The sequence below is a fragment of the Alienimonas chondri genome, from assembly GCF_013036045.1.
GTDB lineage: Bacteria > Planctomycetota > Planctomycetia > Planctomycetales > Planctomycetaceae > Alienimonas > Alienimonas chondri.
Genome location: NZ_WTPX01000012.1, coordinates 1 through 55609, shown reverse-complemented (window position 1 = coordinate 55609; position 55609 = coordinate 1). Strand labels below are relative to the sequence as shown.

44 protein-coding genes and 1 tRNA gene are annotated in these 55609 nt (G+C 66.7%); 30 read left to right on the top strand and 15 right to left on the bottom strand.

The window, feature by feature from the left end:
- Positions 1–56: 56 nt before the first annotated feature.
- Together LzC2_RS03455 and LzC2_RS03450 are read right to left on the bottom strand one after the other, a co-directional pair.
- The gene (locus LzC2_RS03455) at positions 57–2564 is read right to left on the bottom strand and encodes a DEAD/DEAH box helicase (protein ID WP_171183776.1); all 2508 of its coding nucleotides are present in this window, start codon (positions 2562–2564) and stop codon (positions 57–59) included.
- 27 nt (positions 2565–2591) lie between these two features.
- Complete coding sequence (locus tag LzC2_RS03450; RefSeq protein WP_171183774.1) at positions 2592–3422, bottom strand: ankyrin repeat domain-containing protein; 831 nt, start codon at positions 3420–3422, stop codon at positions 2592–2594.
- A 98-nt stretch (positions 3423–3520) separates the two neighbouring features.
- Between LzC2_RS03450 and LzC2_RS03445 the strand changes: the two genes are divergently transcribed.
- Positions 3521–4648, top strand: coding sequence for an aminotransferase class V-fold PLP-dependent enzyme (locus LzC2_RS03445; RefSeq protein WP_171183772.1), 1128 nt, complete (start codon positions 3521–3523; stop codon positions 4646–4648).
- Positions 4649–4754: 106 nt separating this feature from the next.
- On the opposite strand, the gene LzC2_RS03440 is transcribed toward LzC2_RS03445, so the two are convergent.
- The 3 genes from LzC2_RS03440 to LzC2_RS03430 form a co-directional block, all read right to left on the bottom strand.
- Entirely contained in the window at positions 4755–6161 is a 1407-nt protein-coding gene (locus tag LzC2_RS03440) for an RtcB family protein (protein ID WP_171183769.1), read from the bottom strand.
- 83 nt (positions 6162–6244) lie between these two features.
- Positions 6245–6604 carry a hypothetical protein gene (locus LzC2_RS03435; protein WP_171183767.1) on the bottom strand — a complete coding sequence of 120 codons (360 nt, stop codon included), beginning with the start codon at positions 6602–6604 and terminating at the stop codon, positions 6245–6247.
- A gap of 4 nt (positions 6605–6608) precedes the next feature.
- The gene (locus LzC2_RS03430) at positions 6609–7094 is read right to left on the bottom strand and encodes a hypothetical protein (RefSeq protein WP_171183765.1); all 486 of its coding nucleotides are present in this window, start codon (positions 7092–7094) and stop codon (positions 6609–6611) included.
- 187 nt (positions 7095–7281) lie between these two features.
- Between LzC2_RS03430 and LzC2_RS03425 the strand changes: the two genes are divergently transcribed.
- Complete coding sequence (locus tag LzC2_RS03425; RefSeq protein WP_171183763.1) at positions 7282–8073, top strand: sensor histidine kinase; 792 nt, start codon at positions 7282–7284, stop codon at positions 8071–8073.
- Between the two features lie 126 nt (positions 8074–8199).
- Here the strand turns inward: LzC2_RS03425 and LzC2_RS03420 are convergent, their stop codons facing one another.
- A complete protein-coding gene (locus tag LzC2_RS03420) occupies positions 8200–9036 on the bottom strand; it encodes an enoyl-ACP reductase FabI (RefSeq protein WP_171183760.1) in 837 nt (278 codons plus the stop codon).
- Between the two features lie 38 nt (positions 9037–9074).
- Between LzC2_RS03420 and LzC2_RS03415 the strand changes: the two genes are divergently transcribed.
- From LzC2_RS03415 to LzC2_RS03395, 5 genes are all read left to right on the top strand, one after another.
- Positions 9075–10118: a type II secretion system F family protein gene (locus LzC2_RS03415; protein WP_171183757.1), complete on the top strand. Its 1044-nt coding sequence runs from the start codon at positions 9075–9077 to the stop codon at positions 10116–10118.
- Entirely contained in the window at positions 10118–11329 is a 1212-nt protein-coding gene (tgt, locus tag LzC2_RS03410) for a tRNA guanosine(34) transglycosylase Tgt (protein WP_171183756.1), read from the top strand. The genes LzC2_RS03415 and tgt overlap by 1 nt, the downstream gene beginning before the upstream one ends.
- 217 nt (positions 11330–11546) lie before the next feature.
- The gene (gene secD / locus LzC2_RS03405) at positions 11547–14900 is read left to right on the top strand and encodes a protein translocase subunit SecD (RefSeq protein WP_194362313.1); all 3354 of its coding nucleotides are present in this window, start codon (positions 11547–11549) and stop codon (positions 14898–14900) included.
- A gap of 109 nt (positions 14901–15009) precedes the next feature.
- Positions 15010–15378 carry a preQ(1) synthase gene (queF, locus tag LzC2_RS03400; RefSeq protein ID WP_171183754.1) on the top strand — a complete coding sequence of 123 codons (369 nt, stop codon included), beginning with the start codon at positions 15010–15012 and terminating at the stop codon, positions 15376–15378.
- A 119-nt stretch (positions 15379–15497) separates the two neighbouring features.
- A tRNA-Glu gene (locus LzC2_RS03395) sits at positions 15498–15572 on the top strand.
- 55 nt (positions 15573–15627) lie between these two features.
- Here the strand turns inward: LzC2_RS03395 and LzC2_RS03390 are convergent.
- Positions 15628–17310: a SpoIIE family protein phosphatase gene (locus tag LzC2_RS03390; RefSeq protein ID WP_171183751.1), complete on the bottom strand. Its 1683-nt coding sequence runs from the start codon at positions 17308–17310 to the stop codon at positions 15628–15630.
- Positions 17311–17397: 87 nt separating this feature from the next.
- Entirely contained in the window at positions 17398–18693 is a 1296-nt protein-coding gene (locus LzC2_RS03385; protein ID WP_171183749.1) for a glucuronate isomerase, read from the bottom strand.
- A gap of 101 nt (positions 18694–18794) precedes the next feature.
- Between LzC2_RS03385 and LzC2_RS03380 the strand changes: the two genes are divergently transcribed.
- Together LzC2_RS03380 and ribA are read left to right on the top strand one after the other, a co-directional pair.
- On the top strand, positions 18795–19418 hold the full coding sequence (locus LzC2_RS03380) for a Uma2 family endonuclease (protein WP_171183747.1): 624 nt from the start codon (positions 18795–18797) through the stop codon (positions 19416–19418).
- Positions 19419–19461: 43 nt separating this feature from the next.
- Complete coding sequence (ribA, locus tag LzC2_RS03375) at positions 19462–20700, top strand: GTP cyclohydrolase II (protein WP_171183746.1); 1239 nt, start codon at positions 19462–19464, stop codon at positions 20698–20700.
- An 81-nt stretch (positions 20701–20781) separates the two neighbouring features.
- Here the strand turns inward: ribA and LzC2_RS03370 are convergent, their stop codons facing one another.
- The 3 genes from LzC2_RS03370 to LzC2_RS03360 all read right to left on the bottom strand — a co-directional run bounded on the left by LzC2_RS03370 (position 20782) and on the right by LzC2_RS03360 (position 23498).
- The gene (locus LzC2_RS03370) at positions 20782–21126 is read right to left on the bottom strand and encodes a hypothetical protein (protein ID WP_171183744.1); all 345 of its coding nucleotides are present in this window, start codon (positions 21124–21126) and stop codon (positions 20782–20784) included.
- A gap of 283 nt (positions 21127–21409) precedes the next feature.
- Positions 21410–23152 (bottom strand): S41 family peptidase, encoded by a 1743-nt coding sequence (locus tag LzC2_RS03365; protein WP_171183742.1) that lies wholly within the window; start codon positions 23150–23152, stop codon positions 21410–21412.
- 67 nt (positions 23153–23219) lie between these two features.
- Complete coding sequence (locus tag LzC2_RS03360; RefSeq protein WP_171183740.1) at positions 23220–23498, bottom strand: carbon storage regulator; 279 nt, start codon at positions 23496–23498, stop codon at positions 23220–23222.
- Between the two features lie 365 nt (positions 23499–23863).
- Between LzC2_RS03360 and gatC the strand changes: the two genes are divergently transcribed.
- Genes gatC through gatB form a run of 3 tightly spaced genes read left to right on the top strand, consistent with a single transcriptional unit; the run spans position 23864 to position 27224 of the window.
- Positions 23864–24196, top strand: coding sequence for an Asp-tRNA(Asn)/Glu-tRNA(Gln) amidotransferase subunit GatC (gene gatC, locus LzC2_RS03355; protein WP_171183739.1), 333 nt, complete (start codon positions 23864–23866; stop codon positions 24194–24196).
- A gap of 8 nt (positions 24197–24204) precedes the next feature.
- Complete coding sequence (gene gatA, locus LzC2_RS03350) at positions 24205–25695, top strand: Asp-tRNA(Asn)/Glu-tRNA(Gln) amidotransferase subunit GatA (protein WP_171183809.1); 1491 nt, start codon at positions 24205–24207, stop codon at positions 25693–25695.
- Positions 25696–25754: 59 nt separating this feature from the next.
- The gene (gene gatB / locus LzC2_RS03345) at positions 25755–27224 is read left to right on the top strand and encodes an Asp-tRNA(Asn)/Glu-tRNA(Gln) amidotransferase subunit GatB (RefSeq protein ID WP_171183807.1); all 1470 of its coding nucleotides are present in this window, start codon (positions 25755–25757) and stop codon (positions 27222–27224) included.
- A gap of 97 nt (positions 27225–27321) precedes the next feature.
- Here the strand turns inward: gatB and LzC2_RS03340 are convergent, their stop codons facing one another.
- Positions 27322–29127, bottom strand: coding sequence for an alanine/glycine:cation symporter family protein (locus tag LzC2_RS03340; RefSeq protein WP_246254712.1), 1806 nt, complete (start codon positions 29125–29127; stop codon positions 27322–27324).
- Between the two features lie 271 nt (positions 29128–29398).
- On the opposite strand from LzC2_RS03340, the gene LzC2_RS03335 reads away from it, so the two are divergent.
- The 12 genes from LzC2_RS03335 to LzC2_RS22745 all read left to right on the top strand — a co-directional run bounded on the left by LzC2_RS03335 (position 29399) and on the right by LzC2_RS22745 (position 44147).
- Positions 29399–30067 (top strand): helix-turn-helix transcriptional regulator, encoded by a 669-nt coding sequence (locus tag LzC2_RS03335; protein ID WP_171183737.1) that lies wholly within the window; start codon positions 29399–29401, stop codon positions 30065–30067.
- A complete protein-coding gene (locus LzC2_RS22035) occupies positions 30064–30786 on the top strand; it encodes an NADH-quinone oxidoreductase subunit B (RefSeq protein ID WP_171183734.1) in 723 nt (240 codons plus the stop codon). The genes LzC2_RS03335 and LzC2_RS22035 overlap by 4 nt, the downstream gene beginning before the upstream one ends.
- Positions 30787–30867: 81 nt before the next feature.
- The gene (sufC, locus tag LzC2_RS03325; protein WP_171183732.1) at positions 30868–31695 is read left to right on the top strand and encodes a Fe-S cluster assembly ATPase SufC; all 828 of its coding nucleotides are present in this window, start codon (positions 30868–30870) and stop codon (positions 31693–31695) included.
- Between the two features lie 64 nt (positions 31696–31759).
- Complete coding sequence (gene sufB / locus LzC2_RS03320; RefSeq protein ID WP_171183729.1) at positions 31760–33223, top strand: Fe-S cluster assembly protein SufB; 1464 nt, start codon at positions 31760–31762, stop codon at positions 33221–33223.
- 130 nt (positions 33224–33353) lie between these two features.
- Positions 33354–34679 carry a Fe-S cluster assembly protein SufD gene (gene sufD, locus LzC2_RS03315; protein WP_171183726.1) on the top strand — a complete coding sequence of 442 codons (1326 nt, stop codon included), beginning with the start codon at positions 33354–33356 and terminating at the stop codon, positions 34677–34679.
- A 47-nt stretch (positions 34680–34726) separates the two neighbouring features.
- On the top strand, positions 34727–35035 hold the full coding sequence (locus LzC2_RS03310) for a metal-sulfur cluster assembly factor (protein ID WP_171183724.1): 309 nt from the start codon (positions 34727–34729) through the stop codon (positions 35033–35035).
- A gap of 340 nt (positions 35036–35375) precedes the next feature.
- Complete coding sequence (locus LzC2_RS03305; protein WP_171183722.1) at positions 35376–36326, top strand: sugar phosphate isomerase/epimerase family protein; 951 nt, start codon at positions 35376–35378, stop codon at positions 36324–36326.
- Between the two features lie 86 nt (positions 36327–36412).
- Entirely contained in the window at positions 36413–37180 is a 768-nt protein-coding gene (locus tag LzC2_RS03300) for a PIG-L family deacetylase (RefSeq protein WP_171183803.1), read from the top strand.
- A gap of 128 nt (positions 37181–37308) precedes the next feature.
- Positions 37309–38073 (top strand): PP2C family protein-serine/threonine phosphatase, encoded by a 765-nt coding sequence (locus LzC2_RS03295; RefSeq protein ID WP_171183720.1) that lies wholly within the window; start codon positions 37309–37311, stop codon positions 38071–38073.
- Positions 38074–38407: 334 nt separating this feature from the next.
- Positions 38408–41422, top strand: coding sequence for a zinc-dependent metalloprotease (locus LzC2_RS03290; protein ID WP_206678542.1), 3015 nt, complete (start codon positions 38408–38410; stop codon positions 41420–41422).
- Positions 41423–41537: 115 nt separating this feature from the next.
- Entirely contained in the window at positions 41538–42338 is an 801-nt protein-coding gene (locus LzC2_RS03285; protein ID WP_171183718.1) for a hypothetical protein, read from the top strand.
- A gap of 78 nt (positions 42339–42416) precedes the next feature.
- The gene (locus LzC2_RS22745; protein ID WP_171183716.1) at positions 42417–44147 is read left to right on the top strand and encodes a PQQ-binding-like beta-propeller repeat protein; all 1731 of its coding nucleotides are present in this window, start codon (positions 42417–42419) and stop codon (positions 44145–44147) included.
- Positions 44148–44149: 2 nt separating this feature from the next.
- Here LzC2_RS22745 and LzC2_RS03275 read toward each other — a convergent pair whose 3' ends face one another.
- Positions 44150–44494 (bottom strand): FHA domain-containing protein, encoded by a 345-nt coding sequence (locus LzC2_RS03275; protein ID WP_171183714.1) that lies wholly within the window; start codon positions 44492–44494, stop codon positions 44150–44152.
- A gap of 87 nt (positions 44495–44581) precedes the next feature.
- Complete coding sequence (locus LzC2_RS03270; protein WP_171183712.1) at positions 44582–45208, bottom strand: hypothetical protein; 627 nt, start codon at positions 45206–45208, stop codon at positions 44582–44584.
- 234 nt (positions 45209–45442) lie between these two features.
- Between LzC2_RS03270 and ppdK the strand changes: the two genes are divergently transcribed.
- The 6 genes from ppdK (at position 45443) to trxA (ending at position 54543) form a co-directional block, all read left to right on the top strand.
- A complete protein-coding gene (gene ppdK / locus LzC2_RS03265; RefSeq protein ID WP_171183711.1) occupies positions 45443–48163 on the top strand; it encodes a pyruvate, phosphate dikinase in 2721 nt (906 codons plus the stop codon).
- A gap of 401 nt (positions 48164–48564) precedes the next feature.
- Positions 48565–50697, top strand: a complete 2133-nt coding sequence (gene fusA, locus LzC2_RS03260; protein WP_171183709.1) for an elongation factor G — start codon at positions 48565–48567, stop codon at positions 50695–50697.
- A 78-nt stretch (positions 50698–50775) separates the two neighbouring features.
- Positions 50776–51336, top strand: coding sequence for a hypothetical protein (locus LzC2_RS03255; RefSeq protein WP_171183707.1), 561 nt, complete (start codon positions 50776–50778; stop codon positions 51334–51336).
- On the top strand, positions 51333–52232 hold the full coding sequence (locus LzC2_RS03250) for a triphosphoribosyl-dephospho-CoA synthase (RefSeq protein ID WP_171183705.1): 900 nt from the start codon (positions 51333–51335) through the stop codon (positions 52230–52232). The genes LzC2_RS03255 and LzC2_RS03250 overlap by 4 nt, the downstream gene beginning before the upstream one ends.
- Positions 52233–52269: 37 nt before the next feature.
- The gene (locus LzC2_RS03245) at positions 52270–53640 is read left to right on the top strand and encodes a DUF1598 domain-containing protein (RefSeq protein ID WP_171183703.1); all 1371 of its coding nucleotides are present in this window, start codon (positions 52270–52272) and stop codon (positions 53638–53640) included.
- Between the two features lie 39 nt (positions 53641–53679).
- Positions 53680–54543, top strand: coding sequence for a thioredoxin (trxA, locus tag LzC2_RS03240; protein ID WP_171183701.1), 864 nt, complete (start codon positions 53680–53682; stop codon positions 54541–54543).
- A 137-nt stretch (positions 54544–54680) separates the two neighbouring features.
- Here the strand turns inward: trxA and LzC2_RS03235 are convergent.
- Positions 54681–55609 (bottom strand): LpxI family protein (locus LzC2_RS03235; RefSeq protein WP_315854511.1); only part of this gene is annotated, 929 nt, incomplete at its 5' end.

Sequence of the window (55609 nt, the reverse complement as noted above, 5' to 3'; positions counted from 1 at the left end):
CTCACCCCCAACCCCTCTCCCCCAAAACGGGGAGTAGGGAGCCCCGGAAACACCCCTTACTCGAACAGCCCCAGCCCGAAGTCGTCGGCGCCGTCTTCGCCGCCGGACTTGAGGGTTTCGAGTTCGGCCTCGGTCGTCTGCGGATCGACAGCCCGGCAGGCGAGGGTCAGCTGCTTCGCGACGTCTTTCAGCTCGTCCCGCCATTCGGCGGCATCGAGTCCGTCGGGGGTCAGCCGGGCGAACTCGCCGCAGAGCAGCACGAGCCGCAGGCAGTGGCGGAAGACGCAGCCCTCCTGCTTTTGCAAGCCGCGGGCGGTGACGTAGTCGTCGAAGTTCGCTCCGTGGTTCAGCAGATCCCCCGCGCACCAGACGGAGCGGATCCGCTGGTCGTCGACGTGCGGATATTCATGCCGAAACAGCAGATCGACCTTCTCCGCGAGGGTTGGGGCGTACTTGCGCTCCCAATCGTTGGCGAGCCGATTGTCGTCGTCTTCGATGGACGAGGGGTACAGCTCCTCGGGGGAGAGCACGCCGCGTTCGATCAGTTCCGGGTCGACGTACCCCGTGGCGAGCGAGCCGGGCGGCATGAAGTCCGGCTGCGGGACGCGGACGCTGCGAGCCGTGCTGCCGGGGAACTCCAGCGTCGCTTCGAGGATCTGCAGCCACTCCTCACGGTCCGCTTTGCCGAGGATCGTCAGCAGCCATGACCCGAACACCGGATTGACGGTGCGGAACGCCGTGAGTTGATCGGCCCGCTCGGTGGGCATGGCACGCTTGGGGGAGTAACGCACCGGCTCGTCGGAGGGTTCCTCCTCGCCCGCTTCCTTCCGCCGCGCTTTGGCGAGCGGTGAGTCGTCTTTTGCGGGTTTGTCCGTCTCGTGCTGAGCCTCCGCGATCGCTTCGCTGAGCAGGCCGCCGAGCATCCCGCCGGCCGGTTCGGGTTTGGGTTCGGGTTCCAGCTCCGGTTCGCCGGGTTCTGCCGCTGCCGGCTTCGGTTCCTTGCGGGCGGGCGGCTCCGGTTCGAGATCGACGAAGCCGCCGTGGTGCAGCGTCATCAGCATCCGGTCCAGTTCCTTCAACTGCCCCTCGACGCGGCCCTCGTCCATCAGGCGGGTGCGCACGAACGCCCGCACCTTGTCCACCTCGGGGCTTTTCTTCAGCAGATAGGCCAGCAAGCGCCAGGGCAATCGGCCCTTGCTGGCGAGCTTGCCGGGCGGGGCGGCGATGAGCTTTTGGAACTGGTCGTCGTTCCAGTACTGCGTTCTCGGATTCCGGCTCGGCCGCTTTTTCTTGAGCCGCTTGAACATTTTTTGCAGGTTCGGATCGGAGGACTTCTCCAACGATTCGAGGTCATGCTTAGCGTCCCAGCGGCTGATCTTCACGTCGTCCTCGTGCGCTAGCGCATAGACGTGTCCCTGATCGTCGTACTGCGGTCGGCCGGCGCGGCCGAACATCTGGTGGGCGCCGCTGGCGTCCGCGACCTTCTTCTTCCCCGGCGGGCCTTTGAGCAGGGTGGTGAGCACCACGCTACGGGCCGGCAGGTTCATCCCCGCGGCGAGCGTCTCCGTGCAGACGACGACGCTTAACAGGCGCCGTTGGAACAGTTCCTCGACCGCCCGCTTGTACTTCGGCAGCACCCCGGCGTGATGCACGCCCACGCCGCGGAGCAGGATCGGTTTGAGCTTCGGGCCGGCGCCCGTGGTGAAGTCGTATTCTTCGAGCGCCGCGGCCAACTCCTTGCGGAGTTCGGCGCTGATGAGGTGCCGCCCCTTGAGCGTCTCGGCGATCTGCCAGCACTCGTCCCGACTGAAGACGAAGATCAGCGCCGGCGTGCGGCGGTTGGGATTGTCGGTGCCGGGGTCGTCGCCGTCGGCCATCGACTCGGCGAGATCCGGCAGCAGCTCGTCGTCCGTCCAGTGGTATTGCAGGGGCACCTTCCGCTCCGTGCCTTGCACGAGCCGAATCGCCCGCCCGTGCGACTTCGCCAGCCAGACGACGAAGTCCGCCGCGTTCCCCACCGTCGCCGACAGCAGCATCAACCGCACGTGCGACGGCAGCAGGGCCAGGGCCAGCTCCCAGACAATTCCGCGCTCGGGGTCGGCGAAGGAATGGAACTCGTCCATCACCACCGCGGAGACGTTGTCCCAATCGAACTTCTCCCCGTCGAGGAGGCGATTGACGAGGATCTCGGCGACGACCACCAGCACCGTGGCCTCCGGATTCACGCTGCGGTTCCCCGTCACGAGCCCGACGCTGTCCCGCGGGAAGCCCCACCGCTCCGCAGCGTCCTGCACCTCTTGGAATTTCTGCTCCGTCAGAGCGATCAGCGGCGTGGTGTAATAGGCCGTCTTGCCGGTGTGGAGCGCCTCGTAGAGAGCCGCCTCGGCGACGAGCGTTTTCCCGGTGCCGGTCGGGGCGCAGACCAGCACGCCGGGATCGTGCTCGAAGTACGCCAGCAGGGCTTCCTCCTGCACGGGATACGGCTCGAACGGCAGGCCGTCGAGATATTGGAGGCAGAGATCTTCGCCGGAGGGCGGGGTGGGCGTCGTCGCGGCTCGAGTCATGGCAGTACCCTACCGCCTACGGAGAGTTCACTCTCGCCGAAGCTGCCGCTTGGCGATTGCCGCGTCCACAGGCGGAAATTTTGCCCCGGCCGCACGAAGCAGCCGGACGATCTCCGCGCGGCCCGGGGCGGGCGGGTTCCACACGGGTCTAGCAGCAATCAATCCGCCCGGCGTCTCGCCCTCCGGAACGGCTTCCGGGTCGAATTTCCCCCAGCTGGCGAGCGCGTCGGGGTCGTGCACATTCGGATCAGCCCCCGCTTCCAACAATGCACCCACGACGCCGGGACGGTTATACGCGACAGCTGTCATGAGCGGCCGGGCGCCGGGCCGGCCATCCGGCGACGCTCCCGCTTCGACCAGCAGCCACACGACCTCCGCCGCCGCCGGAGCTTCTTCCTTTTGAAAACCAGCTCGGGCCGCATCGTTCAGTCTCGCATCTAAGTGACCTGTGTCCGCTCCTGCGTCCAGCAACGCCCGTAGCGCTCCCGCTTCGAGATACTGGCAGGCGACCCGCAGCGGGGTGTTTCGTTCGTCCCGAGCAGGAGTGATCAACCCTGCATGTTCCTGCCAAGTTGCGACGGGAAGATCGGGATCGGCGCCGCGGCGGAGCAGCGTGCGGACGACGTCGACGTGGCCTCCGCGGATCGCCTCGTGCAATGCGCTCCAAGGATGCGGCGAGACGGCCATGCGATTCTCGGTGAACTCCGGCCGGGCGTTCGCGTCGACGCCGTCCGCCAACAGGCTGCGTACGGCACTCAGATCGCCGTCCGCCGCGGCCTCCACTAATTGCCGCTCCGGCGAGTTGCATCCGGTCGCGAGAACCACCGGGGCCGCGAACGTCATTGAAGAGCAAAGCATGCGGCGATCGGTCGTCACGGCGTCCTGGCGGTCGGGCGGTAATCTGTTCTTCAAGTCTATCTTCGCACAGAGTCCGTCCCCCGTCCCGCCGACCGCCAATGCCGTCCGACGCCTTCGCCGCCCTCCGTGCCCAGATGCCGGTGACGGAGCGGTACGCCTACTTCGATCACGCCGCCGTCGCCCCGCTGCCGGCGCCCGCGGCGGCGGCGATGGCGGAGTACGCCGCCGATTTCCGCGACCACGGCGACGTGCACTGGCCGAAGTGGCGGGGGCGGGTGGAGGTCGTCCGCAGGCGGTTCGCCGAGTTATTGAACGCCCGGCAGGAAGAGATCGCCGTCATCCGCAGCACGACGGAGGCGATCGGGCTGGTCGCCGAGGGCATCGACTGGCGGGAAGGGGACAACGTGGTCGTGCCGGCGTGCGAATTCCCCTCCAACCTGCTGCCGTGGCGGAACCTCGCCAGCCGCGGCGTTGAAGTGCGGGAGGTGGCCGCGGAGAACGAACAGCTGGACCCCGCGAAGGTCCGTGACGCCTGCGACGCTCGCACCCGGGTCGTTGCAGCCAGCTGGGTCGCGTACGCCACCGGCTGGCGAAACGATCCTGCGGACCTCTGCCAGATCGCGCACGACGCCGGGGCACTGTTTCTGCTCGATGCGATTCAGGGACTCGGCGTGCTGCCGCTGGACGTGGGCGCCGTCCCGATCGACTTCGTCTGTGCAGACGGCCATAAGTGGTTGCTTGGCCCCGAGGGCGCCGGCGTGCTTTACGTTCGACAAGAACGGTTGAGCGAACTGCGGCCGCTGCTGGTCGGCTGGAACAGTGTGCAGAACGCGGGGAACTACGGCTCGAGCGAATTAGAACTCAAAGAGACCGCCGCCCGTTACGAGGGCGGCACCTACGCGACCGCCTGTGCGGCGGGCCTCGCCTCGAGTTTGGACCTGCTCGCCCCCATCCCGCCCGCGGAGCGTGGCGAGCGACTGTTGGCGATCACCGACCGGCTCGTCGACGGACTGACCTCCGCGGCCTGTGCGATCGCGAGCAACCATCGCTACGACCGCCGCAGCGGCATCGTCTCCTTCACCCCGCCCGACGGCGAAAGCGACGGCTGTGCGAAGCGTTTGCTGAACGAAGGAATCGTCGTCCGCGTCCGCCACGGCCGCGTGCGTGCGGCGCCGCACCTCTATACGAGCAACGAGGAAGTCGATCGGTTGGTCGCCGCCCTCTGACGCCCGCCCCGCTTCGCCGTCGCCGTTAGGCGGCGCGCCTGTGACGGTTCGCGCCGCCTAACGGCGACGGCGAAGCGGGGGACGCGGGTGAGGACGATGGCTCTCGTCAGTCCTCCGCCCGGCTCCCGTCGCCGCACATCTTGACGACCCGCGGGTCGAACCGGGCGACGACGTCTACGAGGTCCGTCTGGGCGGCCATCACTTGGCGGATGTTCTTGTAGACGCCGGGCACCTCGTCGGAGCCGGCGGAGATCACCCGGATCCCGCGCTTCTCCAGCGTCTTCCGCACCGTGCCGAAGGCGTACTTCGCTTTCGCCTTGGTGCGGCTCATCCGCCGGCCGGCGCCATGGGAGGCGCTGTCCAACGACTCGGCGTTGCCCTTACCGCGAACGATGAACGCGGGGTCCGCCATGCTGCCGGGGATCACGCCGAGCACGCCCGCCCCCGCGGGGGTCGCGCCCTTGCGGTGGACGTAGACCTCCTTGCCGCCGTGGGTCTCCTTCCAGGCGAAGTTGTGGTGGTTCTCCACGCCTGCGATCGCGTGGGCGCCGATGCGCTCCATCACGTTCTTGTGCAGCACCGCGTGATTCGCGGCGGCGTAATCGCCCATCAGGTTCATCGCGACCCAGTATTCTTGGCCTTCCTCGCTGTCCATATCGAGCCACGCCAGCCGGCCGAACCGCTCCTGCTGCCGCTTGCCGAGCCGGTTGCAGGCGATCTTGGAATAGGTATCGCACACCGCCGCCCCGGTCCCGCGGGAGCCGGAGTGCGACAGCAGGGCGAGGTATTCGCCCTTCTCCAAGCCAAGTTCCTCGTCGCGCTGGGAAAGCGTCAACAGGCCGAACTCAGCGAAATGGTTGCCCGAGCCGCTGCTGCCCAGCTGCGTCCAAGCCTTGTCCTTCTTCTCCCGGGTGATGCGGGTGACGTTCCAGTCCTGATCCATCACCGGGTGATTTTGGCGGCCGCTGCGGCCGTAGCTGGCCCCCACCCCGAACCGCGTGCCTTTATTAAGCGCGTCTTCGAGCCGATCCGGGACCGCTTCGAGATACCCCACCGGCACGTCCAGCACGGAGAGCTTCATCCGGCAGGCGATATCCACGCCGACCGCGTACGGGACGATGGCGTTTTCCAACGCCAGCACGCCGCCGATCGGCAGGCCGTAGCCGACGTGCGCGTCCGGCATCAGCGCGGCGCCCCGGGCGCTGGGCAGGCTGCACGCCTCGCGCATCTGCTTGTGGGCCTGATCGTCGATGTCGTCGCCCCACGTGCGATAGGCGATCGGCTCCGGCGGGGGGGCCAGATCCTCGGCTTCCGCCGTCATCACCGCCGTCGCCAGCGGGCCAAAGTGCGGATCGCTCTCGTAGTCGGCAGGGGTCTCCAGCAGGGCGGGGAGGAACTGCTTCAGCTTGTAGCCGCGCAGCACTTTCGCCGCCGCCGCGGAGCGAATGCCGGACAGCGCGTCCGCGATCAGAAAGTCCGGCACGCCGAGCTTACGCAGCTGGGAGTTGTTCATGGCGGATCGGACCCGGCGGAGCGATGAGGGTTCGGAGGTCTTCTCATCACGCGGAGGCCCCGCGGGGCCTCCGCGTTACAGGCTCAGGCGTCTTCTTTCGCCGCATGCTGCCACGCCCACACGACGCCGGTGCAGGCGAGGTACAGCAGGAATTGCGTGGCGAACACCGGCCAGCCCAACGGTCCCAGCCGGAAGCCGACGTTCGGGGCGTACAGCGCCGTGACCAGCGGGAAGCCGAGGTTGTAGACCGGCTCGCCCGTCGGCACGCCCGCCGCATCGAACGCCGGCGAACCGAGCCGAGGGAAGAAGTCGAAAAAAAGCGCGATCCCCATCAGCAACGGCGTCGCCATCATCCACAGCGTCCAGGTGTGGGGATGAAACTTGAACAGCGCCTTGGCCGTCGGCGGACGGACGGGAGTCGGCGGCGGGGTTGCGGTCGTCATCGGCTCAGCCCTCGCGGGGGGGGATCAGGTCGGCCCGCTTCATCAAGTCGAGCTGCCGGGCCGCGATCGGTTTGCCGTTCGCCTCGCCCGCTTCGAGGTGGCCGGCGGTCAGCCAGCGGACCTCGCTGTTCCCGTCCAGCTTCGCCCGCCCCTTGCGGAACAGCTCGCAGACATAGAACTCCAAGATCGTGATGTCCCCCTCCGTCGGCCCCTCGCACTGCTCGGCGAATTGAATGTGTGCCCGCGGGGCGTGGCTCAGCAGGAAATCCTTGCCGGCGTCCAGGCCCGCGGCCCAGCCGACCTCGCGGACGAGGGCGTCGCGGTAGCTTTCGCCCTCCAGCTTCTCCGCCTCCGGCAGGAACAACGCCTTGCGGGCGGGGTTCCACACGGACAGCCATTCGCTGCGGCCGGCGGGGTCGGCGACCTCGGGGTCGCCGGGGGAAGCGGCGTTGCGGCGAACGAGGGCGATCGCGCCGACGTAATGCGGCATGGGGACGGGGCGGGTCGGGGAGAGGCGGGAGAAGATCATAGCCGGCGCCCGCACAGCTTCCCCCGGACCCGCGTCCCGCGTGAGTTGAGAGATAACGCGGAGGCTCCGCGGAGCCTCCGCGTTACGACGCCTTCATCGACCGAAGAGAAAGCGTAACGCCCTCGCCCCGCCGACGGACCGGCCCCCCATGACGACCCTCGCTCACGCCGCCGACCCAGCCAGCGACCTCCGGACCGCAGACGCAACGACCGCCCTGCGAGCGGAGAATGACGCCCTCAAAGCCCGCCTGCGCGACGCGGAGCGGCTCGCCGCGGTGGGGCAGCTCAGCGCCTCCGTCACGCACGAGTTCAACAACGTACTGATGACGACGTTGAACTACGCCAAGATCGGATTGAAGCGGTCCGACGATCCGCACGTCGTCAAAGCCTTCACCCGCATTCTCGAAGCGGGCGAGCGGGCCGCGAAAATCAGCGAATCAATGCTCTCCTTCGCCCGCGGCGGCGAGGACCGGCGGGACACGGTCAAGCTGAGCGCTCTGCTCGACGACGTGCTGATGCTGACCGGCAAGGATCTTCAAGCCCACCGCGTCCGCATGCAGACCGACGCAAACGGCGAACCGCGGGCCAGCGTTTGCGTGCCGCAGGTGCAGCAGGTGTTGGTGAACCTGATCCTGAACGGCCGGCAGGCGATGCCGGACGGCGGGCTGATGACCTTCACGCTGACCGACAACGAAGCCGACGGCATGGCGGAACTGAGCGTCCGCGACACCGGCGCCGGCATCCCCCGTGACGCGCTGCCCAAGATCTTCGAGCCGTTCTACAGCACGAAAACGCTCGGCAGCGGCTCCGGGGGGGGGACGGGCCTCGGCCTGCCGCTCTGTCGCGACGTGATCGAAGCGCACGGCGGCCGCATCCGGGTCGAAAGCGCGATCGGCCGCGGCACCTGCTTCACCCTGAAGTTCCCCCGCGTCGCCGCCTGAGCGCCGGGGCGAGGTTCGCACACTCTTGAGATTCAGGCGTCGCTTGCGGTTTCGCAGCGTCGATCAGTCTCCGGGGCGCTGCGAAACCGCAAGCGTCTGCGGGAGCGGAACCAGCTATTCGATCCTCTACCGCACGGCGTCCCGCACGAGGTCCGCGTCGAAGTAGTTCACGCCCATTCCGCCGTCGATCGTCAGGTGTTGGGCGTTGACGCCGCTGGACCGCGGACTGAGTAGAAACGCCACGGCGTTCGCCACCTCGGGCGTCGTCACCGCTTCGTGCCGCAGCGTGGCCCGCTCCGCGAAGAGGTAGCTGTCGAGATACCCCGGGATGCCGGCGGAGCTTTGCGTCTTCAGCAGTCCCGGCCCGACCGCGTTGAACCGCACCTTGCTGAACTGGGAGAAACTCTTGGCGAGGAAGCAGACGGAGGAATCCAGCGCCGCCTTCACCGGAGCCATGTAGCCGTAGTTCTCCGCGGCCATTCGGGTGGTGGAGATCGAGATCGTCACCACGCTGCCGGTCTCGGGATCGAGGCGATCGGACAGGGCGTTCGACAGGGCCGTCAGCGAGAAGCAGGAGATATCGACCGCCTGCAGGAATGCCGCGCGGGGCGTTTCGTGGAAGGGGAGCCAGCCGGCGGAGTAGTCCGCGTACGCCACGCTGTGCACCAGCCCGGCGAGCGGCGTCTCGCCCAGATCATCCGCGAGGTCCGCCGCCAGCGCGTCGATCGAGTTCTGATCCGCCACGTCGCAGACGAACACCGGCAGATCGCCGCAGAACTTGCGGACCTTCTCCCGGCGCTCGGCGGTGTGCACGGCGAGCTTCACCTCGGCCCCGGCCTCCGCCAGCAGTTTAGCGGTGTGCCAGCCGACGCTCTTTTTGTTCGCCACGCCGGTAACGAGGACCGGTTTGCCGGCCAGTTGCAGAAAATCGAAGGTCGGCGGCGGCGGGGAAGAATCGGTCATGGGCGGATTGTGCGTCCGGCGGCGTTACCATGCGAATGATGTTCTCCCGCCGATTGCCGCTCTCCACGCTCGCCCGGCTCTGCCGCTCGCTGGCGACGCTGCTGGACAGCGGCGTCACGCTGCTGAAGGCGCTCTCCGTCGCGGGATCCAAGTCGGGCGACTTCCGGCTCTCCAAGCGACTCGAGGAGGTTTCCACGGCCGTGAAGCGAGGCGAGGAACTGCACGTCGCCTTCCGCAACGCCGACGGTGCCTTCCCGCGACTGTTTATCGAACTGGTGCAGATCGCGGAGGGAACCGGGCATCTCCCCGAGGTGCTCCGCAGTCTCGCCGAGCACTACGACAACCTGCTGCGGTTGAAGAAGGCGTTTCTCGCGCAGATCGCCTGGCCGGTGTTTCAGCTGGTGGTCGCGGTGTTCGTGATCGGCTTCGTGATCTGGTTGCTTGGGCAGATCGGCGACGGGAAGACGGACACGCTCGGCCTCGGACTGATCGGCGCCAGCGGGGCGACGATCTGGTTCGGCACGGCGGCGGCGATCGCCGGGGGGGGCGTTCTGATCTATCAGGTCGGCAAGCAGTCGCTGCGCTGGCGGCGGTCCGTCGACGCCTTGCTGCTGGGCGTCCCCGTGGTGGGGAAGTGCCTGCAAAACTTCGCCCTGGCCCGGTTCAGTTGGGCGTTCGCCCTCACGCAGAACGCCGGGATGGATATGCGAAACTCGCTGATGGCGAGCCTCAACGCCACGGAGAACGGCGCTTACGCCGCGGCCGCTCCGCAGGTGTGGGCGGAGGTCAGCGCAGGCGCCGAACTGACGGAATCGCTGGCCGCGACGAAGCTGTTCCCCGCCGAATACCTGTCGATGGTCGACGTGGCGGAGGCGTCCGGCAGCGTGCCGGAGATGCTGGACCGCATCAGCCCGGACCTCGAAGCCGATGCCCGCCGCAGCCTCACGACCCTCTCCGCCGCGGTGGGGTGGCTGGTGTGGTCGATCGTGGCCGCGTTCATCGTCTGGCTGATTTTCAGTATGGTCTTCCGTTATCTGGGCATGCTGGATGCGGCCGCCCGCGGTGATTTGAACGCGTTTTGATGCCCGACCCTTTCGCGTTTGATCTCGCCGCCACCGACGGCGACGCCCGGGCCGGCGTCTGGAGCACGCCGCACGGCGACGTGCGAACCCCCGCCTTTATGCCGGTCGGCACCGCCGGGTCGGTGAAGGGGGTGATGCCGGAGCAGCTCGCCGCGATCGGCTCCTCGCAGATCCTGGCGAACACCTACCACCTCGCGCTGCGGCCGGGGGCGGACGTCATCACGGACCTGGGCGGTCTACATGCGGTGATGTCTTGGGAGGGGCCGATCCTCACGGACAGCGGCGGGTTTCAGGTCTTCAGCCTCGCCGATCTGGCGACGATGACGGAGGAGGGGGTGCGGTTCGTCTCCCACGTCGACGGGTCGAAGCTGTTCATGCGGCCGGAGGACAGCGTCGACATCCAGGCGAAGCTGGGCGCGGACGTGATGATGTGCCTCGACGAGTGCCCCCCGCTGCCCTGCGAGCCGGCGAAGATGGCCGACGCGGTCGATCGCACGACGCGGTGGGCGACCCGCTGCCGCGATCGCTGGAACGAGCTGGACCGGCTGACCGCGGGCGGCGATCCGCAGGCGTTGTTCGGCATTCTGCAGGGCGGCGTCGATCCGGCGATGCGGGCCCGGAGCGCGGAGGGCCTGCTGCCGCTGGACTTCCCCGGCTATGCGATCGGCGGTTTGAGCGTCGGCGAGGCCCCCGCGGAGATGTACCGCACCCTCGAAGCGACCACGCCGCTGCTGCCGCGCGAGAAGCCCCGCTATCTGATGGGTGTCGGCACGCCGGCCGATCTGGTGAACGCGGTGATGCGGGGCGTCGATCTGTTCGACTGCGTCATGCCGACTCGAAACGGTCGGAACGGCAGCGTGTTCACCTCCGGCGGGGTGCTGAAAATCAAGAACGCCGTCCACGCCCGGGACACCGCGCCGATCGACGCGGCCTGCGATTGCCCGGCCTGCCGGCGGGGCGGGGCCGGCGCGTTCAGCCGAGGAACGCTGCGGCATCTGTTCCTCGCCGGCGAGATGCTCGCCCCGATCCTGCTGTCGCTGCACAACCTTCGGTTCTATCACCGGCTGCTCGCCGATCTGCGGGCGGCGATCGAACGAGGCGAGGCGGAGGCGTTCGCGGCGGCGGAGTTGGCGAAGTGGGGGGCTGGGGCGAACGTTGCGGCCACCAACCCGCCGCCCGGCGACCCTGTCCGCACGCAGAACGGGGCGTGAAACCGTCCAGCCGGTCGGCAGGCCGCGTGCGGGTTGTTCGGTTCGGCCCGGAAAACTAGAGTGCGCGGCCCGCCCGCCGGCTGCGCGTCTGAGTTCGTGCCGTTCGACGCCGCGGCACGGCCCAACCCGATCAACTTCGCTGTCAATAACGGGATCGCCCGGCATTCGCCGATCGATCCCCCGCCCGCGGGCGGCTCAGGACGAGACCGAAAACGACATGACGCTTCCGCTGCCGCTCCCCGCGCGACTTTCCCGCTCGATCCACCCGCCCGCCGGGGTCCTGCTCGCTCTGCTGCTCTGCCTGATCGCGGCGGCGTCCGCCCCGACGGCGTCGGCTCAGGTGAACGACCTCGCCGATCCGGCCGGTCCCACCGCCGCGGAGCTCGCCGACGATCCCGTGGAGGATGATGCCGAGGGGGGCCTGAACGAAGAAGACGTCCTCGACGGCGATCCCGCGACGCTTCCGGGCGATCAAGCCGAGGAAACGATCGACGGAGACCTCAGCCCGGGCGGCGCCGCCAACGAGGAAGAGGAGGGGATCTCCGCGTGGATCACCGGGCTGGTGGTCGCCGCGGTGTTCATCATCCCCTTTCTCATCAGCTACTTCGTCGGCCGGGCGTGGCGGATGAAGGACGTGCCAATGCGGCTGGGACTCGTGCTGTTCCTCGCGGCTCTGGGCGTCACGCCGTTTCTCTTCAACGGCTTCGCCGCCCAGAAGAACGGCGACCCGTTCATGGACGGCGTCAAGCACAGCCTGAAGCTCGGCATCGACCTCGCCGGCGGAACGAACATGGTGTTCCAGGTCGACCGGGAGAAGCTCGGTCCCGAAGGCACCGGCAAAGAGATCACCGGCGAGGTGATGGACCGGATGGTCGGCGCGATCGGCAAGCGCATCAATCCGTCGGGGACCGAAGAGGTCACCGTTCGCCGCGTCGGGCAGGACCGCATCGAACTGATCGTGCCCGGCGCCGACCCGGAGAAGGTCGAACGCCTCCGCCGTGCCGCGACCACGCTGGGGAACCTCGAGTTCTTGATCCTCGCGAACGACTCCGAGCACCGTGACCTCGTCGATCGCGCTCGGGCCCTGTCCGGGACCGAACGGGTCGTCACCCGCGGCCCGAACCCCGCCGCGGCCTGGAAAGACATCGGCCGGAACAACGACGGCTCGCTGGCGCTGGAAGACGCGTTCGACCCCCGCAGCATCAACGCGTTTCGCTTCGTCGACGCCGACGGCCAGATCCTCGATCAACCGCCCGCGGAAATCGCCGAAGGGCCCTTCGAGGGCATCCGCCCGCAGGTGCTGACCGTGCTGTCACGGCCGGGCAAAGAGGTGGACGGCAGCTTCCTCGTGCGGGCCCGCAACTCCCGCAACCCGGACGACGGCACCCCGCAGGTCTCGTTCAGCTTCAACACGCAGGGCGCCTTCCGGTTCCAGTCCCTGACGGCGGCGAACCTGTCGACCGACGCGCTCCGCAAGCGCCTCGCGGTCGTGCTGGACGAGGAAGTCCGCAGCGCCCCGGGCATCAACGGCGTGATCTCCAGCAGCGGCGTCATCACCGGCGACTTCACTGAATCCGAAGTGGATGAAATCGTCGACGTCCTCAACGCCGGCGCCTTGGAAGTCCCGCTGGATCCGACGCCCGTCAGCGAATTCACCGTTTCCCCGCTGCTGGGCGAGGACACCGTCAAGAAGGCCGTTTACAGCATCCTCGGGGCGGGCGTCGTCGTCCTGATCTTCATGGCGGCGTACTACTTGGTCCTCGGACTGGTCGCCGACCTCTGTTTGGTGCTCAACCTCATCCTTGTGCTGGGGGTGATGAGCCTGATCGAAGCGACGTTCACCCTGCCGGGTCTCGCGGGCATCGTGTTGACGATCGGTATGGCGGTGGACGCCAACGTGCTGATCTTCGAACGTATCCGAGAGGAACAGGCCCGCGGCAGTTCGCTGCGGATGAGCATTCAGAACGGCTTCGCGAAAGCGTTCACGACGATCGTCGACGCCAACGTCACGACGTTGATCACGGCGCTGATCCTGTTCCTGATCGGCACCGACCAGGTCCGCGGCTTCGCCGTGACGCTGTTCATTGGGATCGTGACCTCGATGTTCACGGCCCTCTACTTCGGCCGGCTGCTCTGCGACATCATGGAGCGGAAGCGCTGGGTGAAGAAATTCAACATGTTCAGCGTGGTCGGCAGCACGGCGATCGACTTCGTCGGCAAGTCGAAACTGTCGCTGACCGCCTCGGCGATCGTGCTGCTGCTGGGCATCGGCCTGATCGCGACTCGTGGAGCGAACCTCCTCGATATCGATTTCCGCGGCGGGACGATGGTGACGTTCCAGTTGGACCAGTCGGAGAGCGCCGCGGAGGTGAAGGACGACCTGGAAGCGTTGGAAGCGTTCCGGGGGAACGTGTCCGTCGAACGGCTCGAACTCGATAGCGACGCCCCCGGAGAGGCCGGGAAGCGGTTCCGCGTTCGCACGACGCTGCGTGATCGCCAGTTGGAGGACAATCCGGAGGCGTACGGCGGCGCCACCAGCGTGGCCACTCTCGTCGCTCGGGCCTTCGAGGCGACCGGCACCGTCAACGTCCGTCGCGTGACGGTCGAAAACGCCACCGAGCCGGAAGCGCTCGACGAACCCGGCCGGAAACGGGTCGACGTGACGTTCTCCGAACCGATCGGCACGGCCACCGTACTGCGGGAGATGGGCGATGCGACGGCCGCGTTGATGGCGGCCGCCGGTCAGCCGATGGACGACCCGACGGCTCCTTACACCGTCCGCGGCCGGGGCGAAGCCTCCGGCGGCGTCGGCGAGGCCGGCAGCTACGAGACGATCCGCGTGATCGCGACCGGCGCCGTCTCTGACGAACAGTTCGCGGCCGCCCTGGCCGGCATGACCGATCACCTGGCGGAAAGCCCGGTGTTCGACGAGGTGAACAGCTTCGACAGCGCCGTCGCCGGCGAGATGCAGCGGTCCGCGATTCTGGCGGTCCTCGCCAGCCTCGTGGCGATCGTCGCCTACATTTGGCTTCGCTTTCAGCGGGTCGACTTCGGCCTCGCGGCCGTCGTGGCGTTGGTGCACGACGTGCTGTTCGTGCTGGGCGCCGTCGCGTTGGCCAACTGGCTGGTCGGCGGGCTGAACGCCGGCGCCGCGGTCGGATGGCTCGGATTGGAAGAGTTCAAGCTGAACCTGCCAATGATCGCCGCCCTGTTGACGGTCATCGGGTACAGCCTGAACGACACGATCGTCGTGTTCGACCGCATCCGCGAGGTCCGCGGAAAGAACCCGGGGCTGACGCCGGACATCGTCAACCGCAGCCTCAACCAGACGCTGTCGCGGACGCTGCTGACCTCCGTCACCACGCTGATCGTGGTCGGCATCCTCTACGCCTTCGGCGGCGAGGGCATCCACGGCTTCGCCTACTGCCTGGTGGTCGGCATCCTGATCGGGACCTACTCCTCGCTGTTCGTCGCCAGCCCCGTGCTGCTGTGGTTGATGAACCGCAAGAACACCCGGCCGGCAAGTGCCGCCCCCGTGGCGACCGAACCGGCCCGCGCGAAGGTGGCGTGAACGGGGAAGCTTCAAGACCAAGAAATCAAGAATCAAACGAGTTACGATCCCTTCGCCGTTCGCGGCCGTCTTTGGTTCTTGATTTCTTGAGTTTGGAGTTTCGTCACACGTGTCTGAGTTCCTCTACGACCGTCCGCGGCCGGACCTGTTGGAGACGTTCGAGAACCCGTATCCCGCGAGGGATTACGAGATCACGCACGTCGCCCCGGAGTTCACCAGCGTCTGCCCGAAGACCGGTCATCCGGACTTCGGCACGCTGACGCTGCGGTATCTGCCGACGGAGCAGTGCGTCGAGCTGAAGAGCTTGAAGCTGTACTACCAGAGCTTCCGCAACCACGGGGCGTTCTACGAAGCGGTCACGAATCAGATCGCGGACGAACTGATCCGCCTGCTGAAGCCAAAAGAGCTGGAGCTGGAAGCGAATTGGACGCCGCGCGGCGGTCTGCACAGCGTGATCCGCGTGACGCACACGGCCTGAACTCCTCCGGTCGTTCGTGCCGCCGTCTCGTGCCGAACCGATTGACGATCCGCGGTGTCCCTGTAGAGTACGGCTGTCCTGAGCGACCGAACGTATTGGTTCGGTTCAGCCCAACGCAGGCTCCGTTCGTCTAGCCCGGCCCAGGACACCGCCCTCTCACGGCGGAGACACGGGTTCAAATCCCGTACGGAGTATTGCACCGCGCCCCGTTCGCCATCCTCTTGAAGAGGGCGGCGAGCGGGGCGTTTGTTATGCGCGGCGGCCGAAGGTCATGATGGTGATGTCGTCGTTCTGCTCACGGCCGGCGGCGTGCGTGCGGACCTCTTTCAGCAACGCTCGACCGAGTTCGGCGGCGTCGGCGGGCCCATTCATCAGAAAGTCTTTCACCCTCGCTTTGGTGAACAGATCGCCGGCCGGGTTCATCGCTTCGTCGACTCCGTCCGTGATGATGAGGGCCGTCTCGCCCGGCTGCATCGTGCGGGAGACGGTCTCGTAGGGATAGCCGTCGACCACGCCGACGGGGACGCCGACCGTTTCGTCGTCGAACTCAAAGAAGCTGCCGTCGGCGCCGCGGAAGAGCGGGCTCATGTGGCCGCCGTTCACGACGTCGATCTGGCCGGTCTCCGGGTCGAGCAGCACGAGCACGAAGGTCACGAACCGCCCCTCGGCCATGTTGCGACACATGTGCGAATTGATCTGCGAGAAGGCCTCGCCGGCTTCGTGCACGTTCGCCAGCACGCTTTGCACGCAGGCGCTCATGCGTCCCATGAGCAGGGCGCCCGGTACGCCTTTGCCCGCGACGTCGCCGAAGGCCAGGGCGATCTTCCCGTCGGCGAGCGTGAACGCGTCGTAGTAGTCGCCGCCGACCGCCTGAGCGGCGTCGTAGCTGGCGAAGAAGCTGTAGCCGTCGTGACGGGGCAAATCCGTGGGCAGCAGCGTTTGCTGCACCCGTTTGGCGATCTGCATTTCGGAATCCTGCTTCCGCTTCTGCAGCGCCGCCACCACCAGGCGATGACTCTCGTAGCTCATCGCGGCCTGACCGGCGACGGCCTGCAGCAGGTCGAGGTCTTCCTCCTTGAACTGCGTGATCGGGTTCTGCGTGTCGAGGTGGATGACGCCGGTCACGTCCCCGTCGAGCGACAGCATCGGCACGCTCATCATCGAACGGATCGCGAGGCTGGAGATGCTCTCGCTAGCGTCGAATACGCTGTCGCTGCTGGCGTCCGCGGAGAGATAACCGGCTTTCTCTTCGACCACCTTGCGAAGAATCGCGCGGCTCATCTTGACCGTGGAATCCTCCCCCGCCTGCCGCTGCTTCTGGGCCGCGGGGAAGAAGCCGGCGCTCAGGTCGCCGCCTTTGCGGAGCAAAATCACGCCGCGGTCGGCGCCGGGAAAGATGTTGAACAGCGTCTGCAGGATCTGCGGGAGCAGACCGGCGACGTCGTCCGCGGCGGATGCGGCGGCGAGATCGCGGGCGATGCCGATGACCGCTTCGAGCTTCTGCTGCGGCCGGACGTCCAGCAGACCGTAGCCGCTGCCGGCCGAAGCGCTGCCGGTAACCGTCGCCCCTTCCGGGCCCTCGTCCGTGAGGGCGAAGGCGAAGGCCGACTCGAGATCCGGCGCCGGCGGTTTCTCCTTGGACTCGTCTTCGAAGCGAGCCAGAACCGGACCGAATTTCAGGCGGTCGCCGGTGTTCAGCACGATCGGCTCGGCGATTCGCTTTCCGTTGAGAAAGGTGCCGTTGCCGCTGCCGAGGTCTTCGAGCGTCCAGTCGTCCTCGCCGGATCGCTGGAACAACCGCGCGTGGCGGCGGGAGACCATGTTGCTGTCGATCTGCACGTCGACGTTCGGATGCCGACCGACGACCGCTTCGCCGCCGGTGAGCCGGCGGGAATCGGGGGTCTCTCCCTGCAGAAGGACGAGCTTGGGCATCGGCGGGGCGGGGGGCGAGGCAGACGGACCGCGGCAGGCTCGCGAAGATACCGCTCGGCGAACTCCGATTCACTCGCCGACTCTACTTCATCCTCGGAACAGCCGCTCCGAATTCCCCCGCAAGACCTTCAAACCGAGTTCGACGGCCCGCTCCTCGCCCCACCCGCGTCCCTCGCAATACTCGGCGAACAGCTCCTTGGCGAGGATGCGGCGGTACATCGCGAACTTCGGCAGCACGAACTCCAGCTTGTAAGCGTCGGAGTAGTACCCGATCTGCTTGTCCCCCGGCACGGCCTGCAGGCGGGCCCGCAGATCGTTGGCGATGTGCGCGGGAATGTTCGAGTACCACCAGTGCCCGCTCGTCACGACGTTCGGGAAGATCCAGGCGTAGCTGACGAGTTCCTGATTGAGCGTCGGAGCCAGCACGCTGACGGGGAACGTCACCTCCGGGAAGGCGTTGAACAGGTCGGCGTACTGCTTAAGCGAGCACCGGCTGTCGTACAGATCGCGGCCCTGATGCACGCCGTCCGGATAGACGTTCCGGTTCACGCCGATCATCAGATCGAACGGGAGACCGAACTCCCGGCAGTGCTCGGCGAGGGTGCGGAACACGAACGAATACAATTCCGGCCGCAGTTCACCGTCCTCCCCCGGGACGTGGCCGAGCTCTCCCGCTGCAATATGTCGAGCTATTGTGGAGTCATAGCCGGCCGACGGCTCGAACCACGGCGGCAGCGAGATCGCGCACGCCCGTGCCCCCTTCGCTGTAAAGTGCTCAAACAGCTTGCGGATCGCGGCCCGCAGGCTGTCCGCGTCGCCGACCTCCACCCCAGTCGCCTTCGCCAGCCGCTCGCGGACCTCCGGGGTATGCAGTTTGAATACGAGGTCGTCCGTCCGTAGGCAGGGGACGTAGAAGTCGGTGTCAAAGCCGTCCAGCGGGTCGTCGAAGTCGTTCGTCAGGAAGACCTTTTCGAGGTTCGTCTGCTTGATGACGCGGTCGGTGTAGCCCGGCGCCGCCATCTGCTTGGCGGACTCGTCGTAGAGCGCCTCCCAGTTGTCGCGGGTCAGGCACTCGTGCTCCCAGCCGAAGAACGTCTGGGCCAGCTCGGTGAACCAAGACACCTGCACGGTGTTGTCCAACCGCTCCAGCGTCGGCACGAGATTGGCGACGAGTTGCTTCGGATCCAGCGGCCCGGCGCTCGGTTCGATCTGTTCCTTGGCCAGCCCGGACGAGCGGGCGAGTTCGGTGTAGTAGTGGTAGCCGAGGATGTCCGCGAGGGTTTCGCTGGTCGGCGCGTGCGGATTGATGTGCGAGTGCGGATCCAGGATCGGCGCCGCTTCGAGGCCGGAAAGGATGCGGTCGGCGGCGGTTTCGGTCGGCATCGGACGGTCTTCGGGACGATCTGCGGGGCGAACGCCGGATGGTGACGAATCGCACCGAAACCCGCGACCCACCCGTGGGCGGTGGCGGATAGACTGACCTCATGATCGCCGCCACGCCCGTGCGGGTCCCGCAGTCCGGCCCGCTCATTCAAGACCCGCTCTTCGCCCGTCAGGCGTTGGACGAACGCCGTCGGAGCGGACTGGACCGGTACGACGAAGTTTGGGACGGAAGGTACATCTTCATGCCGCTGCCAGGATTGGAGCATCAGGACTGCGTTGATCGCATCTGCTATCAACTCAATCGCCACTTGGATGACTCCGGGAGTGAAGGGCGCGTGCAACCCGGAGCGAACGTCTCCGATCGCGCTGACGACTGGACGAAGAACTACCGTTGCCCCGATGTCCTGTTGTTTCTTCCCGGGAACCCAGCAGAGGCGAAGGGCAGCCATTGGCTCGGCGGACCGGATCTCGCGGTGGAGGTGCTCTCCGAAGGCGATCTCGCTTTGGAAAAATTGCCGTTCTACGCCTCGGTCGGCGTGCGGGAGCTTTGGATGCTGGACCGCGAGCCATGGCGGCTCTCCCGGTACCGGTTGACCGATGGGGCATTGACCGCGGACGGCGTCACGGAACCCGGCGGGGCGCCGATCCGCAGCGCCTTGCTGCCATTGGACTGGTCGCTGAGTGCAGACGATCCGCCCACGGTTCGCTTGTCGCCGACAGAATGACGACTCGTTCGGACGAACCGGCCTGCCGGTCTACCATGCCCGTATGAGCGAGTCCGCCACCCCTGAACGCCGCGATTCCATCGAGGACGCGCTGGCCGCGCTGAAAGCCGGCCGGGCGATCATCGTCGTCGATGCCCACGAGCGTGAGAACGAGGGCGATTTCGTCGCCGCGGCCTCCACGATCACCGCGGACACGGTCGATTTCATGGTCCGCCACGGCCGCGGCGTGCTGTGCGCGCCGGTCACGAAGGAGACCGCGGAGCGGCTCGATCTGCGGCCGATCGTGGAAGAGTCCGCGAACACGGCGCCGCATCGCACGCCGTTCATGGTGCAGATTGATCACGTCTCCGCTGGCACGGGCGTGTCGCCGGAGGCCCGCGCCGGCACGCTGCGGGAGATGGCGAACCCGCGGAGCGTCGCTTCGGACTTCGTGAAGCCCGGCCATATCTTCCCGCTGCTCGCCAAGCCGGGCGGCGTGCTGCGGCGGGCGGGGCATACCGAGGCCGTCACCGACCTGATGGCCCTCGCGGGGCTACCGCAGGTGGGCTGCCTGATCGAGATCGTCTCCAGCGACGGTCGCGGGATGGCACGGGGGGAGGAGTTGCAACGGCTCGCCGCGGAGCACGGCACGCCGGTCGTCAGCATCGAAGACCTCATCAAGTACCGCACCTCACGAGAGCGACTCGTGACGCGAGAGGCGGAAGTGCCCATCCCCACTCGCCAGTACGGCACGCCGACGGTGATCGCCTACCGGGTCGAACATCAGGCCCAGGAACCGGTGGCCCTGGTGTGGGGGGACCTGAGCGAGGAAGCCGGCGAACCGCCGTTGGTGCGGATGCACTCCTCCTGCTTCACGGGGGATCTCATCGATTCACTCCGCTGCGACTGCGGGGACCAGCTGCACCTCGCAATGACCCGCTGCCACGAAGCGGGGCGGGGGGCGGTGGTCTATCTCCCGCAGGAGGGCCGCGGCATCGGCCTCACGGCGAAGCTCAAAGCGTATGAACTGCAGGACGCGGGGGCGGACACCGTGGAGGCAAACCACAAGCTCGGCTTCAAAGCCGACCAGCGAGACTACATGGTCGGCCTGCAGATCCTGAAAGATCTCGGCCTCACCCAGATTCGTCTGCTGACCAATAACCCGAAGAAGCGGGAATCGTTCGTCAGTTCCGCAATGGGGTTGGAGGTCGTCGAACAGGTCCCCATCATCGCCCCGCCGGAGCCGACCCGCGAGAAGTACCTCGCCACGAAGCGGGAGAAGATGGGGCACGAGCTACCGTAGGCAAAGCTCCAAGACGCAAGGAACCAAGAACCAAAGTGCCGGCGAGCGGCGGGCGTCAGCCCGCTGTGTGTCAGCGGAAGATCAATGCCCCGGAAACATGGTATTGATCAGTACGCCTGGCAGCACCAGTGCGAGGAAGCCGACGCCGCCGCCGGAGACGAACCCGAAAAGCAATCCGATCCGCTCCGCCTGCCTCGGGTGGACATCGGCACGTTCCGCCCATCGTTCTACCAGTGCCTGTGCGGGGATCCCGACGAGCGCGGCAATGAGGACTGACGCCAATACGCTCACGGCGGCGGCGCCCGCAACCGCACCGTAGCCGAATCTCTCGAATGCAAGGGCCGGCAGCAGCATAGGCGGCAGTGCGCCGAGGCAGGACGCCACGAAAATGCAGCGGGCAAGGCGTTCTGGGGGCAGCTCGTTCATGACTTGGCCTGAGCCTGTTGCGACCGCGAACGACCGTAGAGTTCCCTACATTCACTCGGGGACTGTTTCCCCCCGCTCGGCTCGATCAGACCTGATTCCTGATTTCTTGTTATTTGGAAATCCTGGCGAAGCCAGTTGTTCTGCACGCTGTCGGGGGCCAGCTTCTTGATGGCCGCGGACGCCGGGCAGATGACTCACTCTCGACTCTCAGCTCGCCGTTTCGCTTCACCGGGGGAAGACGTTCCGCACTCCATCTTGGAGTGGGCGGATGTCTCAGGGTTCGTTACCGAGCGGCGCCGGGGGTCGCGGCCATCGTGGCGGCTTCACGGCTGCTGGCGGCTTTCAAGGCGGCGAGCACGTCGGCGTCGCGGTCCAGCGGCAGGATTTCGCGGTCTTCGGTGACGGTCACGTCCGGGGCAACGCCTTCTTCAGCCATCTGGCGACCGCTGGGGCTGTAGAACAGGGCGGTCGTCAGTTTCAGGTCGCCGGAGACGGTGCGGACGGGGAAGTGAGTCTGCACGGTGCCTTTGCCGTAGGAGTTCCGACCGACGATCACGCCACGGCGGTTGTCCTGGATGGCGGCGGCGAAGATTTCGCTGGCGCTGGCCGAGCCGTCGTCGACGATCACCGCCATCGGGACTTTCCAGGTGCGGCTCTTCTTGGCGGCAGACGACATGTTGTCCTCAGCGAGACGGCCCCGGGTGCTGACGATCGTGCCGTTCGGCAGGAAGGTGTCGCTGACGGAGATCGCCTGATCCAGCAGGCCGCCGGGGTTGCCGCGAAGGTCCATCACCAAGCTCTTCATTCCGCTCTGGTAGAGCTGCCACAGGGCGGCGTCGAGTTCGGTCTGGGTCGTGGCGGCGAAGCGGTCCAGCTTCAGGTAGCCGACTTTGGAGCCGTCCGGGGCAGTCATCAGTTCGACCACGCTAACGGTCTTCAGTTCGACCCGGGCACGCCGCAGGTTGAAGGTGCCGAAGCGGTTGTCCCGCATCACCCGCAGTTGGACGGTGGTGCCCTCACGGCCGACGATTAGGTCGGCGGCGCCGTTCAGTCCACGGCCGGCGAGATCCTGGCCGTCGACCTTGGTGATCACGTCGCCCCGCTTCAGCCCCGCCGCGGCGGCCGGGCCGCCGGCCAGCGGCTTCACGATCACCACGCCCCGGTCATGCTCCTTCAGTTCCACGCCCAACCCAACGACGCTGGTGTCCAGGGGCCCAGCGGTCACGGCGGGGATCACGGTGAGGTCCGCTCCGTAGCCGACGCGGCTGTCGCTGGGCAGGAATCCGCTGTACTTGTCGAGCGATTCGACGGCGCCGAACAGGAACTCCGCGGCGACCGCATCGGCGCTCAGGCCAAGGTCGTTCTGGGCCAGGCTCGCCGTCTGACGCATCACTTCGAGGGCGTCGGTCTGGTTCCGCACGTTGCGGGCGTTCATCCCCGACAGCCGGCTGCGGAAGCTCTGCACCTGCTGAGCATTGGCGGTGACCCTGTGGGCACGGCGGAACGAGTCGTTGCCGACGGCTTCATTCAGGTTCTCCAGCGCCTGGGCGACGCGGTCGGCGTAGCTGTTCGGAGCGCGGTGGCGGGCGTCGATCAGCTGGCTGCTCTCGCGATACAGGTTGACCAGACGGGTCCAGCCGCTGCCCGTGGCGAACCGCACGACCTTCGGATCGTCGTAGCGGTAGGCCAGGCGATCCGCGACGCTCGGCTGCGGTTTCGGCGTCGCCTTCGGGGCGGCGCGGGTCGGCTCCGGGACGTACTGGTCGCGGTAGTCGTAGGTCGGGGTCTGCGGCTCATAGCCGCCGCGGTTGTAGCCGCCGTTCGAATCGTAGGCGGTCGCGGTCGGATCAGGACCGAAGTCGTAGGCGGTCCGATCCTGGCCGAGGGCCACCGCCGGGACGAGCAGGGCGAATCCGAGGGCCGCCAGCTCGATCAACGAGCCGACCGTGAAGCCGATTTTCGCCTTGGGGCGAGCGACCGGGGCGGTGCGGCCGTTGTACTGGTAAAAAGAGCGGGGGACGTTCATCGCGTCAGAATCCTTGCTGATGCGGGCCAGGCGGCCCGGGGAGATGAGGGGGAGAAACTCGGGGGCGTCAGGCCATCGCGGGCAGGGCGACGTACCCGCCGCAGGCGACGCTGATCGGGAGGGCGAACTCTTCGTCCGTTTCGAAGGTGAACGGGTGGTCGTCGTCTTCGTCGGCGTCCGCGGCGACCGGCTCCGCGGCGTCCACCAGTTCGCCACGGAGGATGCGGACGTCGCCGGGGGCTTCGATCCCCAGCTTCACCGTGCCCTTGCCGGTGCGAATCACTTTGATGACAACGTCGTTGCCAATGCGGATCGACTCGTCGGACTTACGGGTGAGAACGAGCATCGTGCTGTCTTTCGTGAGGCGGCGAGGTCAGCCGCAGTGGAAGGCGACGGCTCGCGGCGTTGCGGGCTGTCGGTAACGGAAAAGCTATTACGCATGGGGTGTGCCAATCCCGGCACGAAGCGGCACGAGAGGGGTTGATTCGACGTAACTCCCTGTCCCGTATAGCCAAGACCCGGCACGGTAGATCCCTTAGCACCCGAAGAGTTCCCCCGGCTTCTCCCGAGCGACCTCGGAGAATCTGCAAAGCGCCTCTTGCAACACAGGGGCGTTGCAGTTCTGACACTCCCTGAGTGCCGAGACACGCGCAGACTGACGACACCCCCGTCCCGCTTGCACCCGTCGCAGGCTCGGCGGACACTCCGCGCATGGCCGAACCCGCCGCAAATCCGCAGATCACCCGGGAGGACGTCGCTCGCGTCGCCCGTCTATCACGCCTGGCCGTGAAGCCGGGCGAGTTGAAGGCGTTCACGAACCAACTGCGGGCGATCCTGGGCTACGTGAATTTACTCGATGAAGTCGACACGGCTGACGTCGAGCCGATGGCCCACGCCATCGAAGTGCGAGACGTGCTTCGCGAAGACGTGCCCACGCCGATGCTGCCGCGGGAGGCCGCGCTCGCCAACGCCCCGGCGACGGACGGGGAGTTTTTCCTCGTGCCCCAGATCCTCGGCGGTTCAGACACCCCGAGCGGGAAGTGACGACGCCCTTGCCGCCTGACCCTGCCAGCTCCTACCCGACCGCTGCGGAGCTCTCATCGGAGATTCGTTCCGGGAGGCTCACCGCCGTCGCCGCGGCCCAAGCCTCCGCCGAGCGGATCGCCGCCCTCGACGGAACCGTGCGAGCGTTCCTGCATACGGACGCCGAACGCTCCGCCGCGTGGGCTGCGGATGCGGACCGGAGAATCGCCGAGGGTAGTCAGTCCGATCTCGCCGGCATCCCCGTGGCGATCAAGGACAACCTCTGCATCGAGGGAGAACCCTGCACTTGCGCGAGCAGGATGCTGGAAAATTTCCGCCCGCCGTACACGGCGACGGCAGTGCGACGCCTGCTGGATGCCGGGGCCGTTCCGATCGGGCGGACGAACCTCGACGAGTTCGCAATGGGGTCCAGCACGGAGAACTCCGTCGCCGGCCCCACCCGCAACCCGTGGGATCCGGTGCGGGCGCCCGGCGGTTCGAGCGGCGGAAGCGCCGCGGCGGTGGCGGCGGGCATGGCTCCAATCGCCTTGGGCAGCGATACCGGCGGCAGTATCCGTCAACCGGCGGCCTTCTGCGGCGTGGTCGGGTTGAAGCCGACGTACGGGCGGGTGTCGCGGTACGGTCTCGTCGCGTTCGCGAGTTCGCTCGATCAGATCGGCCCGTTCGCCCGGACGGTGCGGGGCGCCGCCACCGTGCTGCAAACCATCGCCGGTCACGACCCGCTGGACAGCACCAGCCTGTCGGATCCGGTACCCGACTATCTCACGGATCTGGATGAGCCGCTGGCGGGCCTGCGGGTCGGCGTGGTGGCCGACCACTTCGACGTCGGTCTCGACAAGGAGGTCGCCGACGCGGTGCAGGGGGCGATCGAGACCTACCGCTCCCTGGGCGCGGAGGTGGTGAACGTCACGCTGCCGCACAGCAAGTACAGCGTCGCCACCTATTACCTCATCGCCCCGTCGGAGGCGTCCAGCAATCTCGCCCGCTACGACGGCGTGCACTACGGCCATCGGGCGAAGAAATTCGGGTCGCTGGAAGAACTCTACGAACGCAGTCGCGGCGAAGGGTTCGGCAACGAGGTGAAGCGGCGGATCATGCTCGGCACCTACGCTCTTTCCAGCGGTTACTACGACGCCTTCTACCTGAAGGCGATGAAGGTTCGCCGCCTGATTCAGCAGGACTATGACGCCGCGTTCGAGCAGTGCGACGTGATCGCTTCGCCCGTCACGCCCACCACGGCGTTCGCGATCGGCGAACTCGCCGACGATCCGCTGGCGATGTACCTGTCGGACGTCTACACGATCAGCGCGAACCTCGCCGGCATCCCGGCGCTGTCGCTGCCGTGCGGGTTCTCCAAGGGCCTGCCGATCGGCCTGCAACTGCTGGGGCCGGCGTTGTCCGAGCCGAAGCTGCTGCGGGCGGCCCGGATGTACGAATTTACGACCGATTGGCACACGCGGGTGCCGCCGCTTCAGGACCAGACCGGGGTGACCCCGTGAGCGACGCCCCCCACAGCGCTGATCAACCGAGCCGCGGCTCCCTCCCCGACGACCGCGACATCGAAGCGGTGATCGGGCTTGAGGTGCACGCGCAGCTCGCCACGCGGACGAAGCTGTTCAGCGGGTGCGCCGCCGACTTCGCCCCGGACGAACCGAATACCCGCACCGACCCGCTGGTGCTCGGCCTGCCCGGTTCGCTGCCGGTTCTGAACGCCGCGGCGTTCCGCATGGCGGTGAAGGTGGGACTCGCGCTAAATTGCGAGATCGCCCGTTTCTGCAAGTGGGACCGCAAACAGTACTACTACCCGGACCTGCCGAAAGGCTATCAGATCAGCCAGTACGACCTGCCGGTCTGCGGCGAGGGCTGGCTGGATATCGACGCCGAGGAAGGCGTGAAGCGGATCGGCATCACCCGCGCCCACCTCGAAGAGGACGCCGGCAAGAACATGCACGCCGGCGGCGTCTCCAAGGTGGATCTCAACCGGGCCGGCACGCCGCTGGTGGAGATCGTCTCCGAACCGGACATGAGCAGCGCCGCGGAGGCCAAGGCGTATCTCGAACGGCTCAAACTGCTGCTGACCTACCTGGGCGTCTCCGACTGCAACATGCAGGAGGGCAGCCTGCGGTGCGACGTGAACGTCAACTTCAAGATCTCCACCGCGGACGGCGCGAAGGCCACGCCGATTGCGGAGGTGAAGAATCTCAACTCCTTCCGCGGCGTCGAAGCGGCGATCGAGTTCGAACGGACGCGGCAGCTCGAAGAGTTCGCTCGCACCGGCGAGACGTTGAACGCCGGCAACAAGACGACCCGCGGCTGGGATCCCGACCGCCAGGTCACGGTTCCTCAACGGACGAAGGAAGAAGCGGCCGACTACCGCTACTTCCCGGACCCGGATCTCGTGCCCGTCACGCTCACCGAGGAAGCGATCGAAGCGCTCCGCGGCGAATTGGGCGAGTTCCCGGCCGACCGCCGCGTGCGGATCGGCGAAGTCTGGGAGCTGAGCGACTACGACGCCGGCGTGATCATCGAACGCGGCAAACCGTTCGCGGATTACTACGAAGAGGTCGCCCAGACCGCCGACGACGGCAAGCGAGCGGCGAACTGGTGCACGCAGGACGTGCTGCGCGACCTCTCCGAGCTGAACCACGAGATCGACACGTTCCCGATCCCCGCGGGCACGCTGGGGCACCTGTTGAAGAGGGTTTCCGCCGGCGAGCTGAACACCAAAGCGGCCCGCGACGTGTATGCGGACCTGCTGTCGCGCCCCCGTGGCCAGAACACGCCGGAGACGGTCGACGCGATCATCGACGAACGCGGCCTGATCGCCGTAACCGGCGGTGCCGAGTTGGAAGCCGCGATCGACGACGCCCTCGCGAACCCCAAGAACGCAGTCGCGATCGAAACCGTCCGCGACGGCAAGCAACAGGCCGTCGGCCCGCTGATGGGTCAGGTGCTGAAAGCCGTCAGCGGCGCGGACCCCAAGACGGTCCGTGCGATGCTCTTGGAACGCATCGGCGGGGCGGGGTAACCGCCGCCCGGCTGCAAGCGAACGGCAAACAATAAGGGGCGAGTCCATCGCGGACCCGCCCCTTATTTCATCCCGAGTTCGAGCCTCGCAACGGAAATCAGGCCGCCGGCGGGTTGTTGGCGGCCCGGCTGGCGTCGTTTTGGATGTCCATCTCTCCGTTCTTGTAGCTGGTCCAGTAGGCGGTCAGATCCCGCCGAACGCCCGGAGAGAGGAGCACGACGCCGATCAGGTTCGGAACCGCCATCCCCAAGATCGCGAGGTCGCCCAGTTCGAGCACATTTCGAGCGGAGATGATCGACCCTAGGAACACGAACACCAGGAACAGCAGGCGGTAGACGATCGACGTCTTGTCGCCGAACAGGAAGCACCAGCACCGCTCGCCGTAGTAGCTCCAGCTGATGATCGTACTGAACGCGAACAGCACCACCGCGACGCTCAGGACGTAAGGGAACCAAGAGATCTGCTCGCCCATCGCGGCGCTCGTGAGGGCCGCCCCGTCCGCGGCGGCGAGATGAGCGTGTTCAGGATTGTTGTACGCTCCGGTGATCACGATTACCAAGGCCGTCATCGTGCAGACGACGACCGTATCGATGAACGGTTCGAGCAGGGCGACGACGCCCTCCCGCACCGGGTATTCGCTCTTCGCGGCGCTGTGCGCGATCGCGGCGGACCCGACGCCGGCCTCGTTACTAAACGCTGCCCGTCGGAAGCCGAGGATCAGCACGCCGAGGAACCCGCCGTACGCGGCATCCGGGTTCAACGCCTGGGAGAAGATTTCGCCGAACGCGGCGGGCACTTCCGAAGCGTTCCTCGCGAGGATGAACAGGCAAGCGGCGACGTAGACCCCGCACATGGTCGGGACGATCTTCGCGGCCGTCGCCGCGATCCGCGTAATGCCGCCGAGGATCACCAGCCCGACGGCCACCGTCATGAACAGTCCGTAGATCCAAGGATGGCCGGTCTCCGGGTTGAGGAGATCGATCTGCCCACCGATCACGCCCAGCGATTGGTTCACCTGGAAAGCGTTGCCGCCCATCGTGCTCGCCCAGACGCACAGCAGGGCGAACAAGCCGCTCAGGAAAATGCCGAAGGGGCCGAGGTTCATCTCCTTCAGCCCGTCCTTCAGGTAATACATCGGGCCGCCCATGATCTTCCCGTCGGAGCGAACTTTGCGGTATTTTTGCCCGAGGGTGCACTCCATGAACTTGGCGCTCATTCCCAGGAAGCCGGCGCAGATCATCCACAGCACCGCACCCGGCCCGCCCATTCCCACGGCGACCGCGACGCCGGCGATATTTCCCAGACCGACCGTCGCGGACAGCGCCGCGGTGAGCGCTTGAAAGTGACTGACCTCGCCCGGGTCGTTCGGATCGTCGTACTTGCCCGCGGTGACGAGAATCGCGTGCTTGAACGCGCGGAAGTTGATAAAGCCCATGTACACGGTGAAGAACATGGACGCCGTCACCAGCATCACCACGACGACCGCGAGTCCGAGCGGGGCGCCGACCTGCCGGCCGTTCTCATCGAGGACCGGATCGCCGTTCTCGTTGAACTGCGGGTCGAAGAACGGGGAACTGAGGTCGTAGAACAGCACCGTGGCGACCTTGCCGGCGATGTAACCGGCGCCGTCGTCGATCGACTGCATCCAGCCGCTCGGTTCCTGCTCGGCCGCGGCGGGGAGGGCGCCTTCCGCAAGATCCATTTCCGCACGCACGTCTTCATCGATGACGTCGTCATCGTCCTCGCCGACTTCTTCTCCCCCCTGCACGGCGACGGGTTCCGTCGCGGCCTCAGCGGCATCGTCCGGGCGATCCTGGGAAGCCCCGACGGCGGAAAGGGGAACGCCGATCGACGCGACGATGAACAGTACTGCGATTGCGATGACTGATTTCTTGAACGGCATCGGCCGGGCGGGCGGGTGTTGGAAACAAGGAACACCGACGACTGCGAGCGAGCCGGTCGGTGGGAACCATCATGCCGGCGCCGGGGAGACACCGGAAGCGTGGCCTTCTCGACCGCGTTCCCTCCCGCCGCACGCCCCCCCGACCTTTTGGGACAGGTCGAGTCTCCGGAAAAAACCGCTGCCCCTGGGATCGCGTCTCAATAGGCGTCGAACGGAGGCCATTTCTCGCACCCTCCGTTGTTGAAACGTTTGGCCTGCATAGGATAGAGGTGTGAGCACCCCCGTCTCCGCCGCCGACCGTACTCTGCTCGTCCGCCTGAACCGGCGATCGCGAGCGGGGATTGAGGAATTGTGCGAGGATCTCGGCGTCACCGCCACCGCGGTTCGCCAGCGCCTCTCCCGACTTTCTGACGCGGGAATGATCGATCGGCAGCCGGTGAAGATCGGCCGCGGTCGCCCGAAACATCTCTACGGTCTCACCGCGGACGGCAAGCGGGCGCTCGGTTCGAACTACCAGGAACTCGCCGACGCGATGTGGTCGGCGCTGTCCGAGGTCGAGGACGAACGCACCCGTTCCTTCCTGTTCGGCCGTCTTCAAGACACGCTCGTCTCCCGCTACGGCGGCGATTCGGTCGGGAAGGGGGCGCTGCGGGAACGGCTCGCGGGGCTGCGGGATGCTTTGCAGGTGCATGGCTTCACCGTCGAAGTCGACGACTCCGGCCCGCTACCCGTGCTGCGGGAGCATCACTGCCCCTATCTGGATATCTCCGAGGACGACCCGCAGATCTGCGAGCTGGAACAGAAGGTGTTCGAGCGCGTCCTCGGAACCGGCGTCGTGCTGACCCGTTGCTGCCGCGACGGCGACTCCTGCTGCGAGTTCACTCCCGACGGCTCCGGCCTCACCCAACTCGGCTCCGTCGAAGCGGAGGTGTCGCGATGAGTATCGCCGCCGTCCCCGCCGAAGCTTTCGCCGGCGATCCCGGCGTCCCGGCGTTCCCTGGTTCGTCATCAGCCGGCCCGCCGACCTCCCAGCCCGCCGACGGCGGGTGGCTGGAGGGTCGGTTCGAAGAGAACATTGTGCTGACGACGTTGTCGCAAGCCCTCAACTGGGGGCAGGCGAACGCGATTTGGCCGATGACCTTCGGCATCGCCTGTTGCGCGATGGAGATGATGGCCATCGGCGGACCGCGGGTGGACCTCGAACGGTTCGGCTGCGGCGCCTTCCGGGCCTCGCCCCGTCAGGCGGACCTGATGATCGTCGCCGGCACCGTGACCCATAAGATGGCGTCGCGGCTCCGTCGGCTCTACGAGCAGATGCCCGAACCGAAGTACGTGATGGCGATGGGCGCCTGCACGGTCGGCGGCGGACCGTACTTCAAGCACGGCTATCACGTCGTCAAAGGCGTGGATCTGGTGGTGCCGGTGGACGTGTACGTCCCCGGTTGCCCGCCGCGGCCCGAGGCGTTGTTGGAAGGAATCATGCGGCTGCAAGACCGCATCAACGCCCGCACCCTCTCCAAGCGATCAGGGGTGAATTCGGCAGGGGCCGAGCGGTCAGGAGAGACCGCCGATCGTCTGCCCGTCCCGCATCATTCCGGTCGCGTCGCCCTGCCGGTGTTGGCAGGCGAGTCCGTGACCGTCCGACCGTTGGCCGTCTAAACGACCGACGCGACCCCCGTTTTCCCCAGCGTTTCGATCGGGCCGCCCCGGCTCGATTCCGGCGAAGTGATTTTGAGCGTTATGAGCACCCTTCAAATTACCGATCTGCACGTCTCCGTCGGCGATACGCCGATTCTGCGGGGCGTGAATCTCACGCTGAACAGCAGCGAAGTCCATGCCCTGATGGGGCCGAACGGCAGCGGCAAAAGCACGCTCGCCTACGCCCTCGCCGGGCACCCCGGCTACACCGTTACCCAAGGCAGCGTGCAGCTGGACGGCGAGGAGATCATCGAGCTGGAAGCCGACCAGCGGGCCCGTAAGGGGCTGTACCTCGCCTTTCAGTATCCGGTGACGATCCCCGGCGTGAAGGTCGCGGACTTCCTGCGGCACGCCGTCTCCAACGTTCGCAACCCGGACCGCAAAGAGGGCGGGGACTTGATTTCCATGCGGGAGTACCGCCGCGAGCTGTACGAGCGGATGGACGAACTGAGCGTCGATCGTGCCTTCGCCCGCCGCTATCTCAACGAGGGCTTTAGCGGCGGCGAGAAGAAGCGAATGGAGATCCTCCAGATGGCGATGCTCCGCCCGCGGTTCGCGTTCCTCGACGAGACCGACAGCGGCCTCGACACCGACGCGGTCAACGTGGTCTCCGAAGGCGTCGCCAAGCTCGCCGAGGAGCAAAAAATGGGCGTGCTGATCATCACCCACCACGACCGCCTGCTGCATTACAACACGCCCGATCACACGCACGTGATGCTCGGCGGGAAGATCGTGGAGAGCGGCGGCGCCGAACTGGCCGCCGAGCTGTACACCGACGGCTACGCCGGCGTCCGCGACCGGCACCCCGAAGTCGCCGCCGAGGCCGACGCCCGCAAAGCCGCCGAGCCGGAGTTGGCCGGAGTCGCGTGACAGCGTCCAGAGCCGCCGAATTGTTATTGACGTTTTAGAACGACCTCCCATCGAACGCACGATCATGCCCGCCACCCTCGACCTTTCGAACGCCGATTCGCCCGCCCGCGACTTCGACTCCCCCGTCGAAGATCGGCCGGACGTGGATCTCGGCGATTATCGCTTCGGGTTCCACGATCAGACGGACACCTATGCGTTCAAATCCCGCAAGGGGCTGGACCGGGAGATCGTCGCGCAGATCTCGGAGATGAAGAACGAACCCGCGTGGATGCGGGACTATCGCCTCGACAGCCTGGCGCTGTTCGAGAAGCGGCCCACGCCGCACTGGGGCGGCGATCTGGAGCAGATCAACTACCAGGACATCTTCTATTACATGAAGGCCAGCAGCGGCCAGGAGCGCAGCTGGGACGACGTGCCGGAAGACATTCGCAAGACCTATGAGAAGCTCGGCATCCCCGAGGCGGAGCAGAAGTACCTCTCCGGCGTGAAGGCCCAGTACGAGAGCGAAGTCGTCTACGGCTCGCTGCAGCAGGACCTGGTCGATCAGGGGGTGATCTTCACCGACACCGACAGCGCCCTGCGGGAGCACGAAGACCTGTTCCGCGAGTATTGGGCGACCGTCATCCCCGCGGACGACAACAAGTTCAGCGCGCTCAACAGCGCCGTCTGGAGCGGCGGGAGCTTCATCTACGTCCCGAAGGGCGTGCACATCAAGTTCCCGCTGCAGGCCTATTTCCGCATCAACAGCGAGAACATGGGCCAGTTCGAGCGGACCCTCATCATCGTCGACGAGGGCGCCAACATTCACTATGTCGAAGGCTGTACCGCCCCGACGTATAGCTCGAACTCGCTCCACAGCGCCGTGGTGGAGATCGTGGTCAAGAAGGAGGGCCGTTGCCGCTATTCGACCATTCAGAACTGGTCGAGCAACGTCTACAACCTCGTGACCAAGCGGGCCCACGTGTACCGCGACGCCACGATGGAGTGGGTCGACGGGAACCTCGGTTCGAAGCTGACGATGAAGTACCCGGCCTGCCATCTGCTCGAGGAAGGGGCTCGCGGGGAGACGCTGTCGATCGCCTTCGCCGGCCCCGGCCAGCATCAGGACGCCGGCGCCAAGATGGTCCACGCGGCGCCGAATACGTCGTCTCGCATCATCTCCAAGTCGCTCAGCAAGGACGGCGGTCGCGCCTCCTATCGCGGCTTGGTAAAGGTCATGGACGGGGCGACGGGTTCGAAGTCGAACGTCGTCTGTGACGCCTTGATCCTCGACCCGGAGAGCAAGTCCGACACCTACCCGTACATCGAGTGCGAAGAAGCGGACGTCTCCCTCGAACACGAGGCCAGCGTCTCCAAGATCGCTGAAGACCAGCTGTTCTATCTGATGAGCCGCGGCCTCAGCGAAGCCGAAGCCAGCGGCATGATCGTCACCGGGTTCATCGAGCCGCTCGTCAAGGAGCTGCCGATGGAATACGCCGTCGAGATGAACCGGCTGATCGAACTCCAGATGGAAGGCAGCGTCGGCTGACGCCCCGTTCGCCGTCGGGCTCGGGGCTTCGTCCCGGCCCCGACGGCGTCGCCTCCGCTCCGACGCCCCGATCGTCACCCTCTTCACGTCGAAGCCCCGCATCCGAGTCGGGGATCAACGCCCCGTCTCTATGAAATCCGCCCTCACCACCGCCGTCGCGGCGCCGACCACGTTCGACGCCGAGGCGTTTGAACGCTTCTTGGAAACACGCACCGAGCCGGACTGGGTCACCCAGCGGCGGCGGGAAGCGTTCGCGGAATATCTCACGCACCTCTCCGTGCCGGACCCGGCGGAGGAATACCGCCGGGTCGAACTGCGGTTCCTGCGTCCCGAGAAGTTCGCGATCGCGGAGACCGGCGCCGACCCGCAGTCGTTCGCGGGCGGGATGCGAGACGATCAGGGCTTCGGCGGCCGGGCCGTCCATGCGGACGGCGCTTCGGCCCATGTCGAATTATCGGATGAGTTGAAGGAGGCCGGCGCCGTCTTCGGCTGCCTGACCGACCTCGTCAACACGCACGGCGACCTGCTCGAACCGTATTTGATGACGAAGGGCGTCGATGCAGGCGCCGACCGCTTCGCGGCGTGGCACGGGGCGTTCTGGACGGGCGGCACCGTGCTGTACGTCCCGCGGAACGTCACGCTGGAGAAGCCGTTGCACAGCCTGATCGGGCTCAGCGGGGAGGGGTGCTGCGACCTTTCGCACACGCTCGTCATTCTCGAAGACGGCGCGAACGCTGCGTTGCTTGAGGAAACGACCAGCCAGGGCGACGGGGCCGGATTGCACGTCGGAGCCGTCGAACTGTTCGTCGGCGACGGAGCGAACCTGCGGTACGCCCAGCTGCAAAACTGGAACACCAACACGCTGCACTTCGCTCACCAGTGCGGCCGGGTCGGTCGCGACGGGTTGTTGCAGTGGACGGTCGGCGGCTTGGGTTCGAAGCTCGCGCACGTCCATCAGGACGTTCACCTCGACGGCCGCGGCGCCCGCGGCGAGGTCAACGGCGTCACGTTCTCCACCGGTCGCCAGAACCTTTCCTACTACACCCAGCAGTCGCACAACGCGCCGGACACGGACAGCGACTTGCTCTATAAGACCGTCCTGCGGGACAAGTCGAAGGTCGTTTGGCGGGGGATGATTAAGGTCGAAGAAGTCGCCCAGCGGACGGACGGATATCAGCGCTGCGACTCGCTGATGCTCTCGGACGAAGCCCGCAGCGACAGCATTCCGGGCTTGGAGATCGAAGCGGACGACGTCCGCTGCACCCACGGCGCCACGACCGGCCGCGTCGACGAGGAGCAGCTCTTCTATTGCCGCAGTCGCGGCCTGATGGAGTCCGAAGCGATGCACATGATCGTCGCCGGCTTCTTTGAGAAAGTGCTGGACCGCGTGAACGTCGAACCCGTCCGCGCCGCCCTCGCCGCAGCGACCGAGCGGAAGCTCGGCATCGGCGACTGAACTTCGCTCCCACGCTCCCTGCTGATCCGACTTTCCCGCCCACGCCCATGCCTGCTGAATCCGAACTGATCGATGCCCTGAAAGAGGTCATCGACCCGGAATTGATGGTCAACATCGTCGACCTGGGCCTCGTCTACGACGTCGTTCCCCCCGAGGAAGAGGGCGGCGAGGCGAAGGTCTCGATGACGCTCACCAGCCCGGCCTGTCCCGCCGGCCCGCAGATCGTTCAGAACGCCAAATCGGCCGTGGAACGCGTCGAGGGCGTCGGCGAATGCGACGTGACGCTCACGATGGATCCGCCGTGGACGCCGGAGCGGATGACCGAAGATGCCCGCGATCAGCTCGGCATCTTTTGAACTGATTCATGCTCCGGTCGTCGGCGGAGAATGCCGACGACACCTGCGTCCCCCGAGTGCACCGACCGCGCAACGAGCCGGTGCAAACCCGCGACAGTTCACCCGCTATCCGTGCGTTCACGGGGGGAATCCGGGGGGTCGTCGTTCGTTTTGACGGATCTTCCCGTGCTGTTTCGACTTGGGGCGTCGGCACGCTGATCGCTACGGCCCCTCCCGCCGGCGCGATCCGGAAAATCGCGCCCGGATGGACTGTCTTGCCGGCACGTGGATCGGTAATCCTCCTGCCTCGCCGGGGAGCTCTCCCCCAATCCCATCCCGCGACCCTGCCGTCGAGCGCTCCGTGCCGCACGCTTCCGCGTCCAAGATCGCGTCCAAGCCAACGGCGGAGCGTCCTCCGCGGGATGCCCGGTTGTCGGGTCTGATGCTCGTGCCGGAGGAGGCGAAGACACAGTCGGCCCGACCCCGCCTCGCGTTGGGACAGCCGACGACCCGTCGCTGGAGCATGTCGGACGATCTCGCCGCGATCGAGAACTGCCGACTCGATGCGCTGGCTCTCTGGAACGGGAAGTTCCGCTCCCGGTCGCGGCGTCAGGTGGCGAGGGAAGTGCGACGGTCCGGCGTGGCGGTCAGCAGCTTGTCCTGGGTCGGCGGCTTCACGCAGGGAGACGAGTTCGACCGTCGTCAGGCGTGCTTCGAAGCCCTCGAAGCGATCAAGCTGGCCGCCGAGGTCGGCGCCAAATGCGTTTGCGTCGCCACCGGCGGGAACGGCTGCTTCACGGAACGGCATGCCGCCAAGAACCTGATCCCGGGCACGCTGCAAAAGCTGGCCGCCTACGCCGCGGAGTTCGACGTCTCGATCGCGGTGCAGCCGCTGCCGGGGCACCTGTCGCGGAACAGCGTGGTTCGGTCCGTCTCGGACACCCTGACGCTGCTGGAACGCGTCGATCGACCGAACGTCGGGATGGCGTTTCCGACGCTGCTGATGGCCACCGACCACTCGCTGGTCAATCGGGTCCACGAATTCGCCGATGCGGTCAAGGTGGTCAAACTCTCCGACTGCCGGGTCAGCGGGGCGCGGGGCGAACGGCGGGGGCCAGGGCAATTGCCGGGGCACGGCTCGCTGCCGCTGGCCACGTTGATCCGCCGGCTGGGCGAGTGCGGCTATGGCGGCGACTACGAACTCGACGTGTGGAACCGATCGGCGTGGGAACGCCAGGACCACGCGGCGAGCCTGCGTCGCACCAGCCGTTGGTTCGCCGACTTGCACGACGGCGCCGACGCCGCCGTTTGAGCAGTTCGACGCAGCTCGGGTGACGCGCCGCCCGCCGCATCGGTAGGGTGCCCGTCGCCCGCCGCCGTACGCTGCCCGAACGCTTGATGGTCGATCTGCCCGCCCCCTTGGACGTCATCGCCGTCGGCGCCCATCCGGACGATGTGGAGATCGGCTGCGGGGGCACGCTGGCCCGGCTCGTGGAGCAGGGATACCGCGTGGGTCTCGTCGATCTGACCGACGGTGAACCGACCCCCTGCAGCAGCGGACCGGAGGAGCGTATGGCGGAGGCGAAGGCCGCCGCCGAGGCGTTGGGTCTGCACTATCGCCACACGCTCGACCTGCCGAACCGTCGGCTGTTCGATTCGTTTGAGGCCCGCTGCGAGCTGGCGAAGATCTTCCGCAAGTATCGCCCGAAGGTGGTGCTGGGGATCGCCGCGAAGACGCCGATGGCCTCCCCGGACCATTGGCAGGCGACTCAGATCACCGACGCCGCCGTCTTTTACAGTCGACTGTGCAAGTGGGACGAGCATTTCACCGACCCGGAACTGGGTCCGCTGCCCGTTCATCGGATCGACAAGCAGGTCTGGTATCCGCTCGGCTTCAGCACGTCCGCGCTCCCTCCGAACGGCGGGTCGTTCGTGGCGGACATCAGTTCGACGTACGACAAGAAGCTCGCGGCGGTGAAGTGCTACGCCTCCCAGTTCCCACCCGAGAAAAAACGGGTGTGGGATATCCTCGAAGGCGCCAGCCTGTATCACGGCTCGTCGGCAGGCTTTGAGCGAGGAGAGTTGTTTCTGTCGGCGACGACGGTCGGGACCAGAGATTTTCTCCAGACGGTCCTGCCGCCGGTCGATCCCGTGGCCGCGCCATAAACGGCCGTTTCGAGCCCCCGAATCAGTCGCGACGGGCGGCACATGTGTCTCGGGGGCCGTCGTGCGGTAGATTGGGGAGTCACGTTTTCGCACCGTTCCGGCTCCACACCCTCGCCGCCGTGCTTTTCATGGGCCGCTCCGCGTCACGAAAGCCGATCAAGCTGCGGTACGGCCTCGTGAGCATCACCGGGAATTTTCGTAAGAACAACGAGGACAGCGCGTTCGTCGATCCGGATGGCCGGTTCTTCATCGTCGCCGACGGGATGGGCGGTCAAGCCGCGGGCGAAAAGGCCAGCGCCATGGCGGTCGAGATGATCCCCGAAGCGTTGAACGCGGAACTCGACTTTAAGCGGAGCGGGAAAGACACGGTTTCGATGCTGCTGGACAAAGCGGTGGCGGAAGCCAACGCGGAGATCATGGCCGCCGGAGCGCTGGACCCGGAACAGAATCAGATGGGCACCACGGTGGTGTTCTTGGTCGCGGCCGGCGGGCTGCTGCACATCGGGGGAGTGGGCGACAGCCGCGTCTATCGGCTGCGCGACGGACGACTGAAGCAACTCACGACGGATCACAGCCTCGTGCAGGCGCTGGTCGAAGCAGGCACGATCAAGCCGGAGGAAGCGGCGACGCACCGTTACAAAAACGTGCTGTATCGCTACCTCGGTAGCAAAGAGGGCGGGCAGGGCGCCTGCGTCAAGTCGTTCGAATCAAAACGCGGCGACCGGTTCCTGCTGTGCAGCGACGGCGTGACGGACGGACTGGACGACGACCCGCTCCGTGACCTGCTGGCCGCCGGGGACGACCCGCAGGCAATTGCGGAAGTAGTCGTCAAAGCAGCTCAGGAGGGCGGCTCGAAGGACAACATCACCTGCATGATCGTCGACGTGATCTGAGCCGCCGGTCCGAGTCGCCGTGCGAGCATGGGGGTTCCCGTCGGTCATGGAAATGGCGACTGCCGCACCTCGCGGCTCCGCCCGTTCTCGCGACCGCGACTTATGGCTGACACGCGAGGCGCCGTCTGCAGCATTCGGTCTGCGACGAAACGCGGGAGTCTCGGCACCTTCAATTCCCCCAGTCGACGGCGCGGGGACTTGCCCATCCGGTGCAGTCGGGAAGAATGAGTGAAGATTGTCGGCGTTGCGACGAGTTGGCGAAACCATGCCTTCTGCTTGCTCGTACGACTCGCACATCCCGGCCCCACTTCACCGCCCCCGGATTTCCCGCCCGATGCGACGTCGATCTCGAACCGCCCTGCCTTTAGCGTTGGCGACGCTCACGCTGCTCTCGGCCCAAACGGCCGGAATCGCATTGGCGGAGGATCCGCCGGAGTTCCCGCCGCACGCTAAGGTGCTCGAAGGGTTCGACAAAGTCGCCAGCCCCACAAAGGCCGACGGCTCTTCCGAAAAGCCGCTTTGGACGCTCTACACGCGGTCCAAAGACGGACAGATGTTCGCCGAGCTGCCCAGCGGGTTCGCTTCGCAGCCGTATTTCGTCGCCCTGACCGTCGCCAGCGGCGAGGAGTTCGCCGGGCTCCAGGCGGGCGAGCTGTACATCAAATTTAAGCGGTACGACAAAGTTCTGGCGGTCATCGCCCCGAACGTCGACGTCCGTACGAAGGAGAAAGAGGCCAAAGCCTCCGTCGAGCGGCTCTTCACGGACCGCGTGCTGATGGAGATCCCGATCGTCACGATTGGCCCCGGCGGCGGGCCGGTCATCGATATGGACGCCCTGTGCGTCGGCAAAGCGAGCCAGTTCTTCCAGGGGATGTCGATCAGCCGGAGCACCCCCCGGGTCTTCAGCATCGAGCAAGCGAAGTCCTTCGCCGAAAACGTCGAGATCGCCTACGAGATCCCCGGCGCCGGCGGCCAACTGAAGACGCTGCACTACAGCTTCAGCGTTCTGAAGCCCAGCGACGGCTTCAAACCGCGCCCGGCGGATCAGCGGGTCGGCTATTTCACGACGGCCTACAGCGACTTCGGCAAGTATCAGGATGACGAAACCCGCATCCGCTACATCACCCGCTGGCACCTGGAGAAGGCAGATTCCAAGCTGAAACTCAGCCCGCCGAAGGAACCGATCGTCTTCTACATCGAGCACACCACCCCGGTGCGCTACCGGCGCTGGGTGAAGGAAGGCATCCTCGCCTGGAACGCCGCCTTCGAGAAAATCGGCATCGAGGACGCCATCCAGGTTGAATACCAGGACGCCGGCACCGGCCGTCATATGGATAAGGACCCGGAGGACGTGCGTTACAACTTCGTCCGCTGGCTGAATAACGACATCGGCACCGCGATCGGCCCGTCCCGGATCAATCCGGAGACCGGCGAGATCCTTGATGCGGACATCATCCTTACTGACGGTTGGATCCGTCACTTCCGGATGCAGTTCGACAAGGTGATGCCCCAGGTCGCGATGCAGGGGATGGGACCGGAAACGCTGGCATGGCTGGCGGAACACCCCGATTGGGATCCCCGCGTGCGGTTCGCCGAGCCCGGCGACCGGGCGTCGGTCGCGGCGACGATCGCTCGCGAGGCGTACGGCCCACTGGCCGGACACGCCGCCGGCCGCGTGGACACGCGGATGATGGGCGACGACCAGTTTGACGGCCTGATCGGCACCGGCGTGCAGAAGAACGGCTTCTGCCTCGCCGCGAACGAGAAGGGCGCCGAACTCGCCGCGCTGCGGATGGAACTGGCCGTTCGTGCGTTCGACGACAAGGAGGCGGAGAAGAAGGCCGCTGAAGAAAAGGCCGCGAAGGAGAAAGCGGAAGCTGAGGCGAAGAAGGCCGCTGCCGACGGCGAATCGTCCGACGAGAAGAAGGACGACGACCCCGCCGAGGACGGCGAGGAGCAGGACGATGAGGAGGCCGAGTCCGACGATGAGGATGCGGACAAGGACGACGAAGAGGACGAGGGCCAGATGCTCGACGGCATGCCGGAGAGCTTCATCGGCCCGCAACTGGCGCACCTGGTGGCGCACGAGGTCGGCCACACGCTGGGCCTGCGGCACAACTTCAAGGGCACCTCGGTCTCGTCTTACTCCGAGATCAACGGCGGCACCGGCCTGATCGCGACCAGCGTGATGGACTACACGCCGATCAACATCCGCTTCCAGGCGGGCGAGAAGCAGGGCGAATACGCGATGGACGGCATCGGTCCCTACGACATGTGGGCGATCGAGTACGGCTACGTGGCGGACGCCAAAGAGCTACCCGAACTGCTGAAGCGCAGCACCGAACCGGAGCTCGCCTTCGGGACCGACGAAGACACGTCCGGCCCCGACCCGTTCGCTCGGCGGTATGACTTCGGGTCCGACCCGTTGACCTACGCCAAGGACCAGATGGAGCTGATTCAGGATCGCCGCGAGAAGCTCCTCGAAGCGTTCGTCAAGGAGGGCGACGGCTGGTTCAAGGCCCGCGAGGGTTACGAGCTGACGCTGTCGATGCAGATGCGGCAGCTGGGCATGATGTCGAACTGGCTCGGCGGCGTGTTCGTCCGTCGCGACGTCAAGGGTCAGTCGCCGGACACTCCGCCGCTGAAAGTCGTCGACGCCAAGGATCAACGTGAGGCCCTGGAGTTCGTGATCGAGAACAGCTTCCGCGACGACGCGTACGGCCTAACGCCGGAACTGCTCTCCCACCTCACCACGGCGAAGTGGTTGGACGGCACCGGTTGGCGGAGCGCCATGGGCGACAGCGCCTTCCCGGTCCACGACCGCGTCGAGGGGATGCAGGCGTCCGTGATGACGATGTTGTTGAACCCGACCGTGCTGCGTCGCGTGTACGACAACGAGGTTCAGGTGCCCGCCGGCGAGGACGCCTTCACGCTGCCGGAACTGCTCGAGACCGTGCGTTCCTCGGTCTGGACGGAACTGAACGAGGTGCCCGAGGGCGATTTCAACCCGCGGAAGCCGATGATCAGCAGCCTGCGTCGCAACCTGCAGCGGGAGCACCTCTCCCGTCTGATCGACCTCAGTATGCCCGGCTCCGGCAACGGAGCGGCCTTCAAGCCGATCTCTAACCTGGCCACGATGCAGTTGAAGGAACTGGCCGATCAACTCGGCTCTTTCCTGAAGGATCACGGCGAACCGGCGGACGCCTACACCAAGGCCCACCTGATGGAAGCCGAATCGATGATCCGCAAGGCCATCGACGCGCAGTACATCTACAACGCGAATGACATCGGCGGCAGCAGCGGCGGCACCATCATCCGGTTCGGACAGGAGTCCCCGAACGGTCGCTGATTCGACCGTTCGATAGGAACGAACCGACCGCCCCGCCGGCGTTCCGGCGGGGCGGTTTTTTCATGCGCGGGCGGCGCTTCTGTCGTTCGACCGTCGGGAGGACGACTCTAAGAGGGTGAAGCACGGACTCGCCGCCGCCGCCCCGCTCTGTCTCGTCGCGCTGTTCGGCGCCGGCTGTCAGGAGAAGCCGCCGCCGCGGATTCTTTCGGTGGCCGCCGAGTCGACCACGCCGCTCCGCGAGCGCGACGTCGATGAATTTCTGTGGCTGGCCTCCATGCTCTCGGAGGAAGAGTTGGAAGTGCTTGCCGAGGCCCGGCCGACGCTCTCGGACTGGCCCTCGGAGTCGACCCGCACGGTGTCCGTGCTGACCGCGAACGAGCGTCGGGCGATCGAAGAGGGCCTCCGCGGATCGTCCCTCGCCGAGACGGTCGCCGCGCGGCCCGACGGCCCGCGACTGCTGGAGGAGTTGGGCTGGTCCGCGGAACGGTTCGCGTCCGTCGGCGCCGCCCTGGGCTTCGCCGCCACGGCGAACGACCTGCTTGACGAACGTGAACTGCGACGATTGCAGGATGAAGCTCAGCGTCAGCTCGTCCGCCTCGAAGCAGATCATCGTGTGTTTCACCAACTGTCGGAGGCCGATACGGCCGCCATCCGGCGGCGGGCGGCGTGGATCCCGCGGGCCGCGCTGCTCGATGCGATTCTGGGCAGTTCGCCGGAGAATCGCAGATTGGCTCTCCACCGCGGAAATGACCTCGCCGCCGTGCTGCCGGACGGGTTCGATCGCACGGCGCTGGACCGCTTGCTGAGCGATCGGGAACGCTCCGCAATTCCTTTCCATGAGCCGAAAGCGGAGCGCGACGACGCGCTGCTGCGCTGGGACGGCGCCGCGATCGTCTCGAAGCCGCTCGGTCGCTGAGTTTCGGGGCGCCGCGGCCCTTGCCGGTCTGCGGGTTGCGTCGGACACTCGCCCGTTCCCTCCCTCCGAACGGCCGCCGTGACCGACGATTCCATTTCTCCGCCGCGTGACGCAGCGGCGACCGACGCGCCGGCAGCTTCGTCCCCGCCGAGCCGCTCCCGCGGTCTCGGCTGGACCATCGGCCTCTGGGCGATCGGGTTCGGCCTGATCGCTCCGCTGGCCGCGTGGATGTTGGCCGACCTCCTCACCGACCGCGATGCTACGGTGAACAGCATGGTGATGCTCGGGGCGGTCTCCGCGGCGGCGTTGGCGGCCGTCTGTTGGCTGTGGGGCTACTCCGGCTGGTCGCGGGGGACGCGCATGACGGTGACGATCGCCGCGGCGTCGCTCGCTGCGGGCCTCCTGTTCCTCTTTCCCCCCCAATGGGACGGGGCGATGCAGGTCAGCGGCTTCCGATATCGATACGCCCCGACGGCGGAGGAGCGAATCGCCGCCTTCGTCGCAGCGAATCCGGAGTCCGCGTCCGTCGCGGACACGACGGACGCCCCGCCCGTCGTCGCCGGCCTGGACGATTGGCCGGGGCTGCTCGGTCCGCAGCGGGACGGCAAGGTTCTCGACGCCGCGATTGGCGCCGACTGGAGCGTCAAGCCCCCCGAGACCGTGTGGCGACATCCCGTCGGCCCGGGGTGGGGCGGCTTCAGCATCGTCGGCGACCGCTGCTTCACGATGGAGCAGCGCGGCGAAGAGGAAACGATCGCCTGCTACGACGCGAACACCGGCGCTCCGCTGTGGAGCCACGGCGAACGGACGCGGTTCTCCCGCATCGCCCCCAACGGCGGCGACGGCCCGGCCAGCACGCCGACATTTCACGACGGAGCGGTTTACAGCATGGGCGCCACGGGCGTCGTGACCTGCCTCGACGCTCGGACGGGCGAACTCCGTTGGAAGCGGGATCTGTTCGAGGAGGGGAACATCACCTGGGGGTTGGCGTGCAGTCCGCTGGTGGTCGGCGATGCCGTCGTCGTGCTGCCCGGCGCCGCCGCCGGGGAAGACAGCGCGGCGATGGGGTTGGACCTGAGCACCGGCGAAACCCTTTGGGCGAGCGGCGACAGCCCGGGCAGCTACAGCTCGCCCGTCGAAGCGACGATCGCCGGCGTCCCGCAAATTCTCGCCTTCGAGGCGGACGGCGTCCGGGGACTTTCCACCGAGGGTGAAACCCTGTGGGACGTGCCTTGGACGAATCAGCCGCAGGTGAACGCGGCCGTCCCGATCGTCTCCGGCGACCGCGTGTTCCTCTCCAGCGGCTATAACACCGGCGCCGGTCTCTACGAGGTGAGCGAAGACGACGGCACGGGGACCGCGGACGAGGTCTGGCGGACGCCGAATCGCTTCAAGCTGAAATTCAATGACGCGATCCTGCACGACGGCTTCGTCTACGGACTCGACGAAGGCATCCTGAGTTGCATCGACGTGGAGACGGGCGAACGTATGTGGAAGAAGGGCCGCTACGGATTCGGTCAGTGCCTGCTGCTGGGAACCGCGGAGGGTCCGCCAATGCTGCTGGTCACCTGCGAGAACGGCGATCTGGCGTTGGTCGCCGCGACGCCGGACGACTTCGAGGAGATCGTTCGCTACAGCGACGCGACGGAAGAAACGCTGTTGGAAGGCGTCTGCTGGAACCACGCGGCCTATTCGCGCGGTCGCCTGTATTGGCGCAACGGGACCGAAGCAGTGTGCGTGCAGCTGGCCGATGAAAACGCGGCGGGCGATCCCCCGGCCCCTGCCGACCCCGAGGCGCCGGAAGTCTGATCTCAGGAGATCGCGTTCACGGCCTCGGTCTGGCAACTCTCATCGCCGACGCCGAAGTCGGTGCCGGGGCCGAGCTTCACGCGGAACTTCACCCCGCCCACGCCAAGTTCGTCGTCCGGCAGCAGGGCGCCGCGGGTGATGCGCTGGCCGTTGACCGTCGTGCCGTTGGTGCTGCCGAGGTCGCGGACGAACAGCAACCCGTCCGTTTTGACCAGCAGACAGTGCAGGGCGGAAACGCTTTCTCGCTCGATAATCACGTCGCAGACGTCCCGCTTGCGACCGAGGACGGTCAGGTCGCGTTTCAACCGCACAGCCGGACCGATGGGCGGGAGGAGTTCGGCACGCACGGGGAAGGCTCGCAGGGGGACAGCGATTCCGACTAGCATACTCGATATCTGCGCAATAGCTGTTACCCGAGGGCCATCGGAGAAAAATCAGCCCGCTGGCAGTTCGCTTCCGGAGAGACCGCGGACGGCCGAGATTCGCTCGTTCACGGCCGCGTCGTTCGGGTTCAGAAATTCAAAGCCGCCCGGATCGCGACGGTATTCGAGAACCGTCCCGGCAAGTACGTCGAGGTCGGATCGCGGCACCGCGACGGCGACGCCCTCGCTCCGGTACGTCACGTCGCCCGATTCCGGGGCGGTCGTGAAATCCAATCGATGGACGTATCCCCACTGACCGTCCGGCTTCGGACCGATGCCGCCGCTTGAGATTCTGATCCACCAGGGGTCGGGCGTCTCCCCTCGAGCGGCCGCGACAGCCGCTTGCCTCGCCGCTTCGGGCGTCAGCGTGACGGGAACTTCCTCGAGTCCGCCGGCCCCCGATCCCACTGCATCCCCCTCGCCCTGACCGGCTGAACGACCGGGCGACGGCCGAAGGAACCAAGCGGCAAGGCCCGCGGCGACACCGAACGCCAGAAGAATCCACCCCTCCCGTTGACCGTCGCTCAACGCCCAGACCGAGCCGATCAGGGACAACACCGCGACCAGCAATGTGGCCGTCCAGACCAGCGGAGACTCGTCGGTCGCGGGAACCCGGAAGATGTCGCGGAGTCGGCTCACGAACGGACGCTAGCGGTGCGGATCGCTCCCTGCAAACAGACTGTCACGGACCCGTAGCGGGAGGCGGACCGGTTGCGGGTGGAAGTCGGGGCCGATACGGTTCCGCCCCGCCGAACGCGGTCCGCGCCCCCGGTCTAACCGGACCCCTCAACGGTCCAGGTCTTCGGGGTCTATGGCGTCCCGCGATTCGGCGTTCGCAATCAAATCGCACTCGCAGCAGTCACCCCGCGCCAGATGGCCCAGCAGCACGTTTATTCCTTCGGCGGTCAGTCGGCCGACGGCGACCGCACCATGAAGAACACCCTGGGCGGGAAGGGCGCCAACCTCGCGGAGATGGCCAAAGAAGGCTTCCCCGTCCCCGCCGGGTTCACGATCACGACCGACGTCTGCGTTCATTACAGCAAGAACGGCGGAGAATACCCGGACGGCGTCAAGGAACAGGTCCTCGCCGCCATCAGCAAGGTCGAGGAGACGATGGGCGCCAAGTTCGGCAGCGACGACAACCCGCTGCTGCTCTCCTGCCGCTCCGGCGCCCGCGAGTCCATGCCGGGCATGATGGACACGGTCCTCAACATCGGCCTGAACGAGAAGACCGTCGCCGCCCTGATCGCCGAGTCCGGCGACGAGCGCTTCGCTTGGGACAGCTACCGTCGCTTCGTCCAGATGTACGGCGACGTGGTGCTGGGCGTGGAACGCGACGAGCAGAACGAAGACCCGTTCGAAACGATCATCGACGAAGCCCGCGAGAAGGCCGGCGTCGAATACGACTACGAACTCTCCGCCGATCAACTCAAGGAGATCGTTGCCGAGTTCAAGCGGGTCGTGAAGGAGCAGAAGGGTCGCGACTTCCCCGAAGACCCGATGGAGCAGCTGTGGGGCGCCATCGGGGCCGTCTTCGATAGCTGGGACAACGACCGAGCCGTCGTCTATCGCCGGCAGTACGGCATCCCGCACGAGTGGGGCACGGCGACCAACGTGCAGGCGATGGTCTTCGGCAACCTCGGCGATGATTGCGCGACGGGCGTGGGCCTGACCCGCGACGGCGCCGACGGCAAGCCGGGCTTCAACGGCGACTACCTCATCAACGCCCAGGGCGAAGACGTCGTCGCCGGTATCCGCACCCCCAAGCGGATCGAAGAGACCTTCGAGAAGGACATGCCCGCCGCGTTCAAGGAACTCACCGAAATCGGGGAGCGGCTGGAAGCCCACTACAAAGACATTCAGGACATCGAGTTCACGGTTCAGAAGGGCAAGGTCTGGATGCTCCAGACCCGGAACGCCAAACGAACCGGCTTCGCCGCGGTGCGGATCGCGCACGACCTCGTCGAAGAGGGCGTGATCGACAGCAAGGAAGCCCTCAACCCCCGCCGCATCCCCGCGGACGACCTGAACCAACTGCTCCAGCCGATCTTCGATCCGGCGGAGAAGAAGGCCGCGGCCGACCAGCACCTGACGACCGGCATCAACGCCGGCCCCGGCGCCGCCAGCGGCAAGGTCGTGCTGACCGCCGAGGCCGCCGAGGCCCAGTTCAACAAGGACGAGAACGTCTCGCTGATCCTCGTCCGCAAGGAGACCAGCCCGGAAGACCTCCGCGGGATGCGGGTCGCCAAGGGCATCCTGACGGCCCAGGGCGGCGCCAGCAGCCACGCGGCGCTCGTCTCCCGGCAGATGGGCAAGGCGTGCATCGTCGGCGCCCAGGAACTCCAAATCGACTACGCCAAGAAGACCGTTTCGGTCGGCGACAAGGTGCTGAAGGAAGGCGACGACATCACGATCGACGGCTTCACCGGCGAGGTCTTCGCCGGTTTGGTCACGACCAGCCCGTCAGAAGTGATGCAGGTTCTCAACGGCGAGATGAAGCCGGAGGAAAGCGAGACCTACCAGCGCTACAGCAAGATCATGGGCTGGGCTGACGAGCACCGGAAGCTGAACGTCCGGGCCAACGCCGAGAGCGAAGACGCCGCCGAGGCCGTCGCCTTCGGCGCCGAGGGCATCGGCCTGTGCCGCACGGAGCACATGTTCTTCGGTCACCTGGACGAGATCCGCGAGATGATCCTCGCGGAGACCGCCGAGACCCGTCAGAAGGCGGTCGATCAGCTTCTGCCGTTCCAGAAGAAGGACTTCACGGAGCTGTTCACCACGCTGGCCGGCAAGCCGGTCACGATTCGCCTGCTCGATCCGCCGCTGCACGAATTCCTGAGCGACCGGCACCTCGAAGAGGAGCCGGGCCTCGATGAGAAGCTGGCGAAGATCGCCGGCGTCACCAAGGAAGACGTGCACCGCCGGGTCTCCGAGTTGCACGAACTGAACCCGATGCTCGGCCATCGCGGCTGTCGGCTGGGGGTCGTGTACCCCGAGGTGACCCGCATGCAGGCCACCGCGATCTTCGAGGCCGCCGTCGCGACCAAGCAGGCCGGTCACGAAGTGTTCCCCGAGGTGATGATCCCGCTGGTCGGCTTCAAGACGGAGTTCGAGAACCAGGCCGCCGTCGTTCGCGAAGCCGCCGCCGCGGTCTTCGAGAAGGCCGGGACCGAGATCCCGTACACCGTCGGCACGATGATCGAGATCCCCCGGGCCGCGCTGCGGGCCGACGAGATCGCCGAGGGCGCCGAGTTCTTCAGCTTCGGCACGAACGACCTGACCCAGACGACGCTGGGCATCTCCCGCGACGACTACGGCAGCTTCATGCCGCAGTACCGCGAGATGGACATCGTCCCCGCCGACCCGTTCCAGACGATCGACCAGCCCGGCGTAGGCCGGCTGATGAAGATCGGCATCGAGGGCGGCCGTTCGACCCGCCCGGACCTGAAGATCGGCATCTGCGGCGAGCATGGCGGCGACCCGAAGTCCGTCATGTTCTGCCACGAGGCCGGGCTGAACTACGTCTCCTGCAGCCCCCGCCGCATCCCGATCGCCCGTCTCGCCGCCGCTCAGGCGGCGATCGCGGAAGGCTGATCGAACGGATGTGATGCGTCGTAACGCCGAGGCTCCGCGGAGCCTCGGCGTTATCTATGCGCAGAACTTCACAAATCGCCCTTTTCCGGCGCGATCAACTCGTTATGATCTGTCCGTCGCAACCGGGACAGGCGTGGAGGGACCGCGCCGCCCGCGGCGTGCGACCCGCAGCTCTGGACCCATGAAAACACCTCGCTGACCGCCGCGGACCTCGCCCCCGTGCCCCGTTCTCCTTGAATCGGCGGCACGGCTTCTCGGTCCCGGCCCAGTGAGTGACGACCGCCGACGATGCGGGCGTCAGGGTTCAGTGCCTATCGAGTGGGTCGCGTGCCCTCTCCAAAAGTTTACCCCCTCTTTCCCCGGCCGACGCTCTGTCGTCGTGCCCCCTCCGGAGCGACACCGTGAACGACTTCCTCGTCAACCTGAACAAACACCGCAACATTGGGATCTCAGCCCATATCGACAGCGGTAAGACCACGCTGACCGAGCGGATCCTCTTCTACTCCGGCAAGACGCACAAAATCGGTGACGTCAAAAAGGAGGGGGCCGTGATGGACTCCATGGAACTCGAAAAAGAGAAGGGGATCACGATCGCGTCCGCGGCCACGTCCGTGACGTGGAAGGACTTCTCGATCAACATCATCGACACCCCGGGCCACGTCGACTTCACGGTCGAAGTGGAGCGCTCCCTCCGCGTGCTGGACGGCGCCATCCTCGTGCTGTGCAGCGTCGGCGGCGTGCAGAGCCAGAGCCTGACGGTCGACCGTCAGATGAAGCGATACCAGATCCCCCGGATCGCCTTCATCAACAAGTGCGACCGCACCGGCGCCGACCCGTTTGGCGTCGCCGAGCAGATGGCCGCCAAGCTGCACGTCACCCCCGTGCCGCTGCAGATCCCGATCGGCCTCGAAGACGACCACGAAGGCGTGGTCGACCTGATCGAGATGAAGGCCTACTACTTCGACGGCGAAAAGGGCGAAAAGGTCCGCACCGAAGAGATCCCCGCCGAGTTGGTTGATCAGGCCAACGAGAAGCGCGGCGAGATGCTGGAGGCTCTCAGCCTCTACAACGACTCCCTGATGGAGAAGCTGCTCGAAGAGGCCGAGATCCCCTCGACCCTCATCCACGACATCGTGCGTGAGACCACCCTGAGCCACCAGATCGTTCCGGTGATGATGGGGTCCGCGTACAAGAACAAGGCTGTCCAGCCGCTGCTGGACGCCGTCAACCGCTACCTGCCCAGCCCGCTGGAACGGGACATCTCCGCGCTCGACCAGGACGACGTGGACGAGGACGGCAAGGCGACGCGGGTCGAATTGAAGCCCGAAGCCGATCTGCCGACCGTCGCCATGGCGTTCAAGATCGTGCAGGAGCAGTTCGGCCAGCTGACCTACACCCGCATCTACCAGGGTTCGATAAAGAAGGGCGACTCCTACATCAACACCCGGACCGGTCAGAAGACCCGGTTCGGGCGCCTGGTGCGGATGCACGCCAACGACCGTGCCGACGTGGAAGAAGCGGGCCCCGGCGACATCATCGCCGTCGTCGGTATGGACTGCGCCTCCGGCGATACGTTCTGCGGCGGCGACGTGAACTACTCGCTGGAGAACATCTTCGTCGCGGACGCCGTCATCACGCGGTCGCTCGTGCCGCTGAAGCGGGACGGGGCGGACAAGCTCGGCAAGGCGCTGGAACGCTTCCGCCGCGAAGACCCGACCTTCCGCGTCTTCAGCGACGAGGAAACCGGCGAGACCCTCATCGCCGGCATGGGCCAGTTGCACCTCGACATCTACGTCGAACGCATCAAGCGTGAGTACAACGTCGAGTGCGAAGTCGGCCCGCCGCGCGTGGCCTACAAGGAACGGCCGACGAAGTCGTACACCTACGACTACAAGCACAAGAAGCAGACCGGCGGTTCCGGCCAGTACGCCCACGTGAAGGGCGAACTGGAGCCGATGACCGAAGAGGAGATGAACGCCGCGGAGGAGCCGTTCGAGTTCGTCAACGAGGTCACGCAGGGCCGCATCCCCCGGGAATACATCCCCGCGGTGGAGAAGGGCTTCCGTCGCGGTATCGTCAAAGGCCCCCTCGGCGAGTTCGAGGTGGTCGGCGTGCGGATGATTCTCAACGACGGCAGCTACCACGACGTCGACTCGTCCGAGATGGCCTTCAACACCGCCGGCTTCGCCTGCATGCGTGAAGCTCTCCAGCGGTCGGCGATCAAATTGCAGGAGCCGATCATGAAGCTGGAAATCGAGTGCCCGGAAGAGTTCCAGGGCCCGGTCACCGGCCACGTTTCCAGTAAGCGCGGCATGATCGTGGACAGCTCCACCAAGAGCGGCACCGCGATCGTCGAGGCCGAAGTTCCGCTGGCCGAAATGTTCGACTACGCCAACGAGCTGCGGTCCATGACGCAGGGCAAAGGCAACTTCAGCATGGAGTTCGCCAAGTACGCCCAGGTGCCCAGCAACATTCAGGAAGAGGTCCTGAAGCAGCGCCAGGAGCAGCAGGAAGCCCGCGCGGCGATGAAGTAAGGCTTCTATCCTCGATCGCAGCTAACATCAACGGGTCGGGGACGAACGTCTCCGGCCCGTTGTTCGTTTTGAGCCGCCATGTCTCGTTATTTGTTTCGTCGTCGCCTCAAGATCGTCGCGGCGATCGCAGCGGTTCTCATCGCGATCCCACTGATCGGCTGGGCAAGCTACGCACTGGCCCTGAAGATCGCCCGCGACGCCCGTCCGCCGGCGCGGGTTCGGTACGTCGTCGTGCCCGCGGGGGCGGGGGGCAAGATCACGCTTGAACTGGAAGCCGACGCCGCACAGCTCATCACCGAACTCACTGCGGTGAACGGCGGCGACAAGTGGACTTGGCACGCCGGCAACTCGGCTCGTGGCGAGTGGGAATACCGGCACCGATCCAGCTTCACTCTACCGGGGTCAATTCAATCGGAAGTGCTGGCCGCCGGGGAGTGGCATCCGCTCCAGCACGGCGACAGCATGCTCATCGCGCATGCGATAACCCCCTACGGGGACCCCGCCACGCTCAACCTGTGGTGCGTGCCGCCGCGGCTCGTCACGCCGAACTTTGAATCTGATACGCTCGTTCGAGAGCAGTTGCAGCGGGAGCGGGAGCGGGAGGAATGGATGGCCGAGAACCTGCCGCCGCTGCCGTGATCGAACTGCCGAACCTCGCCCGCCGGGCCTGCCTGACGGAGTGCACCGCCCGCAAGCCGGGGAACGTCTACCCGGGGGCGAACTTCGACGACCTGACCCACGCCCATTTCGTCACCGCCGCGGGCGTCGCCGCGGAGACGCTGCCGGCCGCGGCGACGATCGGCGTCGGTCCGGCCGTGTTGAATTGCGTGCGGGAGACGCGGCGAGAATGCGGCACGAATGTGAACCTCGGCATCGCGTTGCTGCTCGCCCCGCTGTGCGCGACGCCGCCGCGTCGCTCCCCCGCGGCAACGCTCGCCGCGACGACCGTCGACGACGCGGTGGCCGTGTATGAAGCGATTCGACTCGCGAACCCCGGCGGATTGGGCGACGCGGCGGAGCAGGACGTGCGATCCGAGCCCACCGTCACGCTGCTGGAAACAATGCGTTTGGCGGCCGATCGAGACGGCGTGGCGAAGGCGTGGGCGACCGACTTCAACGGCGTCTGGTGCGACGTCGTCGGGCTGGAACACGTTTTCAATCAAGCTCCACGAACGCACCGGCTGGCGTGGGAGGACGCGACGCTGTTGATCTACCTCAGCCGACTGCGGACGACGCCGGACACGCACATCGCCCGCCGCTGCGGGGAGGGGGCGGCGATCGCGATCCGCGACGCCGTGCGGGAACGGCACCAGCCGCACCGTCCCGACGACGGACCGCTGGCGGAACGACCGTGGGTGAGGACGCTCGACGGGTTGCTGCGAACCGGCCGACCGCGGCGGAACCCCGGCACGACCGCGGACCTGACCTGCGCGGCGCTGTTCTGGGCGGCCCGCGATGGCCGGATCGAGCTACCGACCGAGGAGGAACTCGCCGCGCAGGCGGCACATCTCGTGCGGGAAGCGAACCGCCGGTAGCATCGGGGCACACTTGCCTTGCTCGGACCGCTGTATCATGCGTTGGACGCCACTCTTCGCCGCGCTGCTGCTGGCGGTCGCCTCGCCCGCGTTCGCCCAGAACAACAACGGCGGCGCCGGCAACGGGGTGCTGATCGACGCGGCGGGCGCCCTCACCACCCGCTACGACGAGAAGCTCGGCACGAAGCTGGAGAGCGCCCGCTTGGCGGCGTTCGCGGCGGAGAACCTGCCGGCGGACCTCAACGTCTCCAGCGACGCCCGGAAGGTCTCGCTGGTGAGGCTCGAAGCGGCTCTCGACGCGGCGACCGCGACGGGCGAGGAACCGGACGACGCGATGGCCTATCTCGCCGGCCTCACGCGAATCGACGCGGTGCTGGTGAAACCGCCCGCGGGCGGCGAACCGGGGGATCTCGTGCTCGTCGGACCGGCCGGCGGATTCGCCCCGGACGCGCTGGGCCGCATGGTCTCCACAGCGGAGGGCGACCACGCGGGGCGGCCGGTGCTGCACCTCATGGATCTGCTCGCCGCGCTCCGCGGCGGGGATGCGAGGAGGGGCGGGGCGATCGGCTGTTCGATCGACCCGGTGCCGGAGCGACAGGCGCGAATGGCTCAGGCGACCGCGGGGCTGGGCGCCGTGCGGTCCGTCTCGCAGGCGGCGGGCATCTACCGCAAGCTGGCGAACATCCTCGGCGACCAAACCGTCCGCATCTACGGGGTCGAACCCGGCTCGCACTTCGGCGTCGCGATGATCGAGGCGGACTACCGCATGAAGCTGATTTCGCTCGGCCTCGAACCGTCCGGCGTGCGACAGATTCCGTCGCATCTCGCCCTGATCGGCCCGGGGGCGAATACCGTGCAACGGTTCTACCTGACCGACGCCTACGAGCCGTTCGCGGTGAACGCCGACCGCACCGCCTTCGCCTTCTCCGGTCCCCGCCTACGGGTCGTCACGGAGGATCAGGCGCTCAATGCCGACGGCACGATCCGCGACGCCGGCAGCCGCGGAGTGCCGAACGCCGAGTGGGCGAAGCGGTTCTCGGACAACGTCGCGGAATTGTGCGCCGTGCGCCCGTCGTTCGCGGCGCTGCAGAACCTGTACGACTTGGCGATGGTCTCCGAACTCATTCGAGCGGAACGGCTCGCGGAGAAAGCAAGTTGGAAGCCGTCGTTGCTCAACGATGCGAACCGAATGCCGGTGCCGGTGGGGCCTGCGCCGAAGACCGTGCCGACGGCGTTTAACTCCAAGCGGGCCGGGGGAACGGTGATCGGGCTGATCGGCGGCGGCGTGTCGATTCGCCCCGGCGACGCCCTGCGGGCGGCGGGGCAGGCACCGGATGCGAGCGGCTATCTGGAAGCGGCCCGGGAGAAGGCGGTCGCCGCGCCGGACGCTCGGTGGTGGTGGGACTGATGGATGGTGACGGCGGACGGCGAAAGGCAGACTGGCGGCATGTCCGACTCCGCTTCGCCCGCCCCGCCATTCACCATGGACGTGACCGCCGCCAATTTTGAACAAGCGGTCCTCGGCAGTTGCGTGCCGGTGGTCGTGGATTTCTGGGCGCCGTGGTGCGGCCCGTGCCGGACGCTCGGCCCGCTGCTGGAAGGCTTGGCCGCGGAAGCGAACGGAGCGTGGACGCTGGCGAAGGTGGACATCGATCAGGAGCAGCAACTCGCCGCCGCGTTTCGGGTCAGTTCGATCCCGCATGTGATCGCCTTCGCCGAGGGGCGACCGATCGATCAGTTCGTCGGCCTGAAGTCGGAGCAGGAACTGCGGGCGTGGCTCCAGCAGCTCGGCCCGGACGAAGCCGATGAGCGTCTCGCCGAGGCGGCGGCGTTGGAATCGCAGAGCCCGGCCGCCGCGGCGATCCGCTACGGGCTGGCGCTCGATCTGCGCCCCGGCTTCCCCGAAGCGACGATGGGTCTCGCCCGCTGCGCCATGCGAACCGGGGACTACGAGGAGGCCGCTACGGCCCTTGCCGATCTCGAGAAGCGCGGACCGCTCCCCCCGGACGCGGCGAAGCTGAAAGCGGAGATCGCCCTGCACGCCTCCGGCGGCGGCGTCGATCTCGCCGAGGCCCGTTCCGCGTCGGAAGCGGCGCCGGACGATCCGAACGCCCAAATCGCGCTCGCCGATGCGTTGGCGGCGTCCGGGGAGTACGAATCGGCCCTGCAAACCGCCTTGGCCGTGGTCGAACGCTTCCCCGGCGAAGCGCGCGAGGCCGGAAAGGCGGTGATGCTGCGGATCTTCGAGGCACTTGGCGCCGATCCGCTCGTCGGCGAGTACCGTCGGCAGCTCGCGTCCGCGCTGTATTGACGGATGCCCGATACAAGCCCGACGCGCCAGCGTCGGCCGTGATTGAAGCCGGCAGTTCGAATCGCCCGAAATTCGGGCGCACGCCCGGCCGACGCTGGCGCGACGGGCTGGTACGAGGGCCGGCTCCAAGCGGGCCGTTACGCCGCGGCCTTCAGCGACAGCTCCTCGGCGTTCAAGCTGACCACGGCGATGCCCAGCTTGTCGGCGAGTTCCGACATCGGTCCCTGGTCGATCATAATCGTCTTGCCGCTCTCGACAGCCAGCACGCGGCCGCCGGCGGCGTGCATCGTGCGAAGCGTCGCCTCGCCCACCGTGGGCACGTCGAACCGCCGGTCCTGTTGCGGCTTGGCGACCTTCACGACGGTAAACCCGCCCCGACGGCACAATTCGCCGGCGCGTTCGATGCATTTGTCCGTGCCCTCGATCGCTTCGACGGCCATCACGGCCTTATCGGCGACGCACACGCTCTGACCGACGTCCAACCGGCCCATCTCCTTGGCGAGCGTCCAGCCGAAACGGATGTCGTCCCACTGCTTGGCGGTCGGCTGACGACTGGTGAGGAAGCCGTGCGGCACGAGGAGCTCCGGAGCGTAGTCGAGGGCGGAACCGACCATGATGCCGTTGCGGGCGAACTCCGCGATCACCGCCAGCAACAGCGTGTCGTCCTTCTTATCCCGCCGGGCGTGGTGGAACCAGATCGACAGCGCCCGCCAGTCGGGCATCAGCTTGAAGACCCGCCAAGGCTCGAAGAAGACCGTTTTCGTGATCTTGCCGGCCATCACCACTTCGCTAACGCCGGAGCGGCGGAACTTGCGGATGATGCTGCCGGCCTTGGAGATCGGCGATTCCCGGTAGCCGTCGCAGAGGTCGGCGAGCGCCGGGTCGCACATCCCCTGCACGCCGACGGCGTGCACCTCGTGGCCGCGTGCGCGTGCGGCCGCGGCGAAGCGGAACGGGAACTGCCCGGCGCCGGCCAACAACCCGACGCGCCCCGGCGGCGGCACGCGCAGCGGCCGATCGAGCGTGTGCTCGGACGGGTCCGGGGCCGTCAGGGTGTGGCGGGCGA

Coding starts and splice junctions, on each gene's coding strand:
- trxA (WP_171183701.1), top strand. CDS start 53,680: ATGTCCGACTCCGCTTCGCCCGCCCCGCCATTCACCATGGACGTGACC.
- LzC2_RS03455 (WP_171183776.1), bottom strand. CDS start 2,564: ATGACTCGAGCCGCGACGACGCCCACCCCGCCCTCCGGCGAAGATCTC.
- LzC2_RS03435 (WP_171183767.1), bottom strand. CDS start 6,604: ATGACGACCGCAACCCCGCCGCCGACTCCCGTCCGTCCGCCGACGGCC.
- LzC2_RS03425 (WP_171183763.1), top strand. CDS start 7,282: ATGACGACCCTCGCTCACGCCGCCGACCCAGCCAGCGACCTCCGGACC.
- LzC2_RS22035 (WP_171183734.1), top strand. CDS start 30,064: ATGAGTATCGCCGCCGTCCCCGCCGAAGCTTTCGCCGGCGATCCCGGC.
- LzC2_RS03430 (WP_171183765.1), bottom strand. CDS start 7,094: ATGCCGCATTACGTCGGCGCGATCGCCCTCGTTCGCCGCAACGCCGCT.
- LzC2_RS03440 (WP_171183769.1), bottom strand. CDS start 6,161: ATGAACAACTCCCAGCTGCGTAAGCTCGGCGTGCCGGACTTTCTGATC.
- LzC2_RS03290 (WP_206678542.1), top strand. CDS start 38,408: ATGCGACGTCGATCTCGAACCGCCCTGCCTTTAGCGTTGGCGACGCTC.
- sufB (WP_171183729.1), top strand. CDS start 31,760: ATGCCCGCCACCCTCGACCTTTCGAACGCCGATTCGCCCGCCCGCGAC.
- sufC (WP_171183732.1), top strand. CDS start 30,868: ATGAGCACCCTTCAAATTACCGATCTGCACGTCTCCGTCGGCGATACG.
- LzC2_RS03310 (WP_171183724.1), top strand. CDS start 34,727: ATGCCTGCTGAATCCGAACTGATCGATGCCCTGAAAGAGGTCATCGAC.
- secD (WP_194362313.1), top strand. CDS start 11,547: ATGACGCTTCCGCTGCCGCTCCCCGCGCGACTTTCCCGCTCGATCCAC.
- gatC (WP_171183739.1), top strand. CDS start 23,864: ATGGCCGAACCCGCCGCAAATCCGCAGATCACCCGGGAGGACGTCGCT.
- LzC2_RS03255 (WP_171183707.1), top strand. CDS start 50,776: ATGTCTCGTTATTTGTTTCGTCGTCGCCTCAAGATCGTCGCGGCGATC.
- LzC2_RS03380 (WP_171183747.1), top strand. CDS start 18,795: ATGATCGCCGCCACGCCCGTGCGGGTCCCGCAGTCCGGCCCGCTCATT.
- LzC2_RS03360 (WP_171183740.1), bottom strand. CDS start 23,498: ATGCTCGTTCTCACCCGTAAGTCCGACGAGTCGATCCGCATTGGCAAC.
- LzC2_RS03300 (WP_171183803.1), top strand. CDS start 36,413: ATGGTCGATCTGCCCGCCCCCTTGGACGTCATCGCCGTCGGCGCCCAT.
- LzC2_RS03365 (WP_171183742.1), bottom strand. CDS start 23,152: ATGAACGTCCCCCGCTCTTTTTACCAGTACAACGGCCGCACCGCCCCG.
- LzC2_RS03370 (WP_171183744.1), bottom strand. CDS start 21,126: ATGAACGAGCTGCCCCCAGAACGCCTTGCCCGCTGCATTTTCGTGGCG.
- LzC2_RS03390 (WP_171183751.1), bottom strand. CDS start 17,310: ATGCCCAAGCTCGTCCTTCTGCAGGGAGAGACCCCCGATTCCCGCCGG.
- ppdK (WP_171183711.1), top strand. CDS start 45,443: ATGGCCCAGCAGCACGTTTATTCCTTCGGCGGTCAGTCGGCCGACGGC.
- LzC2_RS03385 (WP_171183749.1), bottom strand. CDS start 18,693: ATGCCGACCGAAACCGCCGCCGACCGCATCCTTTCCGGCCTCGAAGCG.
- LzC2_RS03295 (WP_171183720.1), top strand. CDS start 37,309: ATGGGCCGCTCCGCGTCACGAAAGCCGATCAAGCTGCGGTACGGCCTC.
- LzC2_RS03420 (WP_171183760.1), bottom strand. CDS start 9,036: ATGACCGATTCTTCCCCGCCGCCGCCGACCTTCGATTTTCTGCAACTG.
- LzC2_RS03450 (WP_171183774.1), bottom strand. CDS start 3,422: ATGCTTTGCTCTTCAATGACGTTCGCGGCCCCGGTGGTTCTCGCGACC.
- LzC2_RS03415 (WP_171183757.1), top strand. CDS start 9,075: ATGTTCTCCCGCCGATTGCCGCTCTCCACGCTCGCCCGGCTCTGCCGC.
- tgt (WP_171183756.1), top strand. CDS start 10,118: ATGCCCGACCCTTTCGCGTTTGATCTCGCCGCCACCGACGGCGACGCC.
- LzC2_RS03445 (WP_171183772.1), top strand. CDS start 3,521: ATGCCGTCCGACGCCTTCGCCGCCCTCCGTGCCCAGATGCCGGTGACG.
- LzC2_RS03245 (WP_171183703.1), top strand. CDS start 52,270: ATGCGTTGGACGCCACTCTTCGCCGCGCTGCTGCTGGCGGTCGCCTCG.
- LzC2_RS03340 (WP_246254712.1), bottom strand. CDS start 29,127: ATGCCGTTCAAGAAATCAGTCATCGCAATCGCAGTACTGTTCATCGTC.
- ribA (WP_171183746.1), top strand. CDS start 19,462: ATGAGCGAGTCCGCCACCCCTGAACGCCGCGATTCCATCGAGGACGCG.
- sufD (WP_171183726.1), top strand. CDS start 33,354: ATGAAATCCGCCCTCACCACCGCCGTCGCGGCGCCGACCACGTTCGAC.